General features: G+C 70.9%; 55 protein-coding genes and 3 pseudogenes (1 of these 58 cut by a window edge). 24 read left to right on the top strand and 34 right to left on the bottom strand.

Annotation, left to right across the window (positions count from 1 at the left end):
• Positions 1–39, bottom strand: the 5' portion of a protein-coding gene (locus tag ACZ4SA_RS08935) for a hypothetical protein (protein WP_468271874.1). 162 nt of this gene lie to the left of the window's left edge; the window shows 39 of its 201 coding nt (coding positions 1–39); the start codon lies at positions 37–39; its stop codon lies beyond the left edge, outside the window.
• A 313-nt stretch (positions 40–352) separates the two neighbouring features.
• Here ACZ4SA_RS08935 and ACZ4SA_RS08930 point away from each other — a divergent pair, with 313 nt between their 5' ends.
• From ACZ4SA_RS08930 to ACZ4SA_RS08920, 3 genes are all read left to right on the top strand, one after another.
• Positions 353–919, top strand: a complete 567-nt coding sequence (locus ACZ4SA_RS08930; protein ID WP_468271337.1) for a DoxX family protein — start codon at positions 353–355, stop codon at positions 917–919.
• A gap of 96 nt (positions 920–1,015) precedes the next feature.
• Positions 1,016–1,633: a TetR/AcrR family transcriptional regulator gene (locus ACZ4SA_RS08925; RefSeq protein WP_468271335.1), complete on the top strand. Its 618-nt coding sequence runs from the start codon at positions 1,016–1,018 to the stop codon at positions 1,631–1,633.
• Between the two features lie 31 nt (positions 1,634–1,664).
• Complete coding sequence (locus ACZ4SA_RS08920) at positions 1,665–3,374, top strand: acyl-CoA dehydrogenase family protein (RefSeq protein ID WP_468271333.1); 1,710 nt, start codon at positions 1,665–1,667, stop codon at positions 3,372–3,374.
• Positions 3,375–3,634: 260 nt separating this feature from the next.
• Here ACZ4SA_RS08920 and ACZ4SA_RS08915 read toward each other — a convergent pair whose 3' ends face one another.
• Both ACZ4SA_RS08915 and ACZ4SA_RS08910 read right to left on the bottom strand, forming a co-directional pair.
• On the bottom strand, positions 3,635–4,735 hold the full coding sequence (locus tag ACZ4SA_RS08915) for a carboxylate-amine ligase (RefSeq protein WP_468271331.1): 1,101 nt from the start codon (positions 4,733–4,735) through the stop codon (positions 3,635–3,637).
• Positions 4,736–4,956: 221 nt separating this feature from the next.
• Positions 4,957–5,196, bottom strand: a complete 240-nt coding sequence (locus ACZ4SA_RS08910; RefSeq protein WP_468271872.1) for a hypothetical protein — start codon at positions 5,194–5,196, stop codon at positions 4,957–4,959.
• 258 nt (positions 5,197–5,454) lie between these two features.
• Between ACZ4SA_RS08910 and ACZ4SA_RS08905 the strand changes: the two genes are divergently transcribed.
• Complete coding sequence (locus tag ACZ4SA_RS08905) at positions 5,455–6,456, top strand: glutathione S-transferase family protein (protein WP_468271848.1); 1,002 nt, start codon at positions 5,455–5,457, stop codon at positions 6,454–6,456.
• 104 nt (positions 6,457–6,560) lie between these two features.
• On the opposite strand, the gene ACZ4SA_RS08900 is transcribed toward ACZ4SA_RS08905, so the two are convergent.
• Positions 6,561–6,989, bottom strand: coding sequence for a DUF2000 family protein (locus tag ACZ4SA_RS08900; protein WP_468271845.1), 429 nt, complete (start codon positions 6,987–6,989; stop codon positions 6,561–6,563).
• A 55-nt stretch (positions 6,990–7,044) separates the two neighbouring features.
• Between ACZ4SA_RS08900 and ACZ4SA_RS08895 the strand changes: the two genes are divergently transcribed.
• The gene (locus ACZ4SA_RS08895; protein ID WP_468271329.1) at positions 7,045–7,878 is read left to right on the top strand and encodes a helix-turn-helix transcriptional regulator; all 834 of its coding nucleotides are present in this window, start codon (positions 7,045–7,047) and stop codon (positions 7,876–7,878) included.
• 101 nt (positions 7,879–7,979) lie between these two features.
• Here ACZ4SA_RS08895 and ACZ4SA_RS08890 read toward each other — a convergent pair whose 3' ends face one another.
• The 4 genes from ACZ4SA_RS08890 to ACZ4SA_RS08875 form a co-directional block, all read right to left on the bottom strand.
• On the bottom strand, positions 7,980–10,070 hold the full coding sequence (locus tag ACZ4SA_RS08890) for an FUSC family protein (RefSeq protein ID WP_468271328.1): 2,091 nt from the start codon (positions 10,068–10,070) through the stop codon (positions 7,980–7,982).
• A gap of 468 nt (positions 10,071–10,538) precedes the next feature.
• A complete protein-coding gene (locus tag ACZ4SA_RS08885; protein WP_468271327.1) occupies positions 10,539–12,218 on the bottom strand; it encodes a tetratricopeptide repeat protein in 1,680 nt (559 codons plus the stop codon).
• Between the two features lie 642 nt (positions 12,219–12,860).
• The gene (locus ACZ4SA_RS08880) at positions 12,861–13,559 is read right to left on the bottom strand and encodes a sigma-70 family RNA polymerase sigma factor (protein WP_468271325.1); all 699 of its coding nucleotides are present in this window, start codon (positions 13,557–13,559) and stop codon (positions 12,861–12,863) included.
• A gap of 140 nt (positions 13,560–13,699) precedes the next feature.
• Positions 13,700–14,362 carry a hypothetical protein gene (locus ACZ4SA_RS08875; RefSeq protein WP_468271323.1) on the bottom strand — a complete coding sequence of 221 codons (663 nt, stop codon included), beginning with the start codon at positions 14,360–14,362 and terminating at the stop codon, positions 13,700–13,702.
• 392 nt (positions 14,363–14,754) lie between these two features.
• On the opposite strand from ACZ4SA_RS08875, the gene ACZ4SA_RS08870 reads away from it, so the two are divergent.
• The gene (locus ACZ4SA_RS08870; protein WP_468271321.1) at positions 14,755–15,882 is read left to right on the top strand and encodes an MFS transporter; all 1,128 of its coding nucleotides are present in this window, start codon (positions 14,755–14,757) and stop codon (positions 15,880–15,882) included.
• Positions 15,879–16,970 (top strand): sugar ABC transporter permease, encoded by a 1,092-nt coding sequence (locus tag ACZ4SA_RS08865; RefSeq protein ID WP_468271319.1) that lies wholly within the window; start codon positions 15,879–15,881, stop codon positions 16,968–16,970. Before ACZ4SA_RS08870 ends, ACZ4SA_RS08865 begins: the two co-directional genes overlap by 4 nt.
• Here ACZ4SA_RS08865 and ACZ4SA_RS08860 read toward each other — a convergent pair.
• On the bottom strand, positions 16,957–18,165 hold the full coding sequence (locus ACZ4SA_RS08860) for an acyl-CoA dehydrogenase family protein (protein ID WP_468271318.1): 1,209 nt from the start codon (positions 18,163–18,165) through the stop codon (positions 16,957–16,959). The two genes, ACZ4SA_RS08865 and ACZ4SA_RS08860, sit on opposite strands and share 14 nt — an antisense overlap.
• A 141-nt stretch (positions 18,166–18,306) precedes the next feature.
• On the opposite strand from ACZ4SA_RS08860, the gene ACZ4SA_RS08855 reads away from it, so the two are divergent.
• Complete coding sequence (locus tag ACZ4SA_RS08855) at positions 18,307–20,085, top strand: CoA transferase (protein WP_468271316.1); 1,779 nt, start codon at positions 18,307–18,309, stop codon at positions 20,083–20,085.
• Positions 20,082–21,767, top strand: coding sequence for a class I adenylate-forming enzyme family protein (locus tag ACZ4SA_RS08850; RefSeq protein ID WP_468271314.1), 1,686 nt, complete (start codon positions 20,082–20,084; stop codon positions 21,765–21,767). The genes ACZ4SA_RS08855 and ACZ4SA_RS08850 overlap by 4 nt, the downstream gene beginning before the upstream one ends.
• Before the next feature lie 180 nt (positions 21,768–21,947).
• Here ACZ4SA_RS08850 and ACZ4SA_RS08845 read toward each other — a convergent pair whose 3' ends face one another.
• The 4 genes from ACZ4SA_RS08845 to ACZ4SA_RS08830 all read right to left on the bottom strand — a co-directional run bounded on the left by ACZ4SA_RS08845 (position 21,948) and on the right by ACZ4SA_RS08830 (position 24,600).
• Positions 21,948–22,751 carry a metal ABC transporter solute-binding protein, Zn/Mn family gene (locus ACZ4SA_RS08845; protein ID WP_468271312.1) on the bottom strand — a complete coding sequence of 268 codons (804 nt, stop codon included), beginning with the start codon at positions 22,749–22,751 and terminating at the stop codon, positions 21,948–21,950.
• A complete protein-coding gene (locus ACZ4SA_RS08840; RefSeq protein ID WP_468271310.1) occupies positions 22,709–23,575 on the bottom strand; it encodes a metal ABC transporter permease in 867 nt (288 codons plus the stop codon). The genes ACZ4SA_RS08845 and ACZ4SA_RS08840 overlap by 43 nt, the downstream gene beginning before the upstream one ends.
• Positions 23,572–24,207 carry a metal ABC transporter ATP-binding protein gene (locus ACZ4SA_RS08835; RefSeq protein WP_468271309.1) on the bottom strand — a complete coding sequence of 212 codons (636 nt, stop codon included), beginning with the start codon at positions 24,205–24,207 and terminating at the stop codon, positions 23,572–23,574. The genes ACZ4SA_RS08840 and ACZ4SA_RS08835 overlap by 4 nt, the downstream gene beginning before the upstream one ends.
• Before the next feature lie 183 nt (positions 24,208–24,390).
• Positions 24,391–24,600, bottom strand: coding sequence for a heavy-metal-associated domain-containing protein (locus ACZ4SA_RS08830; RefSeq protein WP_468271307.1), 210 nt, complete (start codon positions 24,598–24,600; stop codon positions 24,391–24,393).
• A 337-nt stretch (positions 24,601–24,937) separates the two neighbouring features.
• Between ACZ4SA_RS08830 and ACZ4SA_RS08825 the strand changes: the two genes are divergently transcribed.
• A complete protein-coding gene (locus tag ACZ4SA_RS08825) occupies positions 24,938–25,153 on the top strand; it encodes a hypothetical protein (protein WP_468271305.1) in 216 nt (71 codons plus the stop codon).
• Positions 25,154–25,208: 55 nt separating this feature from the next.
• Here the strand turns inward: ACZ4SA_RS08825 and ACZ4SA_RS08820 are convergent, their stop codons facing one another.
• The 3 genes from ACZ4SA_RS08820 to ACZ4SA_RS08810 are packed head-to-tail and all read right to left on the bottom strand — an operon-like array spanning position 25,209 to position 28,254.
• Positions 25,209–25,742, bottom strand: a complete 534-nt coding sequence (locus ACZ4SA_RS08820) for a copper chaperone PCu(A)C (RefSeq protein ID WP_468271303.1) — start codon at positions 25,740–25,742, stop codon at positions 25,209–25,211.
• On the bottom strand, positions 25,739–28,063 hold the full coding sequence (locus ACZ4SA_RS08815; protein WP_468271301.1) for a heavy metal translocating P-type ATPase: 2,325 nt from the start codon (positions 28,061–28,063) through the stop codon (positions 25,739–25,741). The genes ACZ4SA_RS08820 and ACZ4SA_RS08815 overlap by 4 nt, the downstream gene beginning before the upstream one ends.
• Positions 28,060–28,254: a hypothetical protein gene (locus ACZ4SA_RS08810; protein WP_468271300.1), complete on the bottom strand. Its 195-nt coding sequence runs from the start codon at positions 28,252–28,254 to the stop codon at positions 28,060–28,062. The genes ACZ4SA_RS08815 and ACZ4SA_RS08810 overlap by 4 nt, the downstream gene beginning before the upstream one ends.
• A 585-nt stretch (positions 28,255–28,839) precedes the next feature.
• Between ACZ4SA_RS08810 and ku the strand changes: the two genes are divergently transcribed.
• Positions 28,840–29,787: a non-homologous end joining protein Ku gene (gene ku / locus ACZ4SA_RS08805; RefSeq protein ID WP_468271298.1), complete on the top strand. Its 948-nt coding sequence runs from the start codon at positions 28,840–28,842 to the stop codon at positions 29,785–29,787.
• A gap of 64 nt (positions 29,788–29,851) precedes the next feature.
• Here the strand turns inward: ku and ACZ4SA_RS08800 are convergent, their stop codons facing one another.
• Together ACZ4SA_RS08800 and ACZ4SA_RS08795 are read right to left on the bottom strand one after the other, a co-directional pair.
• The gene (locus tag ACZ4SA_RS08800) at positions 29,852–30,967 is read right to left on the bottom strand and encodes a PP2C family protein-serine/threonine phosphatase (protein ID WP_468271296.1); all 1,116 of its coding nucleotides are present in this window, start codon (positions 30,965–30,967) and stop codon (positions 29,852–29,854) included.
• A 53-nt stretch (positions 30,968–31,020) separates the two neighbouring features.
• Positions 31,021–31,467, bottom strand: a complete 447-nt coding sequence (locus tag ACZ4SA_RS08795; RefSeq protein WP_468271294.1) for an SRPBCC family protein — start codon at positions 31,465–31,467, stop codon at positions 31,021–31,023.
• A gap of 513 nt (positions 31,468–31,980) precedes the next feature.
• Between ACZ4SA_RS08795 and ACZ4SA_RS08790 the strand changes: the two are divergent.
• A pseudogene (locus tag ACZ4SA_RS08790) lies at positions 31,981–32,382 on the top strand (tyrosine-type recombinase/integrase); the annotation flags it as partial.
• A gap of 228 nt (positions 32,383–32,610) precedes the next feature.
• On the opposite strand, the gene ACZ4SA_RS08785 reads toward ACZ4SA_RS08790, so the two are convergent.
• Entirely contained in the window at positions 32,611–32,985 is a 375-nt protein-coding gene (locus tag ACZ4SA_RS08785) for a hypothetical protein (protein ID WP_468271843.1), read from the bottom strand.
• Positions 32,986–33,290: 305 nt separating this feature from the next.
• Here ACZ4SA_RS08785 and ACZ4SA_RS08780 point away from each other — a divergent pair, with 305 nt between their 5' ends.
• Complete coding sequence (locus ACZ4SA_RS08780; RefSeq protein ID WP_468271292.1) at positions 33,291–34,565, top strand: APC family permease; 1,275 nt, start codon at positions 33,291–33,293, stop codon at positions 34,563–34,565.
• A 103-nt stretch (positions 34,566–34,668) separates the two neighbouring features.
• On the top strand, positions 34,669–35,274 hold the full coding sequence (locus tag ACZ4SA_RS08775) for a DoxX family protein (RefSeq protein ID WP_468271290.1): 606 nt from the start codon (positions 34,669–34,671) through the stop codon (positions 35,272–35,274).
• Here ACZ4SA_RS08775 and ACZ4SA_RS08770 read toward each other — a convergent pair.
• The 3 genes and pseudogenes from ACZ4SA_RS08770 to ACZ4SA_RS08760 form a co-directional block, all read right to left on the bottom strand.
• Positions 35,178–35,483: an Rv3488 family transcriptional regulator gene (locus tag ACZ4SA_RS08770; RefSeq protein WP_468271288.1), complete on the bottom strand. Its 306-nt coding sequence runs from the start codon at positions 35,481–35,483 to the stop codon at positions 35,178–35,180. The two genes, ACZ4SA_RS08775 and ACZ4SA_RS08770, sit on opposite strands and share 97 nt — an antisense overlap.
• 189 nt (positions 35,484–35,672) lie before the next feature.
• Positions 35,673–35,996, bottom strand: a pseudogene (locus ACZ4SA_RS08765) (NAD(P)/FAD-dependent oxidoreductase); the annotation flags it as partial.
• Between the two features lie 81 nt (positions 35,997–36,077).
• On the bottom strand, positions 36,078–36,716 hold the full coding sequence (locus ACZ4SA_RS08760; protein ID WP_468271287.1) for an arsenate-mycothiol transferase ArsC: 639 nt from the start codon (positions 36,714–36,716) through the stop codon (positions 36,078–36,080).
• 74 nt (positions 36,717–36,790) lie between these two features.
• On the opposite strand from ACZ4SA_RS08760, the gene ACZ4SA_RS08755 reads away from it, so the two are divergent.
• The 3 genes from ACZ4SA_RS08755 to ACZ4SA_RS08745 are packed head-to-tail and all read left to right on the top strand — an operon-like array spanning position 36,791 to position 38,977.
• Positions 36,791–37,105 carry an ArsR/SmtB family transcription factor gene (locus ACZ4SA_RS08755; protein WP_468271285.1) on the top strand — a complete coding sequence of 105 codons (315 nt, stop codon included), beginning with the start codon at positions 36,791–36,793 and terminating at the stop codon, positions 37,103–37,105.
• A gap of 40 nt (positions 37,106–37,145) precedes the next feature.
• Entirely contained in the window at positions 37,146–37,913 is a 768-nt protein-coding gene (locus ACZ4SA_RS08750; protein WP_468271283.1) for an aquaporin, read from the top strand.
• On the top strand, positions 37,910–38,977 hold the full coding sequence (locus ACZ4SA_RS08745) for an ArsO family NAD(P)H-dependent flavin-containing monooxygenase (RefSeq protein ID WP_468271281.1): 1,068 nt from the start codon (positions 37,910–37,912) through the stop codon (positions 38,975–38,977). Before ACZ4SA_RS08750 ends, ACZ4SA_RS08745 begins: the two co-directional genes overlap by 4 nt.
• Here ACZ4SA_RS08745 and ACZ4SA_RS08740 read toward each other — a convergent pair.
• The 4 genes from ACZ4SA_RS08740 to ACZ4SA_RS08725 all read right to left on the bottom strand — a co-directional run bounded on the left by ACZ4SA_RS08740 (position 38,904) and on the right by ACZ4SA_RS08725 (position 41,703).
• Positions 38,904–39,365, bottom strand: a complete 462-nt coding sequence (locus ACZ4SA_RS08740) for a DinB family protein (RefSeq protein ID WP_468271279.1) — start codon at positions 39,363–39,365, stop codon at positions 38,904–38,906. The genes ACZ4SA_RS08745 and ACZ4SA_RS08740 overlap by 74 nt on opposite strands.
• 257 nt (positions 39,366–39,622) lie before the next feature.
• Positions 39,623–40,126 carry a GNAT family N-acetyltransferase gene (locus ACZ4SA_RS08735; protein WP_468271277.1) on the bottom strand — a complete coding sequence of 168 codons (504 nt, stop codon included), beginning with the start codon at positions 40,124–40,126 and terminating at the stop codon, positions 39,623–39,625.
• Positions 40,123–40,485, bottom strand: coding sequence for an ArsR/SmtB family transcription factor (locus ACZ4SA_RS08730; protein WP_468271275.1), 363 nt, complete (start codon positions 40,483–40,485; stop codon positions 40,123–40,125). Before ACZ4SA_RS08730 ends, ACZ4SA_RS08735 begins: the two co-directional genes overlap by 4 nt.
• A gap of 39 nt (positions 40,486–40,524) precedes the next feature.
• Positions 40,525–41,703 (bottom strand): flavin-containing monooxygenase, encoded by a 1,179-nt coding sequence (locus ACZ4SA_RS08725; RefSeq protein WP_468271273.1) that lies wholly within the window; start codon positions 41,701–41,703, stop codon positions 40,525–40,527.
• On the opposite strand from ACZ4SA_RS08725, the gene ACZ4SA_RS08720 reads away from it, so the two are divergent.
• Together ACZ4SA_RS08720 and ACZ4SA_RS08715 are read left to right on the top strand one after the other, a co-directional pair.
• Positions 41,693–43,066: an NAD(P)-binding domain-containing protein gene (locus tag ACZ4SA_RS08720; protein ID WP_468271271.1), complete on the top strand. Its 1,374-nt coding sequence runs from the start codon at positions 41,693–41,695 to the stop codon at positions 43,064–43,066. The genes ACZ4SA_RS08725 and ACZ4SA_RS08720 overlap by 11 nt on opposite strands.
• A complete protein-coding gene (locus ACZ4SA_RS08715; protein ID WP_468271269.1) occupies positions 43,066–44,307 on the top strand; it encodes an MFS transporter in 1,242 nt (413 codons plus the stop codon). The genes ACZ4SA_RS08720 and ACZ4SA_RS08715 overlap by 1 nt, the downstream gene beginning before the upstream one ends.
• Before the next feature lie 495 nt (positions 44,308–44,802).
• Here ACZ4SA_RS08715 and ACZ4SA_RS08710 read toward each other — a convergent pair whose 3' ends face one another.
• From ACZ4SA_RS08710 to ACZ4SA_RS08700, 3 genes are all read right to left on the bottom strand, one after another.
• The gene (locus ACZ4SA_RS08710; RefSeq protein WP_468271267.1) at positions 44,803–45,585 is read right to left on the bottom strand and encodes a sulfite exporter TauE/SafE family protein; all 783 of its coding nucleotides are present in this window, start codon (positions 45,583–45,585) and stop codon (positions 44,803–44,805) included.
• A 430-nt stretch (positions 45,586–46,015) separates the two neighbouring features.
• Positions 46,016–46,432 carry a GerW family sporulation protein gene (locus ACZ4SA_RS08705; RefSeq protein ID WP_468271265.1) on the bottom strand — a complete coding sequence of 139 codons (417 nt, stop codon included), beginning with the start codon at positions 46,430–46,432 and terminating at the stop codon, positions 46,016–46,018.
• Positions 46,419–47,024: a class I SAM-dependent methyltransferase gene (locus ACZ4SA_RS08700; RefSeq protein WP_468271841.1), complete on the bottom strand. Its 606-nt coding sequence runs from the start codon at positions 47,022–47,024 to the stop codon at positions 46,419–46,421. Before ACZ4SA_RS08700 ends, ACZ4SA_RS08705 begins: the two co-directional genes overlap by 14 nt.
• A 145-nt stretch (positions 47,025–47,169) precedes the next feature.
• On the opposite strand from ACZ4SA_RS08700, the gene ACZ4SA_RS08695 reads away from it, so the two are divergent.
• Positions 47,170–47,625, top strand: a complete 456-nt coding sequence (locus ACZ4SA_RS08695; RefSeq protein ID WP_468271263.1) for a MarR family winged helix-turn-helix transcriptional regulator — start codon at positions 47,170–47,172, stop codon at positions 47,623–47,625.
• A 139-nt stretch (positions 47,626–47,764) separates the two neighbouring features.
• On the opposite strand, the gene ACZ4SA_RS08690 is transcribed toward ACZ4SA_RS08695, so the two are convergent.
• From ACZ4SA_RS08690 to ACZ4SA_RS08680, 3 genes and pseudogenes are all read right to left on the bottom strand, one after another.
• The gene (locus tag ACZ4SA_RS08690; RefSeq protein ID WP_468271839.1) at positions 47,765–49,048 is read right to left on the bottom strand and encodes an MFS transporter; all 1,284 of its coding nucleotides are present in this window, start codon (positions 49,046–49,048) and stop codon (positions 47,765–47,767) included.
• Positions 49,045–49,305: a rhodanese-like domain-containing protein gene (locus tag ACZ4SA_RS08685; protein WP_468271837.1), complete on the bottom strand. Its 261-nt coding sequence runs from the start codon at positions 49,303–49,305 to the stop codon at positions 49,045–49,047. Before ACZ4SA_RS08685 ends, ACZ4SA_RS08690 begins: the two co-directional genes overlap by 4 nt.
• Positions 49,306–49,444: 139 nt before the next feature.
• Positions 49,445–50,008: pseudogene (locus ACZ4SA_RS08680) on the bottom strand (rhodanese-like domain-containing protein); the annotation flags it as partial.
• Between the two features lie 505 nt (positions 50,009–50,513).
• Between ACZ4SA_RS08680 and ACZ4SA_RS08675 the strand changes: the two are divergent.
• From ACZ4SA_RS08675 to ACZ4SA_RS08665, 3 genes are read left to right on the top strand one after another with little or no spacing between them, the layout of a single operon-like run.
• Positions 50,514–51,191 carry an ArsR/SmtB family transcription factor gene (locus tag ACZ4SA_RS08675; RefSeq protein ID WP_468271261.1) on the top strand — a complete coding sequence of 226 codons (678 nt, stop codon included), beginning with the start codon at positions 50,514–50,516 and terminating at the stop codon, positions 51,189–51,191.
• Between the two features lie 23 nt (positions 51,192–51,214).
• The gene (locus ACZ4SA_RS08670; protein WP_468271259.1) at positions 51,215–52,396 is read left to right on the top strand and encodes a cysteine desulfurase family protein; all 1,182 of its coding nucleotides are present in this window, start codon (positions 51,215–51,217) and stop codon (positions 52,394–52,396) included.
• On the top strand, positions 52,393–52,725 hold the full coding sequence (locus ACZ4SA_RS08665; protein WP_468271258.1) for a sulfurtransferase TusA family protein: 333 nt from the start codon (positions 52,393–52,395) through the stop codon (positions 52,723–52,725). The genes ACZ4SA_RS08670 and ACZ4SA_RS08665 overlap by 4 nt, the downstream gene beginning before the upstream one ends.
• A gap of 270 nt (positions 52,726–52,995) precedes the next feature.
• Here the strand turns inward: ACZ4SA_RS08665 and ACZ4SA_RS08660 are convergent, their stop codons facing one another.
• The gene (locus tag ACZ4SA_RS08660; RefSeq protein ID WP_468271256.1) at positions 52,996–53,535 is read right to left on the bottom strand and encodes a hypothetical protein; all 540 of its coding nucleotides are present in this window, start codon (positions 53,533–53,535) and stop codon (positions 52,996–52,998) included.
• The gene (locus tag ACZ4SA_RS08655) at positions 53,535–53,678 is read right to left on the bottom strand and encodes a hypothetical protein (protein ID WP_468271254.1); all 144 of its coding nucleotides are present in this window, start codon (positions 53,676–53,678) and stop codon (positions 53,535–53,537) included. The genes ACZ4SA_RS08660 and ACZ4SA_RS08655 overlap by 1 nt, the downstream gene beginning before the upstream one ends.
• Positions 53,679–53,799: 121 nt before the next feature.
• On the opposite strand from ACZ4SA_RS08655, the gene ACZ4SA_RS08650 reads away from it, so the two are divergent.
• Positions 53,800–54,333, top strand: coding sequence for a TetR/AcrR family transcriptional regulator (locus ACZ4SA_RS08650; RefSeq protein WP_468271252.1), 534 nt, complete (start codon positions 53,800–53,802; stop codon positions 54,331–54,333).
• Positions 54,334–54,391 lie beyond the last annotated feature (58 nt).

The following is a 54,391-nucleotide window of genomic DNA, read 5'->3' as shown; positions in this document are numbered from 1 at the left end:
TTGGAGTGAGCCCCACAGTGCGTGCGCCACGTGGCTCATGTCGGGCAGCGTGCGGGCCGGTGGTGAGGTGGAATGCGACACGGTCGTGTTCACAGGTGACTGGATTCCCGACCACGAACTCGCGTGGCGCGGCGGCCTTGCCCTCGACCCCGGTACGCGCGGCCCCGCCGGCGACCCCGCCTTCCGACGGCGGCGCCCGGCGTCTTCGCGACGACGGTCCACCACTCTCGCGTGACGACCGCGGCCGACGGTCCACCACCCTCACCCGTCCGGCCCAGCAACGCAGCAGCTCGCGGTCCCGGCGGGCCGAGAGTGGAAGTCGTCGCCCAACGTCACCGCAACGGGAGAACCCATGACCCCCCTGAACCGACGTGACCTCGGTCTGCTCGTCCTCCGCGTCGGCACCGGCGCCGTCCTCATGGCCCACGGCACGCAGAAGCTCTTCGGCTGGTTCGGCGGCGGCGGCCTGGAGGGGACCGCCAAGGGAATGGAGTCGATGGGCTTCCACCCGCCCAAGGGGAGCGCCGCCGCCGCGGGCCTCACGGAAGCGGGCGGCGGAGCGCTGCTCGCGCTGGGCCTCGCCACCCCCGCCGCCGGTGCCGCGGTCACCGGCAACATGGCGGGCGCCGTGGCCGTGCACGCGCCCGCCGGCTTCTTCGCCCAGTCGGGCGGCTATGAGTATCCGGCGTTCCTCGGCTTCACGGCGGCCGCGATCGGCGTCATGGGCCCCGGCCGCTGCTCCCTCGACCACGCCACCGGGCACCGCTTCGACCAGCCGTGGGTGCTCGCAGCCGCGTTCGCCGTCAGCGCTGCGGCCGCGGCGGCTGTGGTCGGAAGGCGGTCCAAGGGCCAGATCGGTGCGGACGTGGACCCGAGGGACGCCGAGGAGGACCAGGGGGGCGAGGCGTTGGAGGAGTAGCCCGCAGTCGTACCGGAGGTGCGGTCCCTCGAGTGAATCGCGGCGAGGTCCCGCGAGGGTCTGGATTGAAGCTCTGAACAGTGATTCACTTGTTGCATGGCCTACCGTAAGACACCCGCCGTGCAGAGCCGTCTGGACGCGGCCAGGGAGCACCTGGTCCAGCAGGCCACCTCGGTCGTTGCCGAAGCCGGCTGGGCCAACGCCTCCGTGACGGCCGTGGCGGCCGCCGCCGGAATGTCGGTCGGCTCGGTCTACCAGCACTTCCCCTCCAAGGGGGCGCTCGCCGTCGAGGTCTTCCGCCGTGCGTCCGGGCACGAGGTCGAGGTTCTCGGCGAGGTGCTCAGGGAGGGCAGCGGCGATCCGGTACGGCGGCTCGCGCTCGGGGTCGAGGTCTTCGCCCGCCGCGCCATGGAGCGCCGCGGTCTCGCCCACGCGTTGCTCGCCGCCCCCGCCGAACCGGCCGTGGGCCAGGAGCGGTTGGAGTTCCGGCGCCGCTACCGCGAGGTCTTCGCCGAAGTCATCCGCGAGGGCGTCGGCAGCGGCCGACTCCCCGAGCAGGACCCCGACGTGACCGCCGCTGCTCTGACCGGCGCGATCGGCGAGGTGTTGGTGGACCCCCTGTCCGGCCCCGCGGAGGGCGACGCCGCCGACCACCTGGTCACCGAACTGGTGGCGATGTCCCTGCGCTGCGCGGGCGCCGCGCCCCCCGCCTGACCACCCGACGACCTTGAGGACCGTGACCGCCATGACCGCGAACCCCGCCGCAACGGCGAACGCCCCCGTACCCGCCCCGGCAGCACCCGCCCCCAGCAGCAATCCCACGGCTCGCACCCACGACGTCACCAACCAGCCGCCGCCGCTGGTCGGACACGACGCCGCCGACGACGCCGTGCTGCTCGAGGGCCTGCGGCGCGAGGGCGCCGGGTGGTACACCGACGACCTGCACCGCATCGGGCGACTGGCAGGCTCCGAGCAGGTCCAGCACTGGGCCGAGGAGGCCAACCGCTGCGAGCCGGTCCTGCGGACCCACGACCGCTACGGAAACCGGATCGACGAGGTCGAATTCCACCCCTCGTACCACGCGCTCATGGATGTGGCCCTGCGCGAGGGGCTCGGCGGAGCGCCGTGGGCCGACGACCGGCCCGGCGCCCATGTCGCCCGAGCGGCGGGCTTCATGGTGTGGAGCTCGGCCGAACAGGGCCACGGCTGCCCGGTGTCCATGACCTACGCCGTCGTCCCCGCCCTGCGCTCGGCGCCCCAACTCGCGGCGGTGTACGAGCCCCTGCTGACCAGCCGGGTGTACGACCCCGGTCTGCGCGCACCCGCGAGCAAGCGCGGACTGCTCGCCGGGATGGGCATGACGGAGAAGCAGGGCGGCACCGACGTCCGCGCCAACACCACCGTCGCCGCCCCGCAGCAGGACGGCACCTGGCGGCTGCGCGGCCACAAGTGGTTCACCAGCGCCCCCATGAACGATCTCTTCCTCGTCCTCGCGCAGGCGCCGGGAGGGCTGTCCTGCTTCCTGGTTCCCCGGGTGCTGCCCGACGGCAGCCGCAACACGTTCCGCATCCAGCGGCTGAAGGACAAGCTCGGAAACCGGAGCAACGCCAGCAGCGAGCCCGAGTTCGACGACACCGTCGCCTGGCTCGTCGGCCCCGAGGGGCAGGGGGTGCGCACCATCATCGACATGGTCACCATGACCCGTCTCGACTGCATCCTGGGCTCCGCGTCCGGCATCCGTACGGCACTGGCACAGGCCGCGCACCACGTCCGGCACCGCTCGGTCTTCGGCGCCAAGCTGATCGACCAGCCCCTGATGCGCAACGTCGTCGCCGACCTGGGCATCGAGTCGGAGGCCGCGACCACCCTCGCGCTCCGGGTCGCGGGGGCGGCCGACCGGGCGCAGCGCGGTGACGCCCGGGAGCGGTCTTTCCTGCGGCTGGCGACGGCGGTCGGCAAGTACTGGGTCTGCAAGAGGCAGCCCGCGGCGGTCGCGGAAGCCCTGGAGTGCCTCGGCGGCAACGGCTACGACGAGGCCTCGGGCATGCCCCGGCTCTACCGGGAGGCGCCCCTGAACGGCATCTGGGAGGGCTCGGGGAACGTCAACGCCCTCGACGTACTGCGTGCCCTGACCCGGGAGCCGGGCTGCCTGGAGGCCTTCCGCGCGGAGGTGGAGGCCGCCGCCGGTGCGGATGCCCGACTCGACGAGGCCTGGCGGCAGTTGCAGGGCGAGCTGGTACTCACCGACGACGCGGCCCTGCGCGCACGCCGTCTGGTCGAGCGTCTGGCCCTTGTGCTGCAGGGCTCGCTGCTCGTCCGCCACGCGCCGTCCGCGATCGCGGACGCCTTCTGCGCCTCCCGCCTCGCCGGCGACCGCGGCCTGGCCTTCGGCACCCTGCCCCCGGGCCTCGACCTCGCCGCGGTCATCGACCGCGTACCGGCGGCGACGGGCTGAGCGCGGGGGGCGGGCGGTGCCGCCCCCCAGCCCACCGGCGCGGCCGCGGCTGCCCGGCGAAAAGCTGAACGAGAGCGTACCGCGCCACCTCCGCAGCGGTGTCGACGCCGGCATGTTCGTCCCTGACGCGGCGGACATACAGGTGAGGACGGTCCGTGTGCCGGTCGAGGATGTCGGGGGCGGGGACCGACCGCCACGGGCCGGGGTCGGGGCGGCGGCGTACGCCCGCACTCTCCGCGAGCGGCCCGCCCCGCCACCCCTCAGGGCGCCGTCGTCTCAGCGATGATCATGTCGGTCACCGCTTTCAGACCGCCATCGGCCAGCGCGCGCCGCTGCCGATCGGCAGGTGTGCCCTGCTGCAGCAGCCGGTGGACGAGCGAGATCACCTCACGGGTGTCGCCCGCGGCGTCCAGAGCGGGCGTGATGTACTCCATCAGCATGGCGACGACGTCACCGGCGCTGCGACGCTCACCCGTAGCGGTGATCAGATGACCGTTCAGCCCGTGCCGGGCCGCCTGCCAGTTCGCCGCCTGCACCACTTCCGGCGGACCGACGTGCAACGGCATACCGGCCTCGGTCTCGTGGATGGCCGTCGTGACCAGCGCGCGTACGATGCCGGCGAACATGACGGCCTCGTCGACCCGCAACTGCACGTCGGGACAGCGGACTTCCACGGTCGGAAAGCGGTCCGAGAGCCGGACCTGCCAGTACAGCTGTCCCGTGTCGGAGATGATCCCGCTGCCCAGGAGCGCTTCGATCCGCTCCTTGTGGTCCGCGAGGTCCCTGAAGGCGGGCGGCGGCCCGCTGACCGGCCAGCGGCCGAAGATCACGGTCCGCCAGCTGGCGAACCCGGTGTCCTGCCCGTCCCAGAACGGCGAGTTCGCGGACATGGCGACGAGCACCGGCAGCCACCCGCGCAGCCGGTTCATGACGGCCACCCCGACTTCCGGGCAGGGCACGGCCGCATGGATGTGCATCCCGTTCACCAGCTGTTCTGCGACAAGTTGCGGCGCCTGCAGCCGTATGGCGCGATAGCGTGGCTTCTCGGTCACCGGTGCCGACACCGACCCCCGCCGCGGCGGTGTCGCACACGCCGCGAGCCGGCATCCGTTCGCCTCGGCGGCAGCGCCGACCGCATGCCGCATCCGCAGCAGATGTCCGCCCGCTTCCTCCAGCTGGGCGCAGACCGGTGTGGCGACCTCCACCTGCACCTGCAGCAGCTCCGACTGCAGCTCGTCCTCGCCGATGATCGGCCCGAGACCGACCGCCGCACGCACCTGTTCCGCCAGCGGCACCGGCAGTCCGGTGTCCGCGTCGAGCAGTAGGTATTCCTCTTCCACCCCTAGGGTGACCGGCTCCATGAGGTCAGTCTCGCGGGGCGAGCGGCATGATCGGCCAAGGACACGGGTCATCGCCCGAAAGGCGTCGCCGAATGACCGTGCGGCCCGTCTTGACCGGCGCGCGGGCCGTGACTGGTGTACGAGGACCTGCGGCTCCAGCCTCCGCCCACAGCAGGGGCCACCGCGGAGCCCGCCGCGATGACCGCCCGCCACAACAGGGAGAAGCCCGTGCTGCAGCCCTGTCACCGCACGAGGACCATGTCCCTGCGGGTGTTGTTGAGGCGTCGGCCGCCGTCCTCCGTCACCGTCACGATGTCCTCGATCCGCACACCGAACCGGCCCGGCAGGTAGATGAGCCACACCAGGACGGGGCCCGGTGCGACGAGCAGTCCGGCAAGGCCCGCGTCGGCGGCGGACCGCGCCGCCCGTGCCATCCGGGCACGGTAGTCGTCGGCGACGAAGGGGGTGGTGTCGCTGGGCAATGTGGTCTCCCTGGGAGTGCGGACGCGACGTGAGCATCGCCTCGTGGAGCCAGTGGGACAAGAGGGACGCTTGTCCACGTGGATCACGCGTGATCCACGTGGACACGGCAGCTGTTCGTCCGACGGCCGAAACGGCGGTCACCCTGCGCCGTGTTCCGCGCAACGCCCCGCGCCCCGAGCCCCGCCCACCCGGCACGACGGCGCGCCGTGCGGCGTTCGCGGCCGTTGTTCCCGGGTAGGGGCGGTTACGTGAGCCATGTGAACCCCGGCGGGGAGTACTCGCGCGACAGCCGCTACATCACCACCCGGATCACCCGTGACGGAGCCGACGGCTTCCCGGTCGAGCCCGGCCGCTACCGTCTGGTGGTCAGCCGGGCCTGCCCGTGGGCGAGCCGGGCGGTGATCGTGCGGCGGCTCCTCGGGCTGGAGAAGGCGCTGCCGATGGCTGTCGCCGGTCCCACACACGACGAGCGCAGCTGGTCGTTCGACCTCGATCCCGGCGGGCGGGACCCGGTGCTCGGCATCGAGCGGGTCCAGGAGGCGTATTTCGCCCGTGATCCCGGCTACGACCGGGGCATCACGGTGCCGGTGATCGTCGACGTGCCGAGCGGCAAGGTCGTGACCAACGACTTCGCGCGGATCACGATCGACATGTCGCTGGAGTGGGCGCCGCACCACCGTGAGGGGGCGCCGGAGCTCTACCCGCCCGCGCTTCGGCCCGAGATCGACGCGATCAACGAGGTGGTCTACAAGGACGTCAACAACGGGGTGTACCGGGCGGGGTTCGCCGGGTCGCAGGAGTCGTACGCCGCGGCGTACCAGCGCCTGTTCGCCCGGCTCGACCGGCTTTCCGAGCGACTGGAGGGGTCCCGCTACCTTGTCGGCGACACGATCACCGAGGCGGACGTGCGGCTGTTCACCACCCTCGTGCGCTTCGACGCCGTCTACCACAACCACTTCAAGTGCAACCGGCAGAAGCTTTCCGAGATGCCGGTGCTGTGGGCGTACGCGCGAGATCTGTTCCAGACGCCCGGCTTCGGCGACACGGTGGACTTCGAGCACATCAAGGAGCACTACTACGTGGTGCACCGCGACATCAATCCGACCGGGATCGTGCCGGGCGGCCCGGATCTGTCCAACTGGCTCAAGCCGCACGGCCGGGCGGCGCTCGGCGGTCGGCCGTTCGGCGACGGCACGCCGCCGGGGCCGGTCCCGCCCGAGGAGGAGGTACCGGCCGCCCACAGGCCGCAGGCCACCTGAGCGGGCGGCCTGCCCCCAAGCCCGTGAACGCCGTCCTGGACTCACCCGGCCCGCCTCGGAAGCGGTGGCCCCTTTCCGGCCGCCCGGTCACCACCCGGGGGTGCTCAGGGGTGCATACGGGCGCCCTTGAGCACCTTGTCGGCCGCGTTGCGAGGTCCGTACACAGCGAGACCCACCACATCCAACTGATCCTTCGGCACTGCCCGCACCGCCGCGCGATTGTCCCGGTCGTTGCCGGTGGAGAAGAGGTCGGAGGTGAACACCGCCCGGGGGAGCGAGCGGGACAGGGAGCGGCCGTGCGCGGCGGTCAGTGTCTCCTTCGTCCCCTCGAAGACCATGACCGGCTGGCGGAACATGGGCAGATACGGGGTGCCGTCGGCGTCGGCGTACGGTTCGCCGATTACTTCAGGGAGCTGTGAGCCGAGGCCGCTGACCAGGAACGCGGTCACGTTCAGCCGCTGCCAGGTCTCCAGGTCGTCGCGGAGCAGCACGGCGATCTTGGTGTCGAACCGTACAGGGGTGGTTTCGCTCATCGTCATGCTCCGAGACTGCCAACCGCCTCATGACACATTCTTGTACGTTCTTGGCATGGTGGTACGGCAAGAGGTTTCCGCGTGGCGCCCGCAGATCCCGGGCGTCGTGGAGGTCTTTCACGCCCATTTCACCGAGCACGCGTACCCAATGCACGTCCACGACGTGTGGACCCTGCTGATCGTCGACGACGGCGCGGTCCGCTACGACCTGAACCGGCGCGAGCACGGGACCCCGCACGACACCGTGTCCTTGCTTCCCCCGCAGGTACCGCACAACGGCTCGTCGGCCACCTCGCAGGGCTTCCGCAAGCGGGTGCTCTACCTGGACCTCACCCAGCTGGACGAGAGCTTCATCGGCCCGGCCGTGGACGAGCCCGACATGACCGACCCCCTGCTCCGCCGACGAGTGGGGCAGCTGCACGCGGCCTTGTCCCGCAGGGGCGACGAACTGGAAGCGGAGAGCCGTCTCGCTCTGGTCGGGGAAAGGCTGCGCAACCGCCTGCGGCCTGGGCTCGCCGCCGGCGCGCCAGAGGCCGGCCTCGGTGTGGCCCACAGCCTGCGGGAGCTGCTCGACGAACGGTTGCTCCGCGGCGTGAGGCTGGACGATGCGGCGAAGCTGGTGCATGCCCACCCCACGCACCTGGTGCGGGCATTCACCGCCGCTTTCGGTATCGCCCCGCACCAGTACCTGACGGCCCGCAGGATCGACCGTGCCCGACGGCTCCTCCTCGACGGCCGGCCTCCCGCAGAGGTCGCGGCCGCGACCGGCTTCTACGACCAGTCGCATCTGACCCGGCACTTCAAGCGGGTCGTGGGCATCACGCCCGGGCGCTACGCCTCCGGGGTCCCTGCCCCGGTGCCGGGAGCCAGGGCGAAGCCCTCGGCGTAGGAAGGCCCGCCGGACACGGCCCGGTCGCGGTCCGCGGCGATGGCTTCCTACGTCGTGGTCCTGGGCTCGCCCCGCCGTGCAGCAGGGACACGCCGCTCGCGTCACCCTGACGAGGACGCGATCCGACGGAGATCGTCGGTCACGGTGTTCAGCCAGTGCTCCAGGTCGACGTCGGCCACCGTGCCCGCTCCCGGGGGCAGCCGCACCGGGGCCAGGGCCGCCGGCGGCTGATCACCACCCGACTTGCTCAGCGTGCCGGTGCGCCGCATCGCGGCCGCGACACGCCCGGCTGCGGCGTGCGCCCACTCGGCCGCCGGGTCGTCGGCCCCGTGCGCCGACCGGTCGAAACGCGGCAGCCAGTGTGCCCCGATCAGCACGTGGTGTGCAGCGACGAGCACGATGTGCCAGTCCCTGGGGGAGCCTTCGGTGTTTCCGGGTTCGCTGCGGTACTGCGCGAACGCGGCCTCCGCGAGGTGCAACCGGTGCGTGGCCAGACCGGTCGCCTCAGCCGGGACCTGCGTCGGCCGGTCGGCGAGCACCGCGGAGACCGTGGCCGGGACGAGGGGCGCGGTGCCCCGTAGCAGCGCGGCCATACTGCGGCGCACCTCGCGCCGTGCGCCGGCCGGCCAGGCGAGCAGACCGCACAGCAGGCCGATCATGCTGCCAGTCAGCACGTCCAGCATCCGCACCTCCGCGATCTGCCAGGAGGCGGGGGCGAGTTGGGCGAACGCGGAGGACACCACGAGGGTGAACAGTCCTTGCGCCCAGGCGATCCCGCACAGCGGCCCGAGCGAGAACGCGGCCAGCATCGCGGGCGCAAGCACCACCGCGTACGTGCGGGGATCGTGGCCGACGGCGTAGAGCAGTGCCCCGGCGGCGAGTGCACCGAGGAGCGTGCCGATGAGGGCCGCGCGGACCGCGGTCCATGTGGCGCCCGCCGTCGTACGGCCCAGGGTCAGCACGGCGAGCAGTACCCAGAAGCCGTGCGACAGATCGAGCGAGCCGGCGACCAGGCGCGCGGCGCCGAGACCGACCGCGATACGGACGGCGTTCTGGAAGGCGACGGACCGCAGGGTCGTGTTGCCCGCCAGTCGGCGCGCCCACAGCCGGACCGTGGGGGCTTCGGCGTACCAGAAGAGCTCGCGAGGCGGGATCGGCGGCGTGCGTTTCCCGTCGACGCCGACCGCCGCGGCCACCTGCGCGATCCGTGCCGAACCGGCGATCGCCATCACCTCCGACTGGGCGCGCAGCACCGATCTCGGCACCGTCGGCGCCGTGGCCGCTGCTCGTACCCGGTCCGCCTGGAAGTCGAGGATCGCTTCCTCGAGCGACATGCCGGTGCGGGCCGCGTGGCGCGAGTGCAATGACGCCGCCGTGTCCGCGCAGACCCCCGCGACCAGCCGCAGCAAGCAGGCCGACGCCGCGTCGACGCCTGAGCGGGGCCGACCCGGCGGATTCTCCGCCAGGTCGGCCAACTGGTTGAGCAGCCGCCTCGTGGCGGTCCCCCCCTGTGCGAAGCCGCGATGGGAGCGGCCGGCGCCGTAGGGGCGTTCCACGGGGGGCAGCTGCGAAGGGCGCAGCGCGACGCCCAGGGCGCGCAGCCGGTCGGCCGCCGCGGGACCGAGCCGTCCGTCGGCTGCGTCTGCGGCGGCGGACGACGCGGCGGACAGCGCGTCGGCGAGCCGCGACCGGTACGACGCGGCAGCCGCGGACGGCATGAGGAAGCGTTCGCACAGCGCGAGCAGCAACGTGCCGATGGTCAGACCGACGATCCGCTGCCAGAGCATTTCCGGGGCGTACGGCGGGAAGCACGCCAGGATGTAGAACAGCTGCAGCCCCGGCGCCACCCCCGCCGGCCGCGGCCCGCCGACGCCTGCGAACGCGAGGACAAAACCCACGACGAGCATGCCGAGCACAGCGGTGGCGGTGCTCACCGCCAGAGCTGTCCCGAGGCCGGTGAGGACGATTCCCACGGGCAGCGCTTGCAGGACGACCGCGGCGCGCTGCCTCCCCGAGCCGGTCATGGGGGAGAGAACGCCGAGCGCCACCGGCGCGAACAGCGCGTACAGGGCCATCGCGCGCTGGTCGAACACGTAGACCAGCGGATAGAAGCCGGCCGACGCGGCGAGCGTCACGCGCGCCGCATGCCGCAGGGTCTCCGCGCGCTCCGGCCCTGCCTGTCCTGCCGGCATGAGCGCACTCCTCTCCGCCGGAGACCGGCCGAACCGGCGTCGCCCCGACGCGTGACGACGGCGGATGTGTATCCCTTCCCCCATTCTCGGGACGCTGCCCGCGCGCGCATCGCGACACCGCCGGGTGGCCTCCGGGCGCGCTGTGTACCGTCGCCCCGGACCGGGCCGACTCGGAGCCCGCGGGCAGCGCGGCACCTGCCCGCCGTGGGCGGAATCCACCATCCGGGAGCCGCCGTATCACGGCATGCGCCTGCCTCCCGTGGGGAGCCGGGAGGGGCGCCTCCCGCCCGGTCGAGCGGCAAGCCGCAGGCGAGGTGCGCACAGCATGCACCCGATCAGCCCACGGCGGTAGACGCCCGAGCCGAGGAAATTCCGGACAGTCGGCCCTGCTGCCGTACGGGCGTCAACGCCTCGCGTGGCGGATCTCCAACCGTCCGAACTACGTGCGCGGCCGCGGTTCGCGGGTCGTCAGCAGCAGCCGCCCTCCGCCGCGCTCGCGACGGCTTCGAGACGGCAGAAACAGGACGCGTTGATCGGTACGTCCGCCATGGCGGACGCGAGCTTCAGTTGCTGGGCCACGATCTGCGCTTCCGCCGTTTTGCCCAGACGCACGAGACACTCGTGGAAGCCGTGCAGTGCCCATACGTTGCCGGGGTGTTGTGAAGGACGGGGCAGTGTGTCGTCGAGGCCCAGGTCGGCCCGGTAGACGGCCTCCGCCTCTGCTACGCGCCCCTGTTCGAGGAGGAGGGCGCCGTACGCGTGCCGGGTGGGCTGCATCCACCCCCACGGCTCGTCGTAGGGAAGGCTGTCGTCGAGTGTGATCGACCGCTCCAGCGCGGCGAAGGCGGCGTCGTGGTTCCCCTTGCGGTACTCCAGTTCGCCGTCGAGCATCGCCGACGCGATCGTGAGGATGTCGACACAGGTGTTGTTGAACAGCATGCGCGTCTCGGGTACGCGGGACAGGGCCTGACGGAACAGTTCGCGTTCGGCTTCTGCATCGGGGATCCGGCCGGTGGCCGAGAAGGCGACGCCGCGGGCGTAGTGGAGCATCGCGGTGGTCACGCAGTACAGCTCCGGGTCGGCGGGGAAAGGCAGTTCCAGGAGGTCGGACCAGCGGCCGAAGCGGATGAGCACGTGCACCCGCATGGCGAGAAACCCCTCCAGCCAGTCGGCCATGGGGGGACTCTGCACCCTCAGCAGTTCCTCGGGGATGGAGGCTTCGAGCTGTGCGGCGGTCTCCAGGGCGGTCGCCGACCGGCCGAGGAACATGGCACCGTAGATCTTGAAATGGTAGTCGTGCGATCGGTACAGGGTGTAGAAGTTCATCGCGCCCGCCCGCGCGTAGTACTTCTCGTCGGCGGCGATCGCGGTGGTGTTGTCCGACACCACACGCCGGTAGTCGCCGCAGAGCACCTCGAGGTGCGTGGGCATGTGCTGCAGGTGGCCCGCGTCGGGCACGAGGCCGCGGAGCCGGTCCGCGACGGGCAGGGCGGCCTCCGGGGTGGGGGACATCTCCATGAGGTGGATGTACATGTGCAGTAGGCCGGGGTGCGTCTTTCCGGGCCCGGTGCCGATCGCCCGCTCGAGGACCGCCTTGGCCTCCAGCGTGCGGGAGCCCTCCGCCGGCAGACCGGTCCGCAGGTCCCACAGCTGCCAGGGCGTGAGGTTCATCTGCGCGTCGGCATGGAGTGTGGCGACATCGAGGTCGTCGGGGGCGAGTTCGTACACGGTGCGCATGCTGTCGGCGTAGGCCTCGTTCCACACCGAGCAGTCCTCGACCGCCTCCGCCTCCGCCTGCGGGTACCGGTGCCGCAGCGCTCGGATCAGGGCCTGTTCGACGGGAGTGGCGCCGTCGGCCTTCTCGTGGGCGCGTTCGACGGCCGCATGGGTGCGTTCGACGGTCCGGGCCAGGTCGTCGCCGTCGAAGAACTCCCAGGGCTTGTTGTAGTTCGGACCGAGGGCGTAGGCGATGCCCCAGTAGGCCATGGCGCAACCCGGGTCCGCGGCTGCGGCGGCTTCGAAACAGAAGACGGCCTCCTCGTGGTGGAAGCCGTAGGACCAGACCAGCCCGCGGTCGAACCACATCTGGGCGGACGGGGAGGAGGTCGTCACGGGGCGGGTGTGGGTGCCGAGGTCGTAGTAGTCCATCCGTCTCTCCTGCGGGTACGGTCCGGTCGGCCAGGGGCGCGGACGAGCCGCTGGGCCCTGCCGGACATGTGGACGCGCCGCGACCGGCACGCACTGTCCCAACGTGGTGAACGCCTCCGGGGACACCTGTAGCCGAGGGTAGAACCGATCTCGCCCGGCCGGGAAACGCGCGCGCACGAGCCCGCGGGGCTGCCCACCGGCCGGCCGCGAGCGGGGCAGGGGTGACGTGGCCGGAGGAGTCGTGCAGTCGATGCGGAAGTTTCATGTGTCGAAGCGAGACCTCCGGCACGGTCGACGGGCACCCCATGGTGGCCTTGACACCGGTGGAATATGACGGCCTTGCCGTCATACGCCGACAGTTGGGCGGCCAAGGAGCCCGGCTGCGCTCCGAACGGGACACGCTGCGCGGTACGACCGGAGTTCCTGGCCGCACTGACAGCAGCACTCGAAACCGAGCGGTCCCGACGTAACGCCGAAACGGATGTCGTCGGGGCCACGCTCTGCTGGTCTACGTGGTCAACCCTCCCCTCGGCCTGCTTCTCATCTTCGGCGCCGACATCGGCGTGATGCACCTGCCCGCGGGCCCGGGTACCTGAGCACATGGTGCGCCGCAGGATCCCGGGCCACCGGGCGACGGGGCGGTCAGCCGGAAACTGCCATGAGCTCCGTGCTGTTCCTGAACGGGGTTCCGGTATTTTTCCGGAGCGGTACCCGCTCCCCGGGTGTGGTGAGGGTGAACTCTGGTTCACTGAGCAGTTTGATGAGTGAGTTGCGGGCGCGGGCCACTCTGGAGCGGACTGTTCCAACAGGACAGTTGAGGGCCACGGCGGCTTCGGCGTAGGGCAGCCCCAGAAGTTGAGTGAGGATGAACGCTTCCCGGCGCTCACACGGGATCGACACAAGGAGCTCCGCCAGCGCGACGCCGTCCTCGAAGCCGGGAGTGTGCTGTGGCTGGGCTTTCTCGGCCGCGGTCTGCCAGTCGGTCCTGTCGGAGATCTTCGGCCGGGCTGCCGCGTGACGGAGGCTGTCCACCACGGTGCGGCGTGCGATGGAAAGCAGCCATGTGCGTGCGGATGAGCGGCCCTCGAAACGGTGGAGGCTGCCGAGCGCCCGGAGGAAGACGTCCTGAGTGAGGTCGTCGGCTGCCTGGGGGTCGGCGCTCAGATAGGCGACGTAGCGCCAGACGTCGCGGTGCAGCGCGCGTACGAAGCGTTCGACACTCACCGGATCACCGTCGCGAGCGGCGAGGGCGAGTCGGGTGACGGCCGCGTCGGATTCGGGTGTGTGCCGTGACGGTTTGGTTTCGACGGGGCGTTGCCGTGGGAGCTGGGCAGGGGTCATCGCCAGAAGTCCTTACGGGAATTCGGGTTCCGGCATCGCGCCCGACGGGACGAGGCCGGTGAGTCGTACGGCCTGCCGGACGGCACGGCCGATGCCCGATGCGCGTCGTGGAAGACGCCGCGGCACCGGGGAAGCAGCTGTCAGAAGACAGCGATCCCCAGTGGTGGACCTCGTGAGGTGATGGCGTGGACGAGCAGGAGCTGTCGTGGCGCGTGGGCGCGGCGGCCCCGGCGTACGCGGATGCGAGGTCGGTGCGCGGGCGCAGGCAGACGGAGCATCAGCCGCAGCGGAGCGACCAGCCATCCGGCCAGTGAGCGCAGAATGCGGAACGCCGCCCGTTCCCCGTACGCGAGCCACAGACCGCACAGCAGTGCCGCCAACAGGTGCGCCGACAGCATTCCGGTCGGTGACATGTCGCCCATGTCGTGACCGCTCATCACAGCCACGCCGGTGGCGCCGTCGGTCATCCCGTGCAGGGCGTGATCGTGGCCGCCCATGACCTCATGCGGCATGGTTGTGCCGGGCTGGTGCGCATGGTCGGACAGGCCGATATCGGTCACGCCCCGAAGGGGCACACCGGGTGGTCTCGCGGCCTCTCGTGACCCCAGCCGAAGGTACTGGAACCACAGTTGCGCGAACGAGCTGCCTGTCGGCGGCGGGTGCACAACGGCCTGGCCCAGGGAGAAGCACGCGTGCATCCCTGCCTGAGCCACGACAGTGGCCGAGGTGACGGCGAGGAGTCCGCGCTCCCGGCCGCCGAGGGCCCAGGCCGCGGCCGCCGTTGCGCCGAACACAGCGGACATCGCCCACCAGGGAACGGCTGTTCCGGACATGAGAATGTGGCCGAAGGCAGCAAGCAGCACACAGACTGCTGCGAACACAGCCGCCCGTACCGCTCGACAACATCGGCCCGAAGTCATGGCGGGCTCATCCTCGCATTCCCCTTTCGGCCGGTCATCCGTCGGTACGGAATCCGCCACCGCCCCCGTCATTCCGGACTGGAAGTGTGGTGCAGGCCACAAGGAGGCGTGGGAACCGGCCTGTTGGGCCGCCCGACTCCTGTTGCGGTGGTTAAGGATGTACAGCGGCGCGGAACGGAGACACGGTGGCGGCAGCGAGCGGAGCGACAACGAAGCCGGCATCGGCGCCTGACAGGTGGGCGGCCCGAAGACTCACCGCACTGCTGACCTGTGCCATGGCCTTCTCGATGCTGCAGTTGTTCCTGCTGGGTGCGCTCGGACCTCGGCTCGTGGACGAACTGGGGGTATCGCCCACCGTGTTGGGCCTTACCACCACCATCGGGTTCGGGACAGCGGCTGTGCTGTCCCCCATGGGCGGGCGCATCGTGGACCGGATCGGCCCGCGGCGCGCACTTGCCGTCCTGCTGGTGGTGTCCGCGGTCGCACTCGTCCTCATCGGTGCCGCGCCCGGTGCGGGTCTGCTACTGGCGGCGGTCGCGCTGGGCGGCGTTCCCCAGGCGCTGGCCAACCCGGCCACCAACAAGGCCATTCTCGCGTCCGTCCCTTCTCCCCGGCGCGGCTCGGTGACCGGGACGAAGCAGTCCGGCGTCCAACTCGGGGCCTTCGCGGCCGGATTGCCGCTCGCCGCCGCGGCGAGCGGCATCGGGTGGCGAGGCGCGGTGTGGACGGCCGCGGGCACTGCCTTGCTCACCGGCCTGTGGGCGCTGCGCACTCTTCCGTCCGATCCACCGCCACCGGTCGCAGGTGCGCGGCCTTCACTGGTGCCGCGCGGCTTTGTGGCCTGGCTGGCCGCCTTCTCGCTCTTTCTGGGCAGCGGCATTGCTTCAGTCAACACCTACCTTGCTCTGTTCGGCGTACGGGAGTTGGGGATGGGCCCCACCGCGGCCGGCGCCCTGGTGGCCGTGCTCGGCGTGGCGGGAGTCATCGGCCGGGTGGGATGGTCGAAGGCGGCCCGGCCGGGGCGCGCCGAGTGGCTGCCCGGATGGCTTGCGGTCGGCTCGGTGGGCGCGGCTGCTCTGCTCGCGGCGACCTTGGTAGCAACCCCACTGGTATGGGCGGCTGCTGTCGCCGTCGGGGTCTTTGCCGTGTCGGGCAACGCCGTGTCCATGGTGCTGGTCGTGCAACGCGCCGCGCCGGGCCGGGCGGGTCAGGACTCGGCACTGGTCACTGCGGGATTCTTCGCCGGATTCGCGGTGGGACCGCCGCTCTTCGGCCTGTTCGCGCAGGCGGGGCGCTACGGAGCCGGCTGGATGCTGGTGGCGGCGGAATTCGCCGCCGCCGGTGCCGTCGCCTTCACCTGGGCCCTACGAGACCGGCGAGGACGGGCAGGGCTGTCGTCGTGACGTCGAAGGACTGGGCCGGCCATGCCCTGAAGGCGGTGATCGACCGGGTCACGGTCACCGAGTCGGAGGTCGGCGCACGCTTTCCTCTTTTCGCCGACCCGGACAGCGGTCGGTGGACCACCACGGGGCGCGGTTCGTGGACGGGCGGATTCTGGGCCGGGTTGCTCTGGCTGCGGGCGCGGTACACCGGTGCCGATGCGGACCGGGCGGCCGCCTCGCAGTGCACCGCGCGCCTGTCACCGTGGGCGGACGCCGACACGGCCACCCGGGGCCTGATCTTCTGGTACGGGACCGCTCTGGCGTCCAACGACACGGAGGCCGCCGCGTTGCGCGGGCGGTCCGCACGCGCCTGTCTGGACGCCATGGATCCCGAACTCGGCCTCGTTCCCTGGGGATCGGCCCTGGGCGGTCCTCGCCTGTGCGCCCGCGCGGACGGTGTGCCAGGGATGGTGCCCTTGCTGTCCACCGACGGGCCCGAGGGAGCCGCGGCGGCGGGGGTGCACCTGCACCGCCACCTTGAGCTCTGCCTTGGCGACGGCAGTGAGCGCCGTCCATGGACGCAGCCGGCCTGGCGCTACGACGCGGGGGCGGGATGGCATCCCTGCGAGGACCCGCCGGCAGGCTGGAGCCGGGGGAGGGCGTGGCTGCTCCTGGCGGTCGCCGACGCACTGCACCTCCCGCCGGTCCCCGGGCTGCGGCCGGAGCCTTTCGCGCGGGCGGCCGAGCACCTGTTGTCGCACGGGGCCCTGCTGGCCGGACCGCTCGTACCGCACGCCGATGCGTCCCGTCCCGACGGGCCCGTCGACACGTCGGCTGCCGCGATCACCGCTGTCGCCCTGCTGAAACTCGCACGTCTGCCGGGCCCGAGGGCGGCGGAGTGCTCGCACCGGGCGGCGGCGATCCTGCGCCGTCTGGTCGACAGCCATCTGTCCGGACCTCGCGCACACCGGCCCGCCGGCATGTTGCTGGACGGCTGCTACGACGCCGGCCGGGGCACCGCCGTACGGCACGAACTGATCTGGGGCGACTTCTTCCTCGCCCTGGGACTGGCGGCGCTCACCGGCTCGGTCGACATCACGGACGTGTAGTGCGCGACCCGCCGTACCCGCGCAGCACCCGCCGCGCCACAGCGGTGATGTGCAGTTCGTCCGGCCCGTCCAGAATGCGAGCGGCCCGGCCCGTGCGGAAGAGTGCGGGCAGCGCCGTGTCCGGCCCGAGGCCGGCGGCTCCGTGGACCTGTATGGCCGCATCCGTGACCTGATGCAGCATGCGGGCCGCCGCGACCTTGGCCAGGCCCACCTCGATGTGCGCGTCCTGCCCGGAGTCGATCAGCGCGACTGCCTCATGGACGAGGGGACGCGTGGTACGCAGGGCGAGCAGGGCGTCGAACACGTGCTGCTGGACGAGCTGGTGGTCGGCGAGCGGGCCGCGGGATCCCCTGCGGGTGACCGCCCGCGCGCACATGAGATCGAACGCCCGTTGGGCCTGTCCGAGCCAGCGCAGACAGCGAAGAGTGCGGCCCCACTGCAGGCGCTCACCGGCAACGGCGAGCGCCTGGCCGCGTTCACCGATGAGATGGTCGTCGGGTACGCCGACGTGGTCGAGCTCGATCTCCCACTGGCCGGTCGCGCCAAGAACCGGGAGTTCGCGTACGACGCGGAAGCCGGGGGAGTCGGTGGGCACCAACAGGAGGGAGAGCCCCTCCCGATCGCCGGCCTTCCCATCGGTGCGGGCCAGCACGGTGACGAGGTCGGCGTTCGCGGCTCCGGAGGTGAACCACTTGCGCCCGGTGACCGCCCAGCTGCCGTCTTCCTGGCGCGTGGCCCGGGACCCCGTCATGAAAGGGTCGGTGCCGGGAACCTCGGGCTCGGTCATCGCGTAGCAGGTCCGTATCTCCCCGGCCACGAGCCGCTTCAGATATCGGTCACGGACACCGGCATCAGCGTGCCGCGCCAGCATCGACACGTCCAGCAGGGGAGCAGAACCCAGTGCGGCGGGTCCGTGGTCGCTCGCCCCTTCCGCCTCGGCCAGTTCGGCGTACTCGCTGAACGTGAGACCGCGGCCGCCCAAGTGCGCGGGCAGCGGCAGCGCCCACAGCCCTTCCTGCTTCGCCTGGTCCTGCAACGCGCGCAAGGCGCCCACCGCGTCGGGTCCCCCCGCGTCCAGTACCGGTTCGTACGGGATCACGCGATCGCGGATGAACACCCCGATGCGACCACGCAAATCGACCTGACGTTCGCGTGGTTGGGCGTGAGCGGTGCCCTCACTGTCTCGACTGGCCATGCGTCTCCTCGAGTTGTCGGGAACTTGCGGGAACAGCTGTCCGACTGTCTCCACATGGAACTGGTCGGGTGCGGACGCTCCCGAGTTCCCACGTTCCGAACGACCGGGCGACGGCTACCGCCGCGCCAGGAGAGGAGAGGCATGGCGTCACCAGTCACCACGCAGGCGGTCCGGCCACTCGACACGCTGCGTTTCGACACCGTGGGACCGCCGCAGATCACGGCCGTGGTCTCGGAGCATCTGCGCCTTCTCGGCGCGCAGGCAGCCGGCACCGCGCCGGGGACCGGGTCGGTGGGACTCACTGTGCTGAACGGCCAGGACTTCGGGCCCGTCCAGGCCCGCACGGTGTGGGCCGCCCCAGGAACCGGGATCAACGACGAGGCCACCGTGCAGGCCGCCACCGGGATCATGGCCGTGCACGGCCGCCGCGAGGGCGAACCGCGCGGCCTGGCGGCCGACTACGCGTCCATCGCCACCGGTGTTCTCACCGTGCAGGGCCTCCTGGCCGGCCTGCTGGCCCAGGCCCGCGGTGGGCAGGCCCCAACCGAAGTCACCACCAGTGCGCACCGGACCGGGCTCCTCGCCGTCTCCCAGTACCTCGCCGCGGCCGGAGCCGACGAGGGCGAGGCGGCCGAACTCGCCCCCGGCGGGCCGCCGTTCGTCTCGGCCGACGGCCTCCTCTTCGAACTCGAGACCCTGGATCCAGGGGCCTGGGCCGCCTTCTGGCGTGCTCTGGGTGCGCCGTCGGAGGCAATACGCTCCGGCTGGCGGCCCTTCCAGTTCCGGTACGCGACCGCTTGCGCCCCCTTCCCGCACACGCTCCACACCACGACACAGGCGCACCCCTTGCAACGGATCCTGCAGGCCGCATCCCTCTCAGGGGCGGAGGTCTGCGTCCTGCGCACGCTTACCGAAAGGGCGGTCGAGTACGACGGCGCCGCGCCCTGGTCCCTGGCGCTCCTCGGCCCCGGCAGGGCGGACCCGACGCCCACCCCCTCCCCGGAACTCCCCCTCAGCGGTGTGACCGTGATGGAGGCAGGACGCCGGATCCAGGCCCCGCTGGCCGCGCACCTTCTGGGACTGCTCGGCGCCGAAGTGATCCGCGTCGAACCGCCCGGCGGTGATCCGCTGCGCGGCATGCCGCCCGCCTGCTCCGGAGTCTCTGCCCGCTGGCTCGCGCTCAATCGCGGCAAGCAGGCTGTGGAGGTCGACATCAAGTCGCCCGGCGAACGCCGTCGACTCCGGGAGATGGCGGCAGAAGCCGATGTGTTCCTCCACAACTGGGCCCCCGGCAAGGCCGCAGAACTCGGCCTGGACGCGGAGGACTTCGCCTCCGGCAACCCCTCCCTGGTCTACGCCTACACCAGCGGCTGGGCCGACCGGCTGCCCGGCGCCCCGATGGGCACCGACTTCATGGTCCAGGCCCGTACCGGTGTCGGCGAGGCAGTGCACCCGGACGGAGGGCCCCCCGCGCCTTCCCTGATGACACTGCTCGATGTGCTGGGCGGACTGCTCGGCGCAGAAGCGGTGCTCGCAGGGCTGCTCCTGCGCGAACGCTCCGGCCATGGCGTACGCGTCGACTCCTCTTTGCTCGGCGCGGCGGACACGCTGACCGCTCCGTTCCTGAGCCGGGCTGCTCGCGGTGAGAACGCGAGACGACCCGCCGGTTTCCGCCGTCCGCCGCCCACGGCCGACGGCTGGATCGCACCGAGCGACGACTGCGCCGCCGCAGCAGCCGCGTTCGACCTGCGTGACCTGTCCGCGGAAGAAGCCGTGCGGCAGCTGCGTACCCACGGTCTCACCACGACCCGCGTCACCACGGAGCTGTCCGAACTGCACGACGACCCGCGCTGTGCCGACCCGATCAGCCGCGACGCGCACGGCGCCCCCGCCGTCCCCGACCCCTGGAGTTTCGCGTGACCGTCGACATGCACGACCTGCTTGCCACCGAGCTCCGCCGTTCCTGGGTGGTCGACGGCACCTGCCCCGACCTGGACCTCTACAGCCTCTTCCGCGCCCGTCAGATCGCGGACCTGCACCACACAGCCGTCCTCGACGCCAAGGGAGAACTCTGTTACACCGCCCTGGACCGCAAGGTGCGATGTCTGGCCACCGGCCTCAGAGACCTCGGCATAGGCCCAGGTGATGTGGTCGGGGTGCAACTTCCCAACAACCGCAACGCCGTCATCGCCGACCTGGCGCTGGCCGCGCTCGGCGCGGTCGCGCTGCCGTTTCCCGTCGGCCGCGGCAGCCTGGAGGCCGAGTGCCTGCTGCGCCGTGCGGAAGCCGTCGCCGTCATCGCGGCCATCGAGCACCGCGGCGTCCACCACGCAGCCGAACTGCACACCCTGTCCACGGCGCTGCCCGCCCTGCGGCACGTCATCGCCGCGGGGCCGGGAACCGCCCCTGAAGGAACGGTTCCGGTCTCCGCGCTGCTGCGTTCCGACCCGAGCGCCTTCGTCCCCGCCCGGCCCGCCCCCGACAGTGCAACCCGCATCCTCGTGTCGTCCGGCTCGGAGGCCGAGCCGAAGATGGTCGCTTACTCGCACAACGCACTCGCGGGCGGACGCGGTAACTTCCTCGCCTCACTCATCCCTGACAAGGTCCCACCCCGCTGCCTGTTCCTGGTACCGCTCGCCTCCGCCTTCGGCTCCAACGGCACTGCGGTCACCCTCGCCCGCCACGGCGGAACACTCATCCTCCTCGACCACTTCACTCCGGAAGCGGCCCTCGCGGCCATGCGCGAGCACGAGCCCACACACATCCTTGGCGTGCCCACCATGGTGCGCATGATGCTCGAACGGCTCGACGCCACAGGTGAGAAGCTGCCCGAGCCCACCGCTCTGATCCTCGGCGGGGCTCCGCTCGACGAGACCACCGCTGCCGCCGCGGCTGCAGCGTTCGGCTGCCGCGTCGTCAACCTCTACGGCTCCGCCGACGGCGTCAACTGCCACACCGGACTGGATGACACAACCCCGCCCACCGACGCCTCCGGCGTGGTCGCCGGCCGCCCCGACCCCCGGGTCGCCGAGATCCGTATCGCCGACACCGAAACCCACGCCGAGGTACAGGCCGGTGCCATCGGCGAGATCATCGCCCGCGGCCCGATGACACCCCTGTGCTACGTAGGCGCCCCCGACCTCGACGCCCGCTACCGCACGCCCGACGGCTGGGTCCGCACCGGAGATCTCGGCTTCCTCGACGAGGACGGCATCCTGCACGTCGTCGGACGGCTCAAGGACGTCGTCATCAGGGGCGGCGCCAACGTCAGCCCGGCAGAGGTGGAGCGGGAGCTGCGTTCCCATCCGCACGTACGGGACGTGGTGTGCGTCGGCGTTCCGGACGACCTGATGGGTGAGCGCCTTGCGGCGTGTGTCGTCCCCCGCTCCGACGAGGTGCCCACGCTCGACTCACTCGGCGAGTACCTGGCAAAGCGGGGTCTGGAGAAGCGCAAGCACCCCGAACGGCTGCTGGTGGTGGCCGCGCTGCCGCTGACCCCGGCGGGCAAACCCGACCGCGCCGCCCTGCGTGAGCACCTGACACAGGCCCCGCCGCCGGAACATGCGGCACCTGCCGCGCCACCACTCGCCCAGGCCGGCTGAGCCGGATCAGGGCCCCATCCCGCGGCGCCGCATTCCCTGACAGCTCCCTCTTCTGAGTCACGTCACAGGAGCGCGTCCGGGGCGGAGGAATGGCTCGGGGGCGGCTCGCGGTCGCGAGCCACCCCCGGGCTGCGGGAGACGCCAGGGCTGCGGGAGACGCCAGGGCGTCTCCCGCGTCACTCAGGACGCGCCCATGGCCTTCTTGAGCTCGGCCGCGGCATTGCGGTACACGGGAAGGAGATCGAGGTCGTCGCCGGGATAGTTGACGATCTCCACCTGCTTCGCGCCGGAGTCCGGCAGGACCGTTCCGGTGGACATGTGGGCGTTGTCCAGGACCAGGGCCGGCTTCTTCTTCGAGAGCTCCGAAAGCTGTGCCGGGGTCACCGCCTCCGGTCCGTATGTCCCGACGGTGGTGGCACCCGCCAGCTTGGCCGACCAGGCCGTGAAGACCTGACTCACGACGTTCGGGCTCTTCCCTTCGGGCCATGCGGCCTTCAGGTCCTTCGCCAGCTCGGCGTACTCGGTGTCGAAGGCGGCCTTCCACTTCGTCGCGGCCTCCGCCGTGCCGAACAGCTTCGCCAGCCTGGCGACCTCCGCCTTCACCTTGTCGGCGTCGTTGTCGAGATTCACCTCGACCAGCTCGGCCTTGGAGTCTGCGGCTTCCTTGATCTTCTCTGCGTACGGTTCGAAGGGTGCGTACAGCACGAAGTCCGCCTCTGCCACGGCCGCCAGGTCCGACGGCTTCGGGTCGTAGTCGGGGGCGTGGTGCACGGACTGCGGCACTATGACCTTGACGTTCTCGGCGCCGGCGGCCTTGGCGAAGGCGCCCTCCCAGGTGGTGGTCACGACCACCGAAGGCTTCCCTTTCTCCTTGTCGCCGGCGCTGTTCGCCGACGGGTCGCTGTCGCCCCCGCAGCCGGCGACCAGGGCCAGGGCCGCGCTCAGTGCGATGAGGGAAGGGATACGGAGGCGGTTTGGCGCCATGAGGTGTTTCTCCGTTCGGGTATCAGATGGACGGCGAGGACCACTGCCCCCGCCGTCAGGACGAGGACCGGGCCGGGTGGCCAGTCCAGCCACAGGGCCACGAGGAACCCCGTCAGATTGACGACGATGCCGATGCCGACCGCCCACAGGGTGATCGACTTCAGCGAGCTGCCCAGGCGGCGCGCCGCGAGGGCGGGCAGGAGCGTGAGGGCGTCGACCAGCAGGGCGCCGGTGAGCTTGATCGCCCCGGCGACCGCGATCGCCACCAGGACCAGCAGTACGACGGTCAGTCCGCGTACGGGTACGCCCGAGCACTGGGCGAGCTCACGGTCGTACAGAAGCAGGCCCACGTCCCGGCGACGCCACCAGAACAGGCCGGGCACGGTGACCGCCAGCACAGCGAGGACGACGAGATCCGCGGTGCCCACGGACAGGATGGAGCCCCACAGCAGTGCGAACGCTCCGGAGGCGTTGACACCCGAGACCGCGAGGACGAGCAGCGCAGCAGCGATGGCCAGGCTCATCAGCAGCCCCATGGCGCCTGAAAGGCCGTCGGGGGTACGGGCCAGCGGGGCCACGCCCGCGCCCGACAGGGCACACGCGACGAGCGCGCACAGCATCGGATCGAGCCCGGTCAGCAGGCCGACCGCGATCCCCAGCAGAGCCACATGCATCATCGCGAACCGCACCGGCATGATGTCCAGGCCGACGATCACCACTCCGACCACCGGCAGACCGATGGCGGCGAGCAACAGGGCGATCCCGGCCCGCTGGACGGGTACGAGTTGCAGGAGCGCGCCCACATCGGCGGCGGCCGGATTCACCGGACCTCCCTCAGCCGTCCGGCAGCCATCTCCAGCACCCGGTCGCAACGCTCGGCGAGCATCCGGTCGTGGGTCACCACCACCAGGGTGACGGGCAGCGAAGTGAGGACATCGGCCGCCTCGTCCTGACCTGTGAAGTCGAGCGCTGCGGTGGGTTCGTCGGCGAGCAGCACCTCGGCTCCTGCCGCGACACAGCCGATCGCCCGTGCGAGGTACATGCGCTGCAACTGGCCCCCGGAGAGGGTGTGCAGCGGCCGTCCGGTCAGCCCGCCCACGCCGAGCCGCTCCGCCGCCTCCCCGGCCTCGGTGCGCGCCGTGCTGCTTGCCAGCAACTCCTCACCCAGCAGCGGAAACCGCCCTGCTGCCGGCTTCTGCGGAATCCAGGCGCAAGCCCGCCGCCGCCAGGCCCACTCGGCCGATGTGCGCGTATCCCGGCCACCGACCAGGATGGTGCCGGTCACCTGCCGGTGCAGGCCCAGGACGGCACGGAGCAGGGTGGTCTTTCCCGAGCCGTTCGTGCCGGTCAGCGCCACCCGCTCACCGGCCGCGATCTCCAGATCCACGGCGGCGACCGCCTCGACCCGGCCGTGACGGCACGCGACTGTCCGCATGCGTACATCCAGCCCACCCATCACATGCCCCTCTGCGTTCCGGCTCCCTGCGGGAGCGGACAGATCCGCTGCCCTCCCACGCGGCAGTAGTCGGATGGCGGGCCCGCGGAGTTCCCGGGAATCGCCGGGATCCTCCATGCGGCCGGCACATCGTGCGAACGGCGCGCCAGACCATGTCTGCCGCGCCGCGTTCGCAGGCGTCGATCAGACCGCCGCGCCGACGGTGTAGCCCGCCTCCGTGATTGCCTCACGGAGGCGGGCGTCGTCCAGCGAAATGCCGCTGACCGTCACGGAGTTCGCGGCCACATCGACAACGACGCGACTCACACCGTCGACCCGGCCCACCTCCTCCGTGATGTGACCGGCGCAGTGCTCGCAGGTCATGCCCGTGACGTGATAGCGCTGTTCCGTCATGCTCTCGTCTCCTCGGTGTCGGATGCGCGGGGTGCGCAGGCGAGGGAGGTGGTCCGTACGCATCCATACGTGCCACCGTCCGCTCCGTTCATCGCAAACAGGGGGCGTACCGACCTGGCAGCCGCCTCTCTCACGTAGTCGTGTGAGATGGCCGTCCGGTGCCCGTAACGGCTGGAGAATCGGAGGCATCGGAGGCATCGGAGGCACATGAGGGCCCATGGCGTGCTTCACCGAGAGGCATGCCCGGCGCATGCGGCCGATCTCGAACGGGCATTCCCTTGGCGTCCGGGCCGTGGGAGACCGTTCCGCGGGCGGACGTGCACGGAAGGCGGATGCCATGACCGACATCAGTTCCCTCGAACCCGTGGCGACTTTCTGTGGCAACTGCAATTGCGGCTGCCCGCAGTTGTTCGTCGACGAGAGCGCGCCGGCCGACCGCCGGATCGTGATCACCGACGACTTCGGCCAGCAAGTGCGCATGAGCGCCGACCAACTCGGCTCGCTCGTGGAGGAGGCCAAGGCCGGCACCCTGGACGCCATCACGCTCGCCTGAGCAGGTTCCGGCCCGGCGGCGGGCACGCAGCCGATCCCGAATCCCCTGAACGACGTCAGCTGCCGGGCCGGACCACGATCACCGCCGCGTCGAGGTCGCCGCTGTGGCGGAAGTGGAGGACGAACGGAATGGTGTCGCCCACCTGCCACACGAACTCGCCCTCGAGATTCACCATCACCCCCAGCCCGCTCGGCGACATCGAGAGCGTCCCGCCCGCCGGGACACCCGCCGAGGTGACCATGCGCATGGAATCGCCGCCGTCACCCGAGCTGACGTGCCGGCTCAGCATCACTCTCCCGGTGACAGGAGAGGTGACGGCCACCAACCGGTCGTCCGACCCGCCGCTGTTGGAGATGCGGAAGAAGGCGGCCGTCACTTCTCGTCCCGCGTACGGCATGAAGATCCGGGCCCCCTCGACCTGGACCACGGCAGGTGTACCCGCCCCGCCGAACGCGGTCCATGTGCTCAGTCCCGCCAGCGCGAGCACGCAGGCCGTCACGGGCGCCAACGCGGCCAACGCTCCGTCCCGCAGTCGTGCCCGGGGCACGGCCCACTCCGTCGCCGGCCGCTCGGCAGACTCTCCGCTCATCGCGCGAACTCCCCTCGGGCCGCACGTGACCGGGAGGCCGAACCTGACCGGGAGGCCGAACCCGACCGGGCGGCCGCCCGCGGCGCGGGCTGCCAGGCGCGCAGCCGCAGGCTGTTGCCGACGACCAGCAGCGAGCTGACGGACATCGCCGCAGCGGCAACCATCGGGTTGAGCCAGCCGACCGCCGCCAAGGGGACGGTGACCACGTTGTATCCGAACGCCCAGACGAGGTTGCTACGGATCGTTCCGAGCGTGCGCCGGGCAAGCCGCACCGCGTCCGCCACCGCCTCGATGTCACCGCGTACGAGCGTCACATCGGCCGCGCCGATGGCGGCATCGGTGCCGCTGCCCATGGCGACGCCCAAGTCCGCACAGGCCAGCGCGGCGGCGTCGTTCGCACCGTCACCGACGACCGCGACCCGCTTGTCGTCGTCCCTCAACCGCCGTACCAGGTCTGCCTTGTCCTGCGGAGAGCAGCCCGCGTGAACCTGGGTGATGCCGAGTTCGGCGGCGACGGACCGTGCGGTCGCCTCACGGTCCCCGGTGGCGAGCACGGGCTCGACCCCCAGACGCCGCAGCCGGTCCACGGCACGGTAGCTACCGGGCCGCAACACGTCTCCCACCGCGATCAGAGCCTGATCCGCACCATCGACCCGTACGACCACCGGTGTGCGCGCGGCCCCTTCCGCCGCCGCCAGGGCCTCCGCGAGACACTGCGACAGCTCGTTCCTGGGAGCGACCACCTCGACCCGGTAGCCCTCGACGACGCCGCACACGCCGTGCCCCGGCATGGCAACGAAGCCCGACACCTCAGGCAACGACTGTTCGGGCAGCGCACGTTGTGCGTAGGTGGTCAGTGCCCGACCCAGTGGGTGCTCAGACCCTTGCTCCACCGCGGCGGCCAGCCGCAGCACCGCGTCCCGGCCCATGCCGTCGGGCACCGTGGTGACCTCCGTGACGCTCATGTGCCCGCTGGTCAGTGTGCCGGTCTTGTCGAGGACGATCGTGTCGATGTGTTGCAGCGACTCCAATGCCCGGGGGCCACTGACCAGTACGCCGAGCTGGGCGCCTCTGCCGGTAGCGGCCAGCAGAGCCGTCGGGGTCGCCAGCCCCAGCGCGCACGGGCAGGCCACCACCAGGATGGCCACACAGGCCGTGACCGCGGCCTGCGGGTCCGCTCCCGCCCCGAGCCAGAAGCCGAGCACGGTCACGGCCAGCGCCAGCACGACCGGTACGAAGACCCCCGCCACCCGGTCCGCCAGCCGCTGGGCGCGAGCCTTGCCGGCCTGCGCCTCGGTGACGAGTTGCGTGATGCGGGCGAGCTGTGTGTCCGCACCGACCGCCGTCGCCCGGATGGTGAGAAGCCCGCCCACATTGACCGCCGCGCCGATCACCGCCTGCTCCGGGCCGACTTCGACGGGGTCGCTCTCCCCGGTGACCAGTGAGAGGTCAAGGGCGGAGTTGCCGCAGACCACCACCCCGTCGGTGGCGACCCGTTCACCCGGGCGGACGGTGAACTCCTGGCCCACCTCGAGCCGTTCGATCGGGATCAGCCGCTCCCGACCGTTCTCGCGTACGGTCACGTCCTTGGCGGCCAGGCCTGCCAGGGAGCGCAGTGCCTCGCCGGTGCCGCGCCGGGCCCGTGCCTCCAGGAACCGCCCGGTCAGAACGAACAGAGGCACGCCGACAGCCGCCTCCAGATACAGGTGTGCGACCTCTCCGCCCGCGGAGGGCAGAAAGGTGAACGGCATCCGCATCCCTGGTTCGCCCGCCCCGCCCAGGAACAGGGCGTACACCGACCATGAGAAGGACGCGACCACGCCCAGAGACACCAGCGTGTCCATCGTGGCCGCCGAGTGCCGCAGGCCGCGCAGCGCCCGCACATGGAACGGCCAGGCGCTCCAGACGACAACGGGGCCGGCCAGCATCAGACACAGCCACTGCCAATTGCGGAACTGCAGGGCAGGCACCATGGAGAGCACGAGGACCGGCACACAGAGCAGCGCGGTGATCAGCAGCCGTTCGCGTTCCTCGTACGGCTCGGCCGCCACCTGTTCCGCAGGCAGGGTGTCCTTCTGCGGCTCGGGCGGCAGGTGCGGTTCGGCGGTGTAGCCGGCGCGTTCGACGGCCGCCACGAGGTCGTCCGTGCTGACGCCCTCAGGGTGCCTCACCCTGGCCCGGCCGGTGGCGAGGTTGACCGTGGCAGTCACGCCATCGAGCTTGGACAGTCGCTTCTCCACCCGGTTCACACATGCGGCGCAGGTCATGCCGCCAACGACCAGATCGGTGGTGGCCAGGGCGCTCGTCGGGTCCGCTGTCATCGGTCACCGCCCGGGTGCATGTCGCCCATGCCGCCGCTCCCATGGGGTTCCGATCCGCCGTCGTTGCCGGTGGAATGCATGCCGGGCGCCACGGGACCGACGGCCGACCCGACCGCGTACGAGAGGGCGGACATCGCGACGAGCAGCAGCAGAAACCCGGTCAGCGCCGGCGGCGGCGCCCATCGGCGCAAAGCGCCCGACGGCAAGAGAGAGGATTGTTGCTGGTCTGCCATCACCACTCCAGAGGCAGGGCCCCCTGCCTGACGCAGCGCGAGGGCGGAGAGAACTGGGAGCAGGGGCGCCGGTTGTCCGCTCTGCCCTCGTCATGCTGGCATGACGAGGGACCCAGGACTCCCCGTACCGTGGCCGCTGTCCACGTGACGATTCTCCTGGCCCGGTGCGGGAACTCGGAGAGCCGTTTTTCCGACCTCCTGTGAACGGGATCGTTGGGCCGGGGCGGGGAATTGGGATGCGGGACAACGCCGCATTCCGTATCGGCGTCGGAAGCAGGGGCCTGCCCGAGGGCGCGGCGTACGGACGTAAGCATCACCACGGCGGGCTCCCCGGTGGCGGGGAGTCCGCTGGCGCCTGCTCGCGCGACAGCCGCAGGGCTGTGCGCCGCTCGGTGAGCGTGTCACCCGAAGAGATGACGTGCTCGACCTGCGGGTCTCACAATGGGGGCACAAGTGGCACCCTGATGCCATCGCGGCTGAGACCGTGCCGCGAAATCGGAGATCCCACACTGGCTGTCTCGGGGCTGAACCGGAGGTTCCGTCATGCCCCGTCCCATCTGGTCCGGTGCCATCTCGTTCGGGCTGGTCACGATCCCGATCAAGGTCGTCAACGCGACCGAGAGCCACGACATCTCCTTCCGGCAGGTGCATCTCGAGGACATGGGCCGGATCCGGTACCGCAAGATCTGCGAGCTGGACGGCAAGCAGCTCTCCGACAACGAGATCATCAAGGGCTACGAGGTCGCGAAGGACCAGCTGGTCGCCATCACGGACGAGGACCTGGCGGACATGCCGCTGCCCACGGCGAAGGCGATCGACATCGTCGCTTTCGTGCCGGCGGAGTCGATCGACCCGGTACGGCTCGGCGACTCCTTCTACCTTCAGGCCGACGGTCAGGTCGCTGCCAAGCCCTACAAGCTGCTGCGCCAGGCCCTCGGTCGGAGTGCAAAGGTCGCGGTGGCCAAGTTCGCGCTCCGTGGCCGTGAGCGCCTCGGGCTGCTGCGCGTGAAGGACGACGTGATCGTCCTGCACTCGATGCACTGGCCCGACGAGATCCGTTCGCCCGCCTCGCTGGCGCCGCCTGCCGTGGAGATCGGCGATTCGGAGGTCGACGGGGCCCTCGCGCTCATGGACGCGATGGGTCAGGACGACATCTCCCACTACACCGACCACTACCGAGAGGCGCTCGAGGAGGTCATCGCGGCCAAGGCGGAGGGCAAGCAGCCTGCCCCGGCCGCGGAGGCGCCGGAAACGGGCGGACAGGTCGTCGATCTGATGGCCGCGCTGAACGCCTCGGTGGCCCAGGCCCGCGAGTCCCGCGGCGAGGGCGAACACGCCACCGTTCACGAGATGCCCAAGGCGAAGAAGGCGGCCAAGAAGACGCCCGCGAAGAAGACGCCCGTGAAGAAGACCGCGGCCAAGAAGACAGCCGCCAAGAAGACCGCGGCCAAGAAGAATGCCACCGCGGGGCGGAAGCCGCGCGCGTCCTAGCTCTCTTGCCCTGGGAAGCCGTTCTCCGTCCGGCGGACGGTGACATACGCTCCGGCCGGGGCGGTCACGCCCGGGATACGGGCGCGCGACCGATCACGATCATGGCGGCGTCGTCGCCCAGCCGTCCGCCGACGTAATCCAGCAGATCGCGCCGGAGGCGACGCAGAAACGCCTCGGGGTCGGTCTCGCTCCAGCCGGTGATTCGCTCGACGAGCGGATAGAAGGCACCGGTGGCGTCACGGGCCTCGATGACCCCGTCCGTGTACAGCAGCAAGAGGTCTCCCGCCTCGAACCCGAAGCTGTCGACGTGGTAGCGACGGTGCGCCACCTCGCCCAGGCCCAGCGGAGGCGCGGGCTCAAAGGCGTCGATCGCCGTGGCACGGGCATCTCGCACGAGAACCGGCGGCGGGTGCCCGCAGTCGATCATGTCGACCGTGGTGCCTCGATCGGGGATGTCCAGGATGCCGGCGGTGATGAAGGATTCTCCGGACTGGTCCGTCTCACCGGGTTCCGCCAGGTCCCAGCACACGCTGCCATCGAGAAAGGCCACCAGTTCGACCAGGCTCGCCTGGCGGTGAGCGGCGCCTCGGAAGGCGCCGAGCAGCAAGGCGGCGTCACCGACGGCGGTCATGCCCTTGCCCCGCACGTCGCCGACGATCAGCCGGGTGCCGGAGCTCGTGCGTGCGGCCGCATACAGGTCACCGCCGATCTGGGCCTCGGCCTCGGCGGCAAGATAAAGGGACGCGACGCGCAGGGGGCCGATCTGCTTGGGCAGCGGCCGCAGGACGACACGCTGAGCCGTCTCGGACACATATCTCACCTGTGTCAGCTCTCTGTCACGGCGCTCCCGCAGTACGCAGAAGATCACGAGGCTCGATCCGACCAGGACAAGGGCGGCGATCTGTGCCTGGTGATTCGCCGAGAACAACTCGTCACGATCGCGCAGCACCGCGATAGCCGCCTGAGCCGCCACCGCGAGTCCTGCGACCAGCCCGGTCATCCAGGGGCCGCCGAACGACGCGGTGATCGCCGGGGCTGCGACCAGCAACGGACCCAGATGAATATGGGGCGGGGCAAGAACGTCGATCACGCTCACCAGCACGATCAACGCGATCGGGACGGCCACCAACCCGTGACCCGTGCGCGCCGACCGGCGAAATTCATCGAGGCGCTGTGACACACCTCCTCTCTACACCTGTGCTGCCCAGGGCGCACAGGTGCGGCGAAGGAAGTTCAAGCGCCGGCAGCATGCTCGCGCACCGCGATCCGGGCCAGCTTCGTCAGCATCATGCCGTTGCGGACCGAGACGATGTAGTCCACGGGGAGCCCGTGCATACGGGTGCCGGGGCCCCGGAGGGGATGCCAGTCGAGGGTGAAGAGGGTGTTCTCGCCCCAGGGGAGCAACTTCATGGCGATGCGTGCCGCACCGAAGGGGGCTGCCTTCGCTTCCAGCTCCAGACGGCGCCGCGGTTCGCAGATACGGACGACACAGGTGTCGTCGAAGGTCATGGGGCCGGCGCCGACGCGGACTTCCAGGCGGGCGCCCACTGCCGGCCGCTGCGGGTCCGCCGCGAGGATCTGCTGGGTTCCTGTCACCCACTCCCCGTAGCGGTGGCCGTCGGACAACAGGCGCCAGACCTCGGACGGTGAGCTCAGGATCAGACGGCGGTTCCGGGCCACACTGATCACGCTCCCTCAGCAGGGTGGGGGACGAGGGTGAGGCCGCCGCCGGTCACGGCGGCCGGCGCTTGGCGTCCAGCCTTGTGCCGATCACCCCGCCTGTGCAGTCCGACAGGGCCGGACGGGTCGGTCGGACTGCCCCCTGGGAAGCAAAGGGTGCCCTTGAACGGGCTCAGGGCGGTGGTGCGTAGGCTGACCCCGTCGTCGGGCGTGGGACGGACGCCGGTCGTCCGTGAACGGCCTCCGGCCCTTCCGGTGACGCGTCAGACAATTGGCAATGGTCAGCATCACTTCTCGAAAGACGCGGGGACGGCTGACCGGACATGCGACTCGTTGTAGGGTAAGGAAACCGCCCTTGACCTGCATAAACGCAGGCAGGGAGCCTAGATCCGGGAGTGCCTTGATGTTGCGCACCATGTTCAAGTCCAAGATCTAGCATTTGGACGTCTGCGCAGGTCAGGGGCATGATAGAGGCCCCTCAGGTCAGCAAAAGGTCAGCATGCGTCGCAGCCTTGGCCGGCGAAGCTGAAGCACCGCAAGGCGGGCGAGTTCAGGGAGGTGCCGCTCCCGCGCTGGGTGAAGGAGGCGTTGGAGCGCTACGAGGAGCAGCACGGCACCACAAAGGACGGGTACCTGCTGCGCGGTCCGAGCGGCTACTACACGGAGCCGATGGAACGCCGTCGTGTGCAGAAGCTCTTCAAAGACCTCCCCGCGGAGAACGGCGTCGGAATGTACAGCTTCCGGCACTACTTCGCCTCGAATGCGCTCGGGAGCGGCATACCCATCACCGACGTCGCCGAATGGATGGGGCACAAGTCCATCGAGGAGACGTATCGAACCTACCGGCACCTGATGCCGGGAAGCATCACCAAGGCCGCCCGGATCCTGGACGCCGGCCTCTGGGAAGCAGCCTGATTCCTCCACCTCTGAGGAACAGTCGGTTCTTGGAGTGCTGGTCGTACACGCCTCGCGTAGCAGCTGACCAGCGTAAACGGCCATGATTCGGCCAAGCTGTAGGCGGCTGGTCCACGTATGGCTCGGATCTTGGTCGGCACGGAAGTGGTCCCCCGACCGATGGCCTGTGGCGGCGGCGAGCTGGCACACAAACGAGGGGCGGACCGACAAGTCCTCACGGAGCACGCCTCAACCCAAGGCGCCACGAGACAAGAGTCGCCAGGCTTGGATCGCGGAGCGGGCCGGATGAAGAACTTCCACGCCACAGCGGGCACGCATCAGCGCTGAGAGAGGGCGGACCTGAGCACGGCACCAGCCCCCGACCGGGGCTGGGGGAAGGAGGTGCCGTGAAGGCGGGCCTATATCCGCAGGAGTTGCAGCTCGGCCAGGTCGGCGGCGCCCGCCGACTCTCAGCCGATACTGCGGCGACGGCAGGCAGTTCGGTGGCCGGACGCACACCATCCAGCGCGGCAGCCATCGCCGAAGGCGTGTAGGTAGCGCGCCGATCCCGCTCGCTGCACAGGTCGAATCTGCATGCTCGGCGTGACCAGATCCACCCGCGATGTGCGCGCAGTCCTCGGCTGTCTGATGTGCGGCCTCTTGGGCCGTCGCCGGCCGCGTGCACCGGCGGCGCCTGCGTGCGCCTTCTGGGTACCGGTCCGGGCGCCAGGCCGTGCATCGTCAGCACGTCAGCCAAGCGAGCACCAGCAGCACGGGGCTACGCCAGGCGGGGCGGCGGCTCTTCGTATGGTCCTGTGCCTGGCCGGCCGCGTGCGTACCCGGCGGCCCGGGCGACGCGGCGTGAATATATCGTCTGCCGATATCGAGGCCCGTAAGACACGTTCCCCGTGCAGCCGAGGAGTGAACCCATGAGTAAGCCACCGACGGCGCCGGGGGTGCCCGATGAGCTGCATCGGCGGCTCGGCCTGGCCGATGCCGTGACGATCGGCCTGGGGTCGATGATCGGCGCGGGGATCTTCGCCGCGCTTGCCCCGGCCGCGGGCGTGGCCGGCTCCGGGCTGCTGCTCGGTCTGGCTCTGGCCGCGGTGGTGGCGTACTGCAACGCCACCTCCTCCGCCCGGCTCGCGGCCCTCTACCCGGCCTCAGGAGGTACGTACTTCTACGGGCGTGAGCGACTCGGCGACTTCTGGGGCTACCTGGCCGGGTGGGCGTTCGTGGTCGGCAAGACCGCGTCTTGCGCGGCGATGGCGCTCACCGTCGGTTCGTACGTGTGGCCGGGCCAGGCGCACGCGGTGGCCGTCGCGGCCGTGGTGGCGCTCACGGCGGTGAACTACGCCGGGGTGCAGAAGTCCGCGCTGCTGACCCGCGTCATCGTGGCTGTCGTCCTGGCGGTGCTCGCCGCCGTGGCCGTCGCCGCCTTCACCTCCGGCGCGGCGGACGCCGGCCGGCTGGACATCGGCGACGACGCCACGGCGGGCGGGGTCCTCCAGGCGGCGGGGCTGCTGTTCTTCGCCTTCGCCGGGTATGCCCGCATCGCCACGCTGGGCGAGGAGGTCCGTGACCCGGCCCGTACGACCCCCAGGGCGATCCCGATCGCGCTCGGCATCACGCTCATCGTGTACGCCGTCATCGCCGTTGCCGCCCTGACGGTGCTGGGTCCGAGGGGGCTGGCGGATGCGACCGCGCCGCTGTCGGACGCGGTTCGGGCCGCGGGCGCCGACTGGCTCGTACCTGTCGTACGCGTCGGCGCGGCGATGGCCGCGCTCGGTTCGCTGCTCGCGCTGATCCTCGGCGTCTCCCGCACCACCCTCGCGATGGCCCGGGACCGGCACCTGCCACACGCCCTGGCCGCCGTTCACCCCCGCTTCAAAGTCCCGCACCGGGCCGAACTCGTCGTCGGCGTGGTCGTGGCGGTGGCCGCGGCGACGGCGGACGTGCGTGGAGCGATCGGTTTCTCGTCCTTCGGCGTGCTGGCCTACTACGCCGTCGCCAACGCCTCCGCCTGGACCCTCACCCCGGACGAGGGCCGCCCCGCGCGCATCGTCCCCGTCCTCGGCCTGGCCGGCTGCCTCGTTCTTGCCTTCGCCCTGCCGCTCACCTCGGTCATCTCCGGTGCCGTGGTGCTGGCCGTCGGCGCCGCGGCCTTCGCGGTCCGCCGCGCGGTGGCCGGCCACAGGCCGTAGCCGTACGACGCGCCCGCCCCGCGTATGCGGAAAACCGGCGGTGCCCCTCTGCCGCGCGGGACGATGTCGGCACCCGACAAGTCTCGTTGACAGAGGGGCCCTCATGACCCAGCACGGCACCTGGCCCACCCGCCTGACCTCGACGGATGCGCCCGGGGCGGTGGTACTCATCCGCCTCTACGTCGGGGCGGTGTTCCTCTTCGAGGGTATTCAGAAGTTCCTTTACCCCGATCAGCTGGGCGCCGCCCGGTTCGACAAGGCCGGTATCCCCGCCCCGGGGTTCTTCGGACCCCTGGACGGGATCTTTGAGATCGTCTGCGGCGTGCTGATCCTGGCCGGGCTGCTCACCCGGCTCGCGGCCGTGCCGATGATCGTGAACATGCTCGGCGCGCTGTTGATCACCAAGGTCCCGATCCTTTGGGGCGACGCTCCTCTGTTCAACGGCGAGTCGGGCTGGTGGGACTTCGTCCACGAGTCCCGCACCGACCTGGCCCAGCTGTGCGGCAGCCTTTTTCTGCTGATCGTCGGGGCCGGCGTGTATTCCATGGACGCCCGTCTGGCCCCGGCATGCCCAACTGGAGGCCGCGACCCGTCCGTGACGCGGCGGCGGTCTCAGGACAGCTCGTCACCGAGGACTTCGCGGGCCAGCTCCGCCAGCGCCTTGCGGTCCTCGGCCAGGGCCTTCTTCCCCGCCTCGGTCGCCTTGTAGACGCGCCGGGTCCGGCCGTCGACGACCCGCTGCTCGGAGCTGAGCAGTCCGTCGGCCTCGAGCCGGTGCAGTGTCGGATACAGGGTGCCGGGGCTGATCTGGTAGCCGTGGGAGGCCAGTTCCTCGGTCATCCACGCGCCGTGGATCTCCTCCTCGACCGCGTGATGAAGGATGTGCAGCCGCACCGCGCCCCGCTGGAACTCCCGCACCGCAGTCCACCCTCCACACCCGCCGGGCAGTGACGAATCCGATATCGGAATCCGATCCTACGCCGACGCGCGGTGAGATCAGGTGCCTGAATCAGTGCACCTGATCTCCAATGGAGGCGGCGGGCGTTCCACGGTCGGTCCCGCCTTTCCCACTCGGGGTGCCGTTCGGCAGCCCCTCTCCGCGTCTTGTCAGGCGGTCACGCCGACGGGCTCGGCGCGCGGGGTCCGTGCGGCGAGATATCGCTCGGTGTCGATGGCGGCTTGGCAGCCGCTGGCGGCGGCGGTGATGGCCTGGCGGTAGGTGTGGTCGACGACGTCGCCGGCGGCGAAGACACCGGGGAGGTTGGTACGGGTGGAGGGGGCGTCGACCTTGATGTAGCCCTCGTCGTCGAGGTCGATCTGGCTGGTGAAGAGTTCGGTGCGCGGGTCGTGGCCGATGGCGATGAACAGTCCGGTGGCGTCGAGGTCGCGGGTCTTGCCGGTGATGGTGTCGCGCAGGGCGACGCCGGCGAGCATGCGAGCACGGAGGCGAGCGGAGCGGTCATCAGTTCTTCCTTATGGCAGGGACAAGCGTGTTGCAGGGAACGGAAAGCTTTATGAGCCGGGCAGGCTGTCCAGCAGTGCGGTGATGCGCGTATCGAGGGCTTCGCGGATGTTCCGTACGACGGCGATCGGGGCGCCCTCGGGGTCTGCGATCGGCCAGTCCAGGTAGCGGGGGCCGGGGATCACGGGGCAGGCATCGCCACAGCCCATCGTGACCACGATGTCGGCGGCCCGGACGACTTCGTCGGTCAGCGGCTTCGGATAGGCGTCTTCCAGCGGGACGCCGGCCTCGGTGAGCACCTGGACCACGTGGGGGTCGACCTGGCCGGTCGGTTCCGTCCCGGCGGAGGACGCGATGACCTCATCGTCGGAGCGGTGAGCGAGCAGGGCGGCGGCCATCTGGGAGCGGCCGGAGTTGTGGCTGCAGACGAACAGGACACGCGTCGGCCGGCCCACCACGGGCGCGGTCTCCAGGTGCGCGAGTGCGTCCAGCCGCTCGGCGGCGAACCGCTCCGTCAGCACCACGAGGTGGGTACGGATGTGTGCGGCCTGCGCGAGGCGCTCGTAGGAGTCGCCTACGAGGCGCTGTACCGTCTCGACCGAGAATCGGCCCTGATGGCGCACGGCGAGTCGGGCGACACCGGCGGCGAGACGTTCGTCGGGAAGGACCGGGTACGGGGACGCGGTCATGGCGAGAGCCCCCTGGGTTCAAAGAGGTCAGCCCAGGCTGGTATCAGCTCCGGGTGATGTGAGAGTATCAGTCCATGATGACGTCAGTCGATACTGATCTGATCCGGGTGCTGGGTGATCCCCTCCGCCTCCAGATCGTGACCCTGCTCTCCCGTGAAACGCTGTGCACCAGCCACCTCGTGGAGGAAACCGGCGCCAAGCAGACCAACCTCTCCAACCACCTGAGAGTGCTGCGCGAGGCCGGGGTCGTGGAGACGGAGCCTTGCGGCCGGTTCACCTACTACCGGCTCCGGCCGGACGTCATCGAGCAGCTTGCCGGTCAGTTCGCCGCTCTCGCGCAGACTGCGCGCCTGACCGCCGAGGCGAACTTCAAGCGTTCCTGCCCCTGACCCTGCCCCTGTGCCTCACCTGCCCGAGGAGACCCCGCCCGTGACCGCCACCGAGCCCGCCGCGAGCGACGCCATAGCCGCCGACACGTCGCCGCAGCCCGCCCCCGGCGCCACCCCGCCCCGCACCCCGCTCGCCGCCCGCGCCGCCGCCGAGATCGTGGGCACCGCCGCGCTGGTGGCGATCGTGGTCGGCTCCGGCATCCAGGCCACGAAGCTCACCGATGACGTCGCGCTGCAGCTGCTCGCGAACTCCACCGCCACCGTCTTCGGCCTCGGCGTCTTGATCGCCCTCCTCGGCCCGGTCTCCGGCGCCCACTTCAACCCCGCCGTCACGCTCGCCGAGTGGTGGACCGCCCGTCGAGGCGGCGCCGGGGTGAACGCCCGCGAGCTCGCCGTCTACGTGCCCTCCCAGATCGTGGGCGCGGTCCTGGGTGCCGTACTCGCGGACGCGATGTTCGGCGAGCCGCTGGTCAAGTGGTCCACGCACGACCGCTCCGCCGGGAACCTGCTCCTCGGCGAGGTCGTGGCGACAGCCGGCCTGGTCCTGCTGATCTTCGGCCTGGCCCGTACGGACCGCCTCCGCTTCGCGCCGGTCGCCGTGGCCTCGTACATCGGCGCCGCCTACTGGTTCACCTCCTCGACGTCCTTCGCGAACCCGGCGGTGACCATCGGCCGCGCCTTCACCGACACCTTCGCGGGCATCGCCCCCGCCTCCGTCCCCGGCTTCATCGGCATGCAGCTGATCGGTGCGATCGTCGGCCTGGCCCTGGTCGCAGTCATCTTCATGCGGCCCAAGGCGAGCGAGTGACCCAGCACGTGGACGTGTTGGTGATCGGCGGCGGCCAGTCCGGACTCGCCGCCGGCTACCACCTGCGCCGGCTCGGGCTGGACTTCGTGATCCTCGACGCGGGCACGGCCCCCGGCGGGGCCTGGCGGCACACCTGGGACTCCCTGCACCTGTTCTCGCCGGCCGCGTACTCCTCGCTGCCGGGCCGCCTGATGCCGCCGCAGGAGGGCGAGACGTACCCGGACGCGGCGCACGTCGTCACGTACTTGAAGGGCTACGAGCAGCGGTACGAGCTCCCGGTCGTACGGCCGATCCGCGTCGAGGCGGTCTACAGGGACGGCGACTTCCTGCGGGTCGAGGGAGACACGGGGACCTGGCGGGCCCACGCGGTGATCAGCGCCACCGGCACCTGGTCACGCCCGTTCGTCCCGGCCGTCCCCGGCCGTACGGAGTTCGCTGGCGCCCAGCTGCACACCGTCGATTACCGCAGCCCGCGCGACTTCGCCGGGCAGAGGGTGATCGTGGTCGGGGGCGGCAACTCCGGCGCGCAGGTCGCCGCCGACCTCGCATACGACACCGACCTCACCTGGGTCACCCTGCGCGAACCGCGCTACCTCGCCGACGACATCGACGGCCGCGCCCTCTTCGACCACGCCACGGCCCGTCGCCGCGCCCTCGACGTAGGTCGTACCGACACCGGCGGTGTCGCCTCCCTCGGCGACATCGTCGCCGTACCGCCCGTACGAGAGGCGCGGGACGCCGGCAAGCTCAAAGCCCAGCCGATGGTCGACCGGATCACCGCGACCGGCGTTGCGTGGGCCGACGGCACCACGGCGGATGCCGACGCGATCATCTGGTGCACCGGCTTCCGCCCGGCCCTCTCCCACCTCGCACCCCTGGGCCTGCGCGGACCCCGAGGCCACATTCCCACGACCGGCACCCAGGCAATCGGCGAACCCCGCCTCCACCTCCTCGGCTACGGAGACTGGACCGGCCCCGCCTCCGCCACCCTCATCGGCGTCGGCCGCCCCGCCCGCGAAGCCCCCCGCGCGATCGCCGCTCTCCTGGCAGATGGGTCAAGGTAGGGCCCTCACCGGTTCCGGTGAGGGTGAGCTGTCGGCGGTGGAAGTCGAAGTGCTGGGTCGGATAGCGGTAAAGCTCTGCGACGGTCATGAAGTCGTCGAAGAACGGGTCCCAGTGGTCGGGGTACGGCACACCGCTGGCGAGCGGGCTCTCCGGCTCAGAGTCCAGCCGTCGGTGCAGGCCGGCGATGGCCCGGTCGAACGTGACGGCCATACGCCGGGGTCCGAGGACCCGGACGGCGCCGACCGGGCCGAGGTAATTGATGACGTCGAACGGCCGAGTGGCCGCGTTCAGGAGCCCGGCGAAGGCGCGACCGACGGGGTTCGGCAGCCGGGAGAAGACGCGCATGAGGATCAGCAGAGGGCGCATCAGGACGTAGCCGAAGAGCATGTGGAAGAGCAGCTGCTCATTGGTCCAGCGGGTTCCCTAGGTGGGTCCGCGTAGGTCGGTGTCGGTGGCCGCATCCAGGAGATGATGGAACTCCGTACGAGCCCGCTCCAGCTCGTCATGGATCGCTTGGCGGTCCACCGGCGGCGCACTAGACATGGGCCGCACCGCCCTTTTTCGAATCGCCGGGCCGTCCGGGCGACGGCCTGCCTGATCCTTTGATGCCCCGTACGGCGTCGCGAATGCCTTGCGCCCGACGGTCAGTCGATGTGGGGGCTGCGGCGTTCGACGAGCACGACGTCGCGCCAGCGGCCGTGGTGGCGGCCGATGCGCTCGCGCGTGCCGATGACACGGAAGCCGGCGCGCGCGTGGACGGCGAGGCTGGCGGTGTTCTCGGGGAAGATGCCGGACTGGATGGTCCAGATTCCCGCCGCCTCGGTGGAGTCGATCAGTGCCGTGAGGAGTGCGGAGGCAACGCCCCGGCCGCGTGCGTCGGGGTGCACATAAACGGAATGCTCGACGACGCCCGCGTACGCGCACCGGTCGGAGACCTTGGTCGCGGCGACCCACCCCAGGACCCTGCCAGTCTCGTCGACGGAGGCGAAGCGGTGCTCGGGCAGCTTGGCGGCCTCAAACTGCTCCCAGGTGGGGGCGGTGGTCTCGAACGTGGCGTCGCCCTCGTCGATGCCGCACTGGTAGATGGCGATGACCTGCGCGGCGTGCCCGGCCGTGAGCGGTGCGACGGTCGCGAGGGAGACCGTCACGCGCTGGCCGCCCTGGTGAGCAGTGCGCCCATCGCCGCGAGGACAGCGGGCTCGACGCGGTAGTAGACCCAGGTGCCGCGGCGCTCGGAGGAGAGCAGCCCGGCCTCCTTGAGCTTCTTCAGGTGGTGGGAGACGGTTGGCTGGGAGACGCCGACGTCGGAGATGTCGCACACGCATGCCTCGCCGCCCTCGTGGGAGGCGACCGCGGAGAAGAGCCGCAACCGCACTTGATCGCTCAACGCCTTGAACATCTTCGCTGTCCGCTCGGCTTCCTCCGCCGTCAGTGGACGCTCGGCCAGCGGCGGGCAGCACGGCTCGACCTTGGGTTGGAGCAGCGGCAACACGGCGGCGTTCGACATGTGTCTATGTTGACACATGTCGAACCAGGCGGGCGAGGGTCAGATTGCGCTCATCAGGAATGCCGTCATGTGCCTCGCAATGCGGGCCGCGTCCCGGCCGACGCCACGCAGCGAGTTTGACGACAGGCTGCGCTGCCATTCGAGCCCCACGAACGCCAAGCCCGCCACCGGCGAGATGCCGCCCTGGTGCCGCGGTCGGGCTTCGGCGTCCAGAGCACCGTCGATTCCGGCCAGGTAGGGGACATCGGGTCGGTAGCCCGTCGCCAGGATGAGTGTGTCGACCGCTTCCCGGCTGCCGTCGGCCCAGGTCACTTCGCCGCCGCCGAGTCCGGCGAACACCGGCCGCCGGTCCGGGGCGCCTTGGGTGAGCGCGGCACGGTAGCGGCCGTCGTCGAGGGCCGGCTGCGGCGGCGGAGCCGAGAACAGGCTGCCGAGCGGGGCGATGTCCAGGCCCGTGACCTTGAGCCAGAAGTGCAGGTCGCGGCCGAAGGCGTGCTGGCGGGTGAACCGTACCGGCGCACGGGTCGCAAGCGTGACCCGTGCGCTGTGGGCGAGCTCGGCGGCGATCTGCACGGCCGAATTGCCGGCCCCGACCACGATCACCCGTTGACCGGCGAACGGATCCGGGTTTCGGTGGTCGGCCGCGTGCAGCACGGTTCCGGAGTACCTGTCGAGCCCGGGAAACACGGGGCGGTACGGGTTCCCGAAGGTGCCCGTGGCCACGACGACGGCCCGCGCCGCCAGTCGGCGGCCTTCCTGCAGGTCCACCTCGAACCCGCCGGCGGCTCGGCGGATGCGGGTGACGCGCTGCCGGGTGCGGATGTCGGCGTCCAGCCGTGCGGCGTAAGCGCTGAGGTAGTCGGCAACTTCGTCGCGGTGCGGGTAGCGATCCCGGTTCCGGCCGGGGAACGGCATGCCCGGCAGGGAAGCGTAGCGGGCGGGTGAGAACAAGGTCAGGCTCTCGTAATACCGCGGCCACGACCCCGCCGCCCGGTCCGATGCCTCCAGAACCACCGGCCTCATGCCCTGTGTGACCAGCGCATGTGCTGCGGCCAGCCCGGCCTGACCCCCTCCGATCACCGCAACATCCACTTGCTCCACGAGGACCCTCCAATTCGACGAATGTCTATGTTGACGCACATCGAAGCAGATGCCATGCTGGCCGCGCAAGCCATCGACAGACGTCGAAGCAAAAAGGGGAACCGTCGTGAACGCCACCGCTACCGACCAGCTGCCTGTCCTCGTGATCGGGGCCGGCCCCACCGGCCTGGCCGCCGCCGCCCACCTTGTTGAGCGCGGTCTCGAACCCCTCGTCCTGGAGGCGGGCCCGACCGCCGGCGCGGCGGTGCGCGAGTGGTCGCACGTGCGGCTCTTCTCCACCTGGGGCGAGGTCACCGACCCGGCCGCCGAGAAGCTCCTGGCGCCGACCGGCTGGGTGAAGCCCGAGGCGCAGACCTACCCGACCGGTGTGGACTGGGCGGAGCAGTACCTCCAGCCGCTCGCCGACGTCCTGAGCGACAAGGTCCGCTTCGGTGCCACCGTCACCGGCGTCTCGCGGGCGGGCCGTGACCGGATCGTCGACGCCGACCGCGAGAAGCAGCCGTTCGTCGTCCACGTCACCCACGCCGACGGCCGAGAGGAACGACTCTTCGCCCAGGCGGTGATCGACGCGTCGGGTACGTGGGCGACCCCGAGTCCGGCCGGAGCCTCGGGTCTCGCGGCCCTCGGCGAGAAGGCGGCGGCCGACCGCCTCTCCTACCGCGTCCCCGATCTCAAGGACCCCGTCACACGCGCCCGCTACGCGGGCAGGCGCATCGCCGTCATCGGCTCCGGCGCCTCCGCCTTCACCGCGCTCGCCTCCCTCGCCGACCTGGCGAAGGCGGAGGACGGCACCGGGACGAAGGCGGTGTGGATCCTGCGGCGAGGCATCTCGCGCTCAACCTTCGGCGGTGGCTCGGCCGACCAGCTTCCCGCCCGCGGAGCGCTGGGCCTGGCCGCCAAGGCCGCCGTGGACGTGGGCCACGCCGACGCGGTGACCGGCTTCCGCACGGAGGCGATCGAGCGTGACGGCGAAGGCCGCCTCATCCTGGTGGCGGAGGACGGCCGACGGCTCGACCCGGTCGACGAGGTCATCGTCCTCACCGGCTTCCGCCCCGACCTGTCCTTCCTCTCCGAGCTCCGCCTCGGTCTCGACGAGCGTCTCCAGGCGCCGGTGCGGCTGGCCCCGCTGATCGACCCCAACCAGCACTCCTGCGGCACCGTCTACCCCCACGGCGTGAACGAGCTCTCCCACCCCGAAGAGGGCGTCTACCTGGTCGGCATGAAGTCCTACGGACGAGCCCCGACCTTCCTCACCCTCACCGGCTACGAGCAGGTCCGCTCGATCGTCGCCGCCATCGCCGGCGACCGTGAATCGGCCGAGCGCGTCGAACTCGTCCTCCCGGAGACTGGCGTCTGCGGGGGTGCCGGCCTCTTCGACCAGCCCGGCACCGACCAGCAGGCCGACGGCGGGGGCTGCTGCGCCCCCGCCCCCGCGCTCATCCAGCTCGGCAGCACCAACGCCGGCTCCTCCTGCGGCTGATGCCCGACCTGAACACCCGCACAGACGGGGCCGCGACCGGAACGGGGGACCGGTCGCGGCCCCGCGCAGTGCTTCCTGCTCTCTGCCTGACCCAGATCACCAGCTGGGGCATCGTCTACTACGCCTTCCCCGTCCTGCTCACCCGCATCACTGCCCACACCGGGTGGTCGGCGGGTGCGGCGACGGGCGCGTTCTCCCTGGCCCTTCTCGTTTCGGCAGCGGCAGGCGTGCCCATCGGTCGCGTCCTGGACCGACGTGGTCCGCACCTCGTCATGACAGCCGGCTCCGTCCTCGCCTCTTTCGCCCTGCTGGCCGTGGCAGCAGCGCCCAGCCTCCCCGCTTTCTACGTGGCTTGGGGACTCGCGGGCATCGCCATGGCCGCCACCTTCTACCACCCCGCCTTCGCCGCCCTCACCCGCTGGTGGGGCACCGACCGCGTCCGCGCGCTCACGATCGTCACCCTCGCCGGCGGCCTCGCCTCCACCGTCTTCGCCCCGCTCACCGCCACCCTCGCGCAGCACCTCGACTGGCGCGCGACCTACCTCGTGCTGGCCGGCGTCCTCGCTGTCGTCACCATCCCCGCCCACGCGCTCGCCCTGCGAGCACCCTGGCCTCCCGCGGCGCACCCCCAGGACCCCGAACGGTCCACTGGAGACGACGGGACTACGCGCAGTCGCCCCTTCGTCTTGCTTGCTGCCGCGTTCACCCTCTCCGGCTTCGCCATGTACGCGGTCGTCATCGGGCTCGTACCGCTACTCGAGGAGCGCGGCGCGAGCCCTACCGCCGCTGCGTGGGCACTCGGCCTCGGCGGCGCCGGCCAGACCCTCGGGCGAACCCTCTACGCCGCCCTCGCCACCCGCACCACCGTCACCACTCGAACCGCCGTCCTGATCGCCCTTGGCGGCGCCACCACCACGGCCCTCGCGCTGGTTTCGGGCCCGATCCCTCTCCTCGTCCTGCTCTCTGTCCTTGCCGGAGTCGTACGAGGCAACCTCACTCTGCTCCAGGCCACGGCAGTCACCGACCGCTGGGGGGCCGCCCAATACGGCCGTCTCTCCGCCCTTCTCACAGCACCGGCCACCATCGCCGCAGCCCTCGCCCCTTGGGCCGGAGCCGCCCTCGCCGGCCTGCTCGGCGGCTACGGCGCCCTGTTCCTCGCGCTGGGCGGAAGCTCCTTCGCGGCAGCCCTCCTCGCGACACGAACGGTTGCGAGAGAGAAGGCCGGGTCTACCGGGGCCTGATGTCCACGAGCGCTCGACACAGCGCCGTCGCATCGCCGACCGCCTCCCTGTCGGCGTCCAAGATCACGAGCCGTTGGCCGACGAAGGTTCTGGAAGCGGGCACCCGGCTCAGGTATTTCTCGTGTCGACGACACCGGCTGAGGGGGGAAGCGGTCGACAACTCCGTGATCGAAAAGTCGTCGTCACAGAAGTTGTGCCAGAACCTGAAAACGGTTCTGGCAGAACTTCCGTGAAACCACGCCGCCCGGGCTCGTGCCGGCCTCTGGACGATCCGCTGACCTGCCGGTTCACCCGGGTCACCTGCCTCGGATACCGGGAGCCGGTACGACTGCACGGAAGTTGTGCCAGAGCCCAAACTCGTGAATAAAGCCACGTCAGGGAGACGGCCTGCTTCGATGAGGGGGACCGGCCCGGCCTGCGCGGCTTCACAGAAGTTGTGCCAGAGCCGAGTTTCGACAGCACCTCCGTGCATGTGGGCTACGGAACTTTGGGCGGTCAGCGCAGGATGTGGACCGCGTAAAGCGCGCCGACGCCTGTGGCGAGGGTGCCGAGCAGGAGTCGAAGCGCGACCTCCGGCAAGTGCGGCTGGAGGCGCGCGCCGACGTATCCGCCGACGAGGCCCCCGGCTCCGCAGGACAGGCCCAGCAGCCAGTCGGGGGCTACGTCGCCTGTAGCGGTCAGGGAGAGCAGCGCGTAGCTGGCCGCTCCGACGATGGAGGTAACGAAAGTGGAGGCCAGGGCAGCGGGCGCGACTGTGGCGACCGGTGCTCCGCGGCCGACGAGGATCGGCCCGGGCAGGGAGCCGCCCCCAATCCCGTAGATGCCGCCAGCGACACCGACGGCGAGGGCCAGCACCCTCGTCGCTCGGGGCGAAAGAGGGTGGGGCGTCCGGGAGGGTGCAGGGCGCACGGTCCGCAGCCACAGCCACACCCCGAGCGGCAGGAGCAGCGCCGCAACGAGGAGACGGAAGACGCGGGGGCCGGGAACAGCGAAGACCCTGATCGCGGCGCCGATGACGACACCGGGCACGGTGCCAGCGATCAGCAGGCGGGTCAGCGCCCCTCCCAGACGCTCGGCCCGCCAATAGCGCACGAGGGCACCGGGACCGGCCACGACGTTGTAGAGCAGATTCGTCGGTGTCACGGCCGGGCTCGGCACACCCAGCACGCTGACCTGCACGGGCAGCAGGAAGACCGCTCCAGAGACGCCTACGGGCGCCGTAGCCACCGATATCAGAAGCCCGGCGGCAAACCCGAGCAACCCCATCGACCACTCCACGACAACCCCCCGCAGGAACCGCTACCAGCGCCCGGAACAGCTCCGGATCGGGCGCCGGCCGTTCTCGTGAACATCGACCCCGGCCCGATCCAACCGCCTCCCGTGGTCATGAACAACTGCTGTCCCGACCCGGGTTCCGGCACAACGTTTGTGAGGTCGGGCAGATCTCTGGTGCTCAAGGCCAGCGAGCCCGGAGCAGTGGCAGGTACACGGTTTGCACTTTCTATGCCTCAACTACCCGCACAAGGTGCCCTGCTGCTCGTCGGCAGTTGGAGGAGGACGGTCGGTCGTGCGGCCGGTGAGACATACAGCTGCCAGAAGGACGCTGTGCGCGGTGACGGACCACGAGGTCTCATGATCGCGAGGCTACCAAGACTCTTGGGACTGGCCGTGAACTGTTTCCTCTTGGGGCCGTTTCAACTCGAAGGGGTCAATCCCTCTCTGCCCGCCGCCGGGCAAGTCGAGAGGCGGCCAGGCCGGTTACGAGGGCGCCAAGCGGCACGAGGAGGTCCATCCAAGGGGCTCTGACTGGTTTGTAGACGGCGGTTCCGTCCTTGATCACGATGAAGCCGCGGGGTCGGGCCGCGGCTCCTCCGCCGCCTCCGCCGCCTTCTCCGTTCTTGGCTGCCGTGGTGTCGCGGCCGACGCCGCCGCCGAAGCCGTAGGCGATCTCGGCGACGGGGATGACGGTGATGTTGCCGCTGGTGACGGGCTCGCCGTAGACGGCTCGTACGGAGGCCCGTGCGCCGAGTTTGTCGGCCAGGTGTTCCAGCAGGTCGGCGGAGGCGCGGGCGATGGTCGACTCCGCCGGTGGGGCGGGCTGGGTCTTGTCGTCAGGGGTGGTCATGGGGTGCCTCCGTAGTCCTGCGTACGGCGGTGCCGAGGATGTGGGTGCCGGCGGGCATCGGGATCCGGGTCGTGGGGAAGTCGAAGCGGTCGACGGTGGTCAGGGTGAAGCCGGCGGCGGTGATTGCCGTCTGGGTGTCGCGGCCGGTGTGGCAGCCGCCCATCAGTCGCGGCCAGACGGTGGCGTCGAGGGCGCGCTGGACGCGCCGCATCGCGGGCGAGCGGGCTTGGACGTGTTCGAAGAACCGGAGTTGGCCGCCGGGTCGGAGGACCCGGTGAAGTTCGGCGAGGGCGGCGTGCGGGTCGGCGATGGAGCAGAGCGTCAGGCACACCACCGCCGCGTCGAAGGAGGCGTCGGGGAAGGGGAGTTGCTCGGCGCGGGCCTCGCGCATCTCCAGGGGGAGGGAGGTTTCGGAAGCCCGGTCCTCGGCGAGTGCGCGGAGGTTTGGTTCCGGCTCGACGGCGACGAGTCGTGTCACCTCGGGAGGGTAGTGGGGGAAGTTCAGACCGTTGCCGGCTCCGACCTCGATCACCTCGCCGGTCAAGCCGGCCAGGAGCCGCCGTCGGTGTTCGGCGACACCCGCCTTCTCCATGGCCGGGCCGGCGAGCCGGGTGTAGAAGCGGGCGAAGAGCGGGTGTGGCTTGATCGGTTGCGTCACAGCGACCGTCTCCTCTACGGAAGCCCCCAGGGGCTACTCTAGTATGCGGAGGTGCTACATAGTGAAGTCACTTCACGATATGCCGGAGTGGCCTGTTCCCGCCAGGGCTTCGCTCGACCGGCTCTTCGAGCTCGCTGAGGTTCTGGGCGCGATGATGCAGCGCGGCATGGCCGAGAAGGGGCTGACCACGGCGCGCGCGGGAGTGCTATGGGCCTTGCTCCATGACGGGCCCATGACGCAGCGGGCCCTGGCCGCCCAGCTGGGAGTCACCCCTCGCAACGTGACCGGGCTCCTCGACGCATTGCAGGAGGACGGGCTGGTGGTTCGCGAGCGGCACCCCACCGACCGGCGGGCCACGCTCGTATCCCTCACGGGCGAGGGGCGCTCGGTCGCGTCGGCGCTGCGGGGTGGGCGCGATGAACTGGCGGCCCTGCTGTTCGCGGACGTGCCCGCGGATCAGCTCGACACTTTCACCGCGACCCTGGCGCAGGTGACCGAGCGGCTCAGGGCCGTCGGTGCCGACGGCCGCCAGTGACCAGCTGGGCGGGCGGCTGATCACGGCTGTTTCGGCTGCGTGCCCGGGTACCGGTCCGTGGCAGTTTCGGGCGGGTGTTGCCGGGCCGTTGATCGGACTTGGGGCCGGCGTTGCTTGCCGTCGCGGGGTCGGTCGGCGGTCAACGGGTGTCGGGGCGGTGTTCGGTGATCCAGCGGGCGGCGAGGAGGCCGGAGGCCGCGGTGAGGACGGCGGCGGCGATGACGGTGGCGTTCAGGCCGAGCCAGTCGGCCAGGATCCCGGCGACCAGAGCGCCGACGGCGTAGCCGATGTCGCGCCAGAAGCGGTAGGTGCCGAGGGCGTTGGCGCGCCAGGCGGGGTGGGCGTGGTCGGATATGGAGGCGATGAGGGCCGGGTAGACCATGGCGGTGCCGAGGCCCAGGAAGACCGCGGAGAGGACTCCGGCGAGCAGGGGGCTGTCGAGCAGGGCGAGAGCGAGGACGAAGCCGACCGCCTGGACGAGCATGCCCGTGACGATCAGCGGTTTGCGGCCGATGCGGTCGGCGAGGTGGCCGGTGGGGATCTGGCCGATGCCCCACAAGATCGGGTAGAGGCCCTTGATGAGGCCGACGGCGGCCAGACCCAGGCCGTGGTCCGTGAAGAGCAGGGGGAAGACGCCCCAGGTGAGGCCGTCGTTGAGGTTGTTGACCAGGCCGGCCTGGCTGGCGCCGCGCAGGGAGCGGTTGCGCCAGGACGTACGGATGAACGTGGCCTTCAGACCGGTGTCCTCGTCGCTGGGCAGCGGCTTGGAGTGCTGGGCGAGTTCGAGGGCGACGTGCGCGGCTGTGTCGCGGACGACCAGGGCGAGAGCCAGTCCGGCGACGACGAACACGACACCGATCAACTCCGGGACGGGGCGCAGGCCGTAGGACGTCGCGAGGTAACCGGTGAGCAGGGCGGTGACGCCGACGGCGGTGTATCCGGCGGCCTCGTTCAGGCCGGTCGCGAGTCCGCGGCGGGACGGGCCGACCAGGTCGATCTTCATGTTGACGGTCATCGACCAGGTCAGGCCCTGGTTCAGGCCGAGCAGCACGTTGGCCGCGACGATCCAACCCCAGGACGGCGCCCAGGCGAGAACGAAGGGCACGGGGATGCCGATCAGCCAGCCGGTGACGAGGAGTTGCTTGCGGCGGAAGCGTGCGGTCAGCGCACCGGCGGCCAGATTGGTGAGGGCCTTGGTGACGCCGAAGGCGATGATGAAGGAGAAGACGGCCAGGTCGCTGGTGAGTCCGAAGGTCTCGGACCCGATGAGCGGCACGGTGGTGCGTTCGAGTCCGACGAGTCCGCCGACGCAGATGTTGACGATGACGAGCAGGGTGAACTGCAGCCGGTTCTCGCGCAGGCCGAGGCGCACGGGCCGCCCGTGTGCATCGGTCGGTGACGTGGTCGAAGGGGTGGCGTTCACGCGTGCGTGCCCTCGGTTCCCTGGACGAGCTTCTGTGCGTGCGCGGCGGCGTAGTCGCTCGGTCCGCCGTCGAGGACGGCGATGCCGGTGCGGCCGGCGCGCTCCAGGAGACTCGCGGCGGTCATGGCGCGCTCGCCGTGACCGCAGGCCACGACCGCGCCCGCGGGGGCGTCGGCGGCATGCGCGGGGAGCGTGCCGAGTTCGATGCCGAGGGCGCCGGGGACGTGTCCGGCCGCGAACTCCGACTCCTGCCGCACGTCGACGTACGGGCGGTTCGCGGCCCTTTCGGCGGTGACGAACTCGGTGGTGGTCTGCGGGTTTCCGGCCGCCGTCCAGCTCGGCCATGCCGCCGGAGAGACGGCCCGCCAGCCGCTCGTACCCGATCTTGTGCGACTGCCAGACGACCTCCGACAGGTCCTGGTCGTCGTTGGTGACGAACGCGAGCGGGGCGGTGTCGGGCAGGAGCCAGCCCAGCCAGGTCGCAAACTGGCCGCGCAGCGGGATCGAGAGCGAGCCGGGGATGTGGCCGGCTGCGTAGTCGGCCGCCGGGCGGGCGTCGACGACATGGCCGCCGTCCGCGAGCAGGGTGCGGACCTGGTCGGCCGTCAGGCCGGGCAGTGCGGGTGAGGTGGCGAGGACGGCGGGGCCGCGCCGGTTGGCCTCGGAGAGGCGGTCGAAGTAGGCCGGGTATGAGCCGAGGCTCGTGAGGAGCTGTCGTACGAAGGTGTCCTCGTCCGGGGCGGCGAGGAGCGGGTTGGTCTGCTTCTGGGTGCCGATGGTGCTGGTGCGTTCGGCCCCGGGTGGGGCGGAGCAGAACGAGCCGGCGCCGTGGGTCGGCCACACGGCGGTCGTGTCCGGCAGCTCGGTGAGGCGGTGAAGGGAGCGGTACTGGGCGCGGGCGATTTCTTCGGTGCGGTCGGCGCCGAGGAGGTCGGTGCGCGCCGCGGAGCCGACGATCATCGAGCCGCCGGTGAAGACCCCCAGCTCCCGGCTGTCGTCGAGGAGGAGGAAGGAGAGGTGTTCGTCGGTGTGGCCCGGCGTGGCGAGGGCCCGCAGCGTGAGGCCGCCCAGGTCGACCTCGTCGCCGTCGCCGAGGCCCCGGTGGTCGAAGGCACGCTGTCCTGCCGCGGAGGCCAGGACGGTCGCGTCGTCGTCGTGGGCGAGCTGGAGCGCGCCGGAGAGGAAGTCGGCGTGCAGGTGGGTGTCGGCGGCGAACGCGACGCGCAGTCCGCGCCGGGCGGCGGCCGCCTTCAGGGCCCGCAGATCCCGGCTCGCGTCCACGGCGAGTGCGCGGCCGTCACCGAGGTCGACGAGGTAGGCGCTGTTGCCCAGGCCCTGGTCGACTAGCGGAATCAGATGATCGTCGGCGAAGCCCATGGTCCTGTCCTTCCGAAGCTGACTGCCGGGCGGAGTGCGATGCCGCCGGACTTCGTTTACAGTAATCCATAGATATTTGGAGGAAGCAATGCGGGAAGCCACCACCAGCGTCAGGAAGTCCGCCCTCTACGACGCCTTCGCGACCAGCGGCAAGGCGCTGGGCAGTGGAAAGCGCCTTGAACTGCTTGATCTGCTGGCCCAAGGCGAGCGCACTGTCGACGCGCTCGCCAAGGCATCCGGGCTGAACCTGACCACTGGCTCCGCCCATCTGCAGACGCTCAAGCAGGCAGGGTTCGTCGCCACCCGACGCGAGGGTGTCCGCATCCACTACCGGCTCGCCGGAGACGACGTCGCCCGGCTTCTCGTCCTCCTGCGGAAGGTGGCAGACCGCCACCAGTCCGCCGTCCCTGCAGCCCGGGACGCCTACCTGGGCGACGACGCGGCGGCCGAGGTCAGTCATGAGGAACTGCGCGCCCGCGTCGCCGCCGGGGGAGTGACGGTGCTCGACGTCCGGCCGGTGGAGGAGTACCGGGCCGGGCACATCCCCGGTGCGCTCAGCATCCCGGTCGCGGAGCTGACGGACCGCATCGGAGAGCTGCCCGAGGGGGAGGAGATCGTCGTCTACTGCCGGGGCGAGTACTGCGCCTTGGCCTACGACGCCGTACGGCTGCTGACCGACCGTGGACGCCGGGCGATCCGCCTCCACGACGGCATGGTGGAGTGGCGCCTGGCCGACCTGCCTGTCGACACGGCGGACCTCACGTGAGCGCCGCGCCCGGAGGACCTGACGTGCTCCCCGCGATCGGCGGTATCCCGCCGCACCCGGGACTCGCCCGTGGGCCTGTCTATCTCGACTACAACGCCACCACACCCGTGGACCCGCGGGTCGCCGAGGCGATGCTGCCGCACCTGACCGACTTCTTCGGCAACCCCTCCAGCAGCCACCCCTTTTCCGAGGCGCCGCGCCAGGCGCTCGCCGAGGCCCGCACCCAGGTCGTCGGCCTCCTCGGCGCCCGGCCGGGTGAGATCGTGTTCACCGCCTCCGGCTCCGAGGCCGACCTGCTCGCGCTGCGCGGCGCCGTACTGGCCTCCGGCCGCTCGCGCCCGCACATGATCACCCAGGCGACCGAGCACCCGGCGGTCCTGGAGACCTGTCGCGCCCTGGAACGCCTGCACGGAGCACGCGTGACTGTGCTGCCCGTCGACGGGCACGGCCTCGTCGACCCCGCCGCACTGGCTGGTGCCCTTACCGACGACACGGTCCTGGTGTCGGTGATGGCTGCGAACAACGAGACCGGCGCCCTCCAACCGATCACCGAGCTCGCTGCCCTCGCGCACGAGCACGGGGCCCTGTTCCACTGCGACGCAGCCCAGGCCGTGGGCAAGATCCCGATCGACGTCGAGGCACTTGGCGTCGACCTGCTCACCGTGGTCGGCCACAAGATGTACGCGCCGAAGGGTGCCGCCGCGCTGTACGTCCGCGATGGCGTCCGCCTCGAACCGGTCGTCTACGGTGGCGGTCAGGAACATGGCCTGCGTGCCGGCACGGAGAACGTGGCACTGGCCGTGGCCCTCGGCGCCGCCGCCCGTATCGCTGCCGAGGAGCTCACCGCCGGGGCCCCGGCTCGTGTCGCCGCCCTGCGCGACGACCTCCGCGCGCGACTCGTCGCAGCCTTCCCCGGACGCGTGCACCTCAACGGCCCGGAGCGGGAACGCCTCCCCAACACCCTGAACGTCAGCATCGACGGCGTACTCGGGCACGAACTCCTCGCCGCGGCCGGCGGGATCGCCGCTTCGACAGGATCGGCCTGCCACAGCGGAGCCCACAGCCCCTCACCCGTTCTGACCGCCATGGTCCTCGAACCGGCCCGCGCGCTCGGTGCCCTTCGGCTTTCCCTCGGGCGTTGGACGACGTCCGAGGAGATCGAGACGGCGGTCACCGCTCTCGCCGAGGGGGCCGCCGCACTGTGACCGCGTTCTCCGACCCCGCGGACTCCCGCACCTCTGGCCCGGATCTAGTTGTCGACGGCACCGGCCTGCTCTGCGTCACGCTCCTGCTGCGCCTGCGCAAGGAGATCGACGGAGCGGCGCCGGACACCGTCGTCCACGTCGTCGCCACCGACCCCGCCGCCCCACTCGACCTGCCCGCCTGGTGCCACACGACCGGCCACGACTACCTCGGCCCCGTACCCGACCCGGCAGGCCGGCCCGTCTACGCCCTCCGGCTCGTCGCCGATGCTCTGGCCACCAGGCCCGACGCCCCCTGGCACCGCACGGCCCGGGACGGCTCCGGGGCGTAGCCGAGCATGTGAGCCACGTACAACCCGCCGAGCCGGCGGCTGGCCCGGTCCTCCTGTTCCTTGGTCCGACGGTCCCGGCGCGACGGCGGCTGGCAGGACACGCCGCCGCCCCCGGACGAAAGGAGCCGCCGCGCTACGCGTCGGTCAAGAGAGGGCCGAAGGTCTGACGGCTGATCTCCTGAGCCCGGTCTCGGCCGACGATCGGCCCGTCCCCTCTTCGTGCCCCCGGTTCGCGCTCTCGGCCTCGCGAGAGTGCCGTCATCCGCCTCGTCATCGAAGCGGCACCCGCCCGGCAGTCGGGGCCTGGTTCAGCAGAGTGCGCTGCCCGTAGCGGGTCCGGCCCTGTGGCTTGAACACCGACAGGGCGGTAGCACCCAGGAGGACGAGCAGCGCCGCGCCGGACTGGACGACGAGCTGGGTCCGCAGGCCGACGAGGTCGTCGACGGTCCATTGCGGGGCGGCCGCGGAATCGGCGATGCGGCTGACGGACGGCATGTGGAGGAGCAGGGCGCCGGTGGCCAGCACCGTGATCGCGAGCTTCACCGTGACCCAGTAATGGCGCAGCAGACCCCACGTGGTCCCGACGGCCGACGCGATGCCGGTCGAGAGTGAGGCGAAGCAGAGCGGCACGATGACGCACCAGCCGGTCACGCCCATCGCCACATAGACCGACCGCACCGTCAGGGCGTCCCGCGCGACCAGGCCGGTGACGGCCAGGGCCAGGAAGACGGCGACCGCGCCGAACCAGCCGAGCGACGCCGTCACATGGGCGGTCAGGGCCGACTTGCGTGCGCGGGGCGACATCGCCATCAGCCGTGGCCCCGCATACCCCCGCCTGCCAGGTGCAGAGCGAGGAAGGCCACGACGAGCACGGCCGCGCGCATCAGCATGGCGGTCACCCAGCGGGGCCGGGGTACGTGCGGGGGAGCGGGCTGGTGGCGGGCATCGGGCATCGGGGAACTCCCCTTCGAGCAGGAACGGCGCGCTGCCGTCGGGTGCCGCTCAGCTTTTGCGAGACAGTATGTCTCTGTCAAGTCACTCTGTTGCGTCCCCGTCGTCCCGTAGATTGTCGGCATGCCGAAGCTGTGGACCGAGACGATCGAGGCGCACCGAGGTGCCGTGCGTGAGGCGGTCCTCGACACCGTCGCCGCGCTGGTCGCGGAGCACGGGCTGCTGTCCGTGACGATGTCGCGTCTCGCCCAGGAGGCCGGCATCGGGCGTGCGACGCTGTACAAATACTTCCCGGACGTCGAATCGGTCTTGGCCGCCTGGCACGAGCGCCGGGTCGCCGACCACCTCGCACGGCTCGAGGCCGTACGGGACCGGCTCACCGACCCCGCCGAGCGGCTACGGGGCGTCCTTGAGGCATACGCCCTCATGACGTACGAACGCCACGAACACCACGGCACCGACATGGCCGCACTCCTCCACCAGGGCGCCGGAATCGCTCACGCGCACCAGCGGCTCCTGGACCTTGTTACGGGACTCGTGGCCGAAGGTGCGAAGAGCGGCGCGCTCCGGGACGACGTCGCCGCCGGCGAGCTCGCCGCGTACTGCCTGCATGCCCTAGGTGTTCTGTCCATGGAGGTTGGTGACAGCGATCACTGACGTGGGATCTTGAAATGGGTGAGGGCCTTCTGGCTCGGTGTGGATTGCGACATCTGCA

This window comes from Streptomyces sp. NPDC027962, assembly GCF_055566095.1.
The sequence above is the reverse complement of the archived record's forward strand: the minus strand, read 5'-3'. Positions and strand labels throughout refer to the sequence as shown.

Excerpts from the sequence above, each read along its gene's own strand:
- ACZ4SA_RS08930 (WP_468271337.1), top strand. The coding sequence starts at position 353 with ATGACCCCCCTGAACCGACGTGACCTCGGTCTGCTCGTCCTCCGCGTC.
- ACZ4SA_RS08925 (WP_468271335.1), top strand. The coding sequence starts at position 1,016 with ATGGCCTACCGTAAGACACCCGCCGTGCAGAGCCGTCTGGACGCGGCC.
- ACZ4SA_RS08920 (WP_468271333.1), top strand. The coding sequence starts at position 1,665 with ATGACCGCGAACCCCGCCGCAACGGCGAACGCCCCCGTACCCGCCCCG.
- ACZ4SA_RS08915 (WP_468271331.1), bottom strand. The coding sequence starts at position 4,735 with ATGGAGCCGGTCACCCTAGGGGTGGAAGAGGAATACCTACTGCTCGAC.
- ACZ4SA_RS08900 (WP_468271845.1), bottom strand. The coding sequence starts at position 6,989 with ATGAGCGAAACCACCCCTGTACGGTTCGACACCAAGATCGCCGTGCTG.
- ACZ4SA_RS08895 (WP_468271329.1), top strand. The coding sequence starts at position 7,045 with ATGGTGGTACGGCAAGAGGTTTCCGCGTGGCGCCCGCAGATCCCGGGC.
- ACZ4SA_RS08890 (WP_468271328.1), bottom strand. The coding sequence starts at position 10,070 with ATGCCGGCAGGACAGGCAGGGCCGGAGCGCGCGGAGACCCTGCGGCAT.
- ACZ4SA_RS08885 (WP_468271327.1), bottom strand. The coding sequence starts at position 12,218 with ATGGACTACTACGACCTCGGCACCCACACCCGCCCCGTGACGACCTCC.
- ACZ4SA_RS08880 (WP_468271325.1), bottom strand. The coding sequence starts at position 13,559 with ATGACCCCTGCCCAGCTCCCACGGCAACGCCCCGTCGAAACCAAACCG.
- ACZ4SA_RS08875 (WP_468271323.1), bottom strand. The coding sequence starts at position 14,362 with ATGTCCGCTGTGTTCGGCGCAACGGCGGCCGCGGCCTGGGCCCTCGGC.
- ACZ4SA_RS08870 (WP_468271321.1), top strand. The coding sequence starts at position 14,755 with ATGGCCTTCTCGATGCTGCAGTTGTTCCTGCTGGGTGCGCTCGGACCT.
- ACZ4SA_RS08860 (WP_468271318.1), bottom strand. The coding sequence starts at position 18,165 with ATGGCCAGTCGAGACAGTGAGGGCACCGCTCACGCCCAACCACGCGAA.
- ACZ4SA_RS08855 (WP_468271316.1), top strand. The coding sequence starts at position 18,307 with ATGGCGTCACCAGTCACCACGCAGGCGGTCCGGCCACTCGACACGCTG.
- ACZ4SA_RS08845 (WP_468271312.1), bottom strand. The coding sequence starts at position 22,751 with ATGGCGCCAAACCGCCTCCGTATCCCTTCCCTCATCGCACTGAGCGCG.
- ACZ4SA_RS08835 (WP_468271309.1), bottom strand. The coding sequence starts at position 24,207 with ATGGGTGGGCTGGATGTACGCATGCGGACAGTCGCGTGCCGTCACGGC.
- ACZ4SA_RS08830 (WP_468271307.1), bottom strand. The coding sequence starts at position 24,600 with ATGACGGAACAGCGCTATCACGTCACGGGCATGACCTGCGAGCACTGC.
- ACZ4SA_RS08825 (WP_468271305.1), top strand. The coding sequence starts at position 24,938 with ATGACCGACATCAGTTCCCTCGAACCCGTGGCGACTTTCTGTGGCAAC.
- ACZ4SA_RS08820 (WP_468271303.1), bottom strand. The coding sequence starts at position 25,742 with ATGAGCGGAGAGTCTGCCGAGCGGCCGGCGACGGAGTGGGCCGTGCCC.
- ACZ4SA_RS08815 (WP_468271301.1), bottom strand. The coding sequence starts at position 28,063 with ATGACAGCGGACCCGACGAGCGCCCTGGCCACCACCGATCTGGTCGTT.
- ku (WP_468271298.1), top strand. The coding sequence starts at position 28,840 with ATGCCCCGTCCCATCTGGTCCGGTGCCATCTCGTTCGGGCTGGTCACG.
- ACZ4SA_RS08780 (WP_468271292.1), top strand. The coding sequence starts at position 33,291 with ATGAGTAAGCCACCGACGGCGCCGGGGGTGCCCGATGAGCTGCATCGG.
- ACZ4SA_RS08775 (WP_468271290.1), top strand. The coding sequence starts at position 34,669 with ATGACCCAGCACGGCACCTGGCCCACCCGCCTGACCTCGACGGATGCG.
- ACZ4SA_RS08760 (WP_468271287.1), bottom strand. The coding sequence starts at position 36,716 with ATGACCGCGTCCCCGTACCCGGTCCTTCCCGACGAACGTCTCGCCGCC.
- ACZ4SA_RS08755 (WP_468271285.1), top strand. The coding sequence starts at position 36,791 with ATGATGACGTCAGTCGATACTGATCTGATCCGGGTGCTGGGTGATCCC.
- ACZ4SA_RS08740 (WP_468271279.1), bottom strand. The coding sequence starts at position 39,365 with ATGCTCTTCGGCTACGTCCTGATGCGCCCTCTGCTGATCCTCATGCGC.
- ACZ4SA_RS08730 (WP_468271275.1), bottom strand. The coding sequence starts at position 40,485 with ATGTCGAACGCCGCCGTGTTGCCGCTGCTCCAACCCAAGGTCGAGCCG.
- ACZ4SA_RS08715 (WP_468271269.1), top strand. The coding sequence starts at position 43,066 with ATGCCCGACCTGAACACCCGCACAGACGGGGCCGCGACCGGAACGGGG.
- ACZ4SA_RS08705 (WP_468271265.1), bottom strand. The coding sequence starts at position 46,432 with ATGACCACCCCTGACGACAAGACCCAGCCCGCCCCACCGGCGGAGTCG.
- ACZ4SA_RS08700 (WP_468271841.1), bottom strand. The coding sequence starts at position 47,024 with ATGGAGAAGGCGGGTGTCGCCGAACACCGACGGCGGCTCCTGGCCGGC.
- ACZ4SA_RS08695 (WP_468271263.1), top strand. The coding sequence starts at position 47,170 with ATGCCGGAGTGGCCTGTTCCCGCCAGGGCTTCGCTCGACCGGCTCTTC.
- ACZ4SA_RS08675 (WP_468271261.1), top strand. The coding sequence starts at position 50,514 with ATGCGGGAAGCCACCACCAGCGTCAGGAAGTCCGCCCTCTACGACGCC.
- ACZ4SA_RS08660 (WP_468271256.1), bottom strand. The coding sequence starts at position 53,535 with ATGGCGATGTCGCCCCGCGCACGCAAGTCGGCCCTGACCGCCCATGTG.
- ACZ4SA_RS08655 (WP_468271254.1), bottom strand. The coding sequence starts at position 53,678 with ATGCCCGATGCCCGCCACCAGCCCGCTCCCCCGCACGTACCCCGGCCC.
- ACZ4SA_RS08650 (WP_468271252.1), top strand. The coding sequence starts at position 53,800 with ATGCCGAAGCTGTGGACCGAGACGATCGAGGCGCACCGAGGTGCCGTG.